The sequence below is a fragment of the Streptomyces sp. NPDC014801 genome (genome assembly GCF_043082085.1).
Taxonomy (GTDB): domain Bacteria; phylum Actinomycetota; class Actinomycetes; order Streptomycetales; family Streptomycetaceae; genus Streptomyces.
Window position 1 is genome coordinate 1 of the sequence record NZ_JBIBXG010000014.1, and the last position, 53,783, is coordinate 53,783.

Below are 53,783 nucleotides of genomic sequence, written 5' to 3' on the forward strand. Positions count from 1 at the left end.
GGAGGCGTTGGCGGGCAGGATCTCGACGACGGTGTCGGTGCGCTCCGCGGCGATGAACTGGATCCGCCCGGCGGGGACGTCGAGGACGGCGGAGATCGGGGCGGGGGTGTCGAAGGTGTGCATCTTGCTCTCCCTTGGTGGGTGCGGTTCGTCGTTGCCGAACGATGGAAAAGCTACGTTGCTTTCTGAGGAGCGGCAACGCTCGTAAAGCTCAACAGCCGCATAACTGCAGGCAGTAGCGCTGAAATCATTGCAATGGGCCGGGAACTAACGCAACGTGCAGGCTGTCGTTCGTTGCAATGGACTGTGGCTGAACGCTATGGTGAGGGCGTCAGGCAACAGGGGAGGCCCCGCGAGCAGCCGTGGGGCGGTGAGGAGGGGGTTGCGATGCCGGGAGGCAGGCTCACCCAGGCGGACCGTCAACAGATCGCGCTCGGACTGGCCGACGGTCTCGCCTACGCCGAGATCGCCCGCCGCCTGAACCGGCCCACCTCGACGATCACACGCGAGGTGATGCGCAATGGGGGCCCCACTGACTACCGCGCCGACCTCGCCCACCGCGCCACACAGCAGCGGACCCACCAGCGTCGGCAGGCCGCGCCCACACGTCGCAAGGCGTCCGCGCAGCCCTACGGACGCGACACCGCCGCCGTGCGGGACTACCAGGAGACGCTCACCACCGTCTTCGTCACCTCGGGCCTGCCCCGCATGATGGCCCGCGTACTGACCTGCCTCTACACCACCGACAGCGGCAGTCTGACCGCCGCCGACCTCGCCCAGCGCCTGCAGGTCAGCGCGGCGTCCGTCTCCAAGGCGATCACCTTCCTGGAGAGCCTGGACCTGGTGCGCCGCGAACGCGACCAGGGACGCCGCGAGCGCTACGTCGTCGACGACGACCTGTGGTACCAGTCGATGATCCGCAGCGCCCGCTCCAACGACGAGTTCATCGAAACCGCACGCAAGGGCGTCGACGTCCTGGGCCGCGGCACTCCGGCCGCCGCCCGCCTGGAGAACGCCGCGCGGTTTCTCGACTTCGTCAGCGAGGCGCTGATCCGCGCGGCGGAGCAGGGCCGCGAGGTGCTCTACACCCGGTCCGACAGCGCGGGGACCCCCGCCGAGCCGGAGGCTCACCAGCCCGATCTCTAGCCTCGCAAAACGCAGATGAGCCAAGGCGCACCTTCTTGCTAGGGTGCGCCGATGTCGTCGATCAAGAAGTTCCAGGTCACTTTCGACTGCGCCGATCCCGAGCGCGTCGCGCGCTTCTGGTGCGAGGTGTTGGGTTACGTCGTCCCTCCGCCGCCGGAGGGTTTCGACACCTGGGAGGCCTTCAACCGTTCGCTGCCGCCCGAGCGGCAAGGGGCATCGTTTGTCTGCATGGACCCCACGGGCGAGGGCCCGCGCATGTACTTCCAGCGCGTTCCCGAGGGCAAGGTCGTCAAGAACCGGGTGCATCTCGACGTGAGGGTCGCGACCGGCCTGGTGGGCGAGGAACGCCTCGCCGTACTCGAGGCCGAATGCGCGCGACTGGTCGCGCTGGGCGCGGTCCGCGTGCGACTCCTCCCCGCTGACGAGGAGAACGAGTCGTGCATCACGATGCAGGACATCGAGGGAAACGAGTTCTGCCTGGACTGACCTGGACTGTAGGTCCACCGCGACGGCGACGGCGAGGTGCGGGGGACCATGCCAGGACCCCCGGCCCCAGACAGGGACGCGCACGTCGACCTAACCAAGCGTCCACGCCGGGCTCGTGATCCGCTCGATCAGGTCATCTCGTCAACGCCTCAGCAATACTCGCCACTTGGGCCACCCCTCAGCCCTTGAGCGAACGCGTGGGCTGCGGCGAGGTCGTCCGCGTTCGGTCGCTGCTTGCGGATGCCGCCGACGAGCTTGAAGGGCATCCAGGTGTCCAGTCCCCGGCACGAGAAGCTCCCCACCACCGAGAACCCTTTGCCTTCCAGGAGCCGGACGAGCGGGCGCGTGAAGGGCATGAGGGGAACCTCGGGGAGCCCGCTGGTGGCAAAGACGAACGCGCGGCCCCGCCCACCGGGAAGCACTTCGGCGCAGCTCGTCAGACGGGGGTGGAGCTTGCCGTAGAAGACCCCCGAGCCGAACCCCACGAGCTCGGCCTCAGCCAACCGCGCAGCTTCAGCGTCCTCGGGCGAGACCACTGTGGCACCGAGTACCCGGGCCATGACATCGGCGACACGACGCGTATTGCCGTGCGACACGGAGGCGCACACGATGACAGCGCTCATTTCGACCGTCCCTTCTCCAGCTCTCCCAGTGAGAACAGCGCAGCCGCCGCGTATGTGACACGACGCCGCATCACGTCCGCGTCGGCGCCCGTCCAGTCGTCGGGACGATGGCCGACTGCCTGGCGTACGACCGCTCAGGGCCTGACCCCCACCAGCGCAGGACCGGCTGATGAGGCGGGATACGGCCGTCAGAAGAGGCGCGCGCGTGTGTCCTGCGTGAGTGCCTTGAGGATGTCGCGCAGCCAGGGACTGCGGACGGCCGGCAGCCGGACCAGGGCGTGCTGGAAGACCCCCGGGTCGGCTCGGAAGAGGCTGCCGGGGTGTGGCGCGGGCGGATCGTCGCGGAGGACGCCGTCGGGCATCAGCCCTGACGCAGGGGCGGGCAGGTGCTGCTCAGGGAAAGCCAACCACAGCCACACCCCGAACGGCAGCGGCACCAGATATGCCGAAGCGGCTGGACGGGACGGGGTCCACGTCTCCCCGGTCTGCGGGTGGACCGGCACGAGGAGGATGCTGACGCCCGCATCGGGGGCGGCGAGCCCCGGCCCGGCCAGGACGGCACGGCGCGCCGGCGGACCCGTGGGCAGCAGGGTGGCGAGGGCGCGTTGGAACACCTCCGCGGTCAGACCGTCCGGGACGGTCACCGGCCGGCCGCCCGAGGCCACCAGAAGATGGGCGAGCGCCCAGCCGGCTGCCGCCTCCCATCGCGGGCTCCAAGACCACCAGTGATGCGTCCCCAGCCGCGACCCTCCCCACCCAGTGATCGGCTCGAACGGCGGTGTGCTCCTCCCCTCCGCCATCAGCGCCGCCCAGGACAGCGGTACGGCATCGGCGTCATCGACGCGGATGGGGTGCACAACGTCCGGGACGAGCCAGACCGCCTGCCAGAGCGAGCAGTCGTCGATCCTGATCGCAACGGGCTGACCACACGCCTCACAGGCCAGATTGGGGCCGTCCGATCCGTCGAGGCCGCAACAGCAGCCACCGCACTTCTCCTGGATCAGCACGGTGCCGCGGATATCTCCGGGTGCGATGACCACCGCGCCCCGCACACCATCCGACAGGGCGGCCACGGGTGCGTGGATGCCGCGAGCGGCCAGCTCGTCCGGGTCGATGTCCTCGCCCCTCCGCCACGGCGGTCCCCATGGCTCCGGCTCCACGGCGAAGGTGCCCGACTCCATGAGGACCGGCAGCTGTACCCCGTTGCCGTACTTCTGATGGGCATGGGGAGGCAAGGCGACCTGGGACACGGGGGCGGTCAGCTCGATGCCGCACCCCGCACACACGAAAACGAACAAATACCCTCCGTCGGCGAAGCAGCATTGTCGCAACGCGGCGGCGGCCGAGCCATTCAATTCTTCTGCGGTGCGGAGGGTCAGCTGTTCTGGATGCGCCTGGCCTCGGCCACGAGTTCGGCGGGCAGGGCGGGGCCGGCGCAGGCGTGATCGATCAGCAGGTCCCGGTACGAGTCGTTCGGCATATCCGGCGCCAATTCGATGAGTTGGCTCAGGTCGGCATGCGAACCGGTCAGTCGTGCACGGTAGGCAGCCCCGGCCGCGCGAAGCGTGAGCTCACCGGGCTCGTATCTCATCCCCTGATCGATCAGCCGGACCGCAGAGCCGAAGTCGCCCTGCTCCGCGCGCACATCGGCCAGGTCGAGGTAGAGCGACCAGTTGGTGGGGTCCAGGGCAAGAGCGCGCTCGAAGGCGGCCACCGTCTGCTGCAGTTCACCCCGCTTGCGCCACGTGCCCGCTCGCACCACCTCCGTCATCATGATCCGTTCCACGGAGTCTGCCCGGTCGCAGAGGGCAAACGACGCATCCGTGAGACCGCATGCCCGCAGCAGGATCGCCATCCTGGCCAACGCCTCCGGCAACGGCTGGCGGGCGGCAACAACCTCGATGGCGTCGAACCAGGGCCGAAAGCGTTCCCGCATGCTGTCGGTGTCCAGGTCGTGGCCATAGTCCATCGTCCGCATGGCGGCCTCGGCGAGCGCATCGGCACTCACCACACCGAGGAATCGTTCATCACCGAACCAGGGGGCTTTGGCCCAGGCGATGCCAGGTCGCACCCCCGTGACCGATCCGATCGCCAGCGCCGCGTCGTCCATGTCGCCTTGCAGGAAGCTGATGTACGAGCGCGCCAGCACCGTCCTCAAGGAGTTGTCCTCCCGAACGGCGTCGGTCAGCTCCGACGGCTTGTCCCTCCACAACTCGGCAAGAACCGCATAGGGCTCGGGGTTCTCCGGCGCGGAGCCGATGGCACCCGCCAGATAGTGCACGGCTGCCGAGGCGCTGCCCCCGCAGTGCGCCATCACCCGCGCAAGACCTACTCCACCTGCTACCGCCTGATTCGACATCGTCCGAGGATATCCCTGGCCCGTCTCCTGGCCGGGCGAGAGAGGATGTCCGCGTGAGTGAGACTCCCGGTTCCGACAACTGCCGCAGCCGTGTGGAACTGATGATTGACCGGGTCATCGCCGCCTCCTCCACGCAGGCCACGGTCACAGTGCGCTGCCTGAGCGGACCGGTCCGTCGCGGTACCCGATTCAACCGGCTCAGCGGTGCACCAGAACAGATCGACCTGACGCTTGCCCAGATCGTGGTCTACCAGCGCCGAGTGGCGGAACTCGACACCGGCCTGACCGCATTGGTGACGCTCAAGGGAGAGGGTGTGCGGCATCTCAAGTCAGGCCCCGTCGCCTCCCGGTGGCAGGTCATCGAAGGCGCCAACCCCCTGCCCTGAGACGGCGGTCTCCGGCGCTCGATCGCCCCGCGGGGAGCCTCCCCCGGCCGACCTGGGGGCCGGCCCAGGACGGCAGAAGCACGGCAGCCCCGGCCCATGGCGGCAAGAGCCGCCACTACGCGCCCTGATCAACAAGCCCGGCCCCGTCCGGCGCGCTGGAGACCAAAACCTTTCCCGTCACATTCCTTGACACGAATATTCGTCATCGAGAATAATCCATCTCGTGGACGCACTCCTGACCGCCCTCGCCGACCCCGCCCGCTGGCGGCTCGTGAGCCTGCTGGCCGAGCAACCCCGCTCGGTCGGCGTTCTCGCGCAGCTCGCCGGGGCTCGCCAGCCGCAAACGACGAAGCATCTGCAGACCCTCGAGCGCGCCGGCGCCGTCGTCTCCCAGCGCACCGGACAGCGCCGCATCTACGCACTGAGGCCCGCCGCCCTACGGGAACTCGCCGCCGCGCTCACCCAGCTCGCCGACACCGCGGAGCGAGCCGGCGGCCTGCACGAGGCCTACGACCGGTACGGGCTCAGCCTCCACGCCGAGCGGCTGGCCGCGAACGAGCCCGGCTGGGCCGACGCCCGCTCGTTCACGTTCCTCCGCTCCCTCCCGGGGAGCCCCGAGTTGGTCTGGCGCCACCTGACCGAACCCAGCCTGCTCACTCACTGGTGGACCCCCGACGACCTCCACGTCTCCGAGCTCGCCTTCGAGGCGCGGCCGGGCGGGCGGATCGTCCAGAAGTACGCCGATGCCGAGGCACCCGACACCGTCGTCGGACGCGCACAGGGCGTCGTCGACGACGTACACCCGCACGAGCGCCTCGCCTACCGGCTTTCCCCCCTGCTCCCCGACGGCCGACTCGCCTTCACCGCCCACGTCGACCTGCGCCTGCGGCCCACCGAGACCGGCACGGAGCTGGACGTCCGCTGGCGCATCACCGACAGCACCGTCGACTCCGCGGACTTCATCGCCGGCATCGAGGTCGGCTTCGGCCAAAGCCTCGACAAACTCGCGGCCACCGTCGCCGCCCACACGCACGACAGCCACGCCACCGACCGCGCCACCCCAGACACCAGGAGCTCGAAGTGACCACACAGACCGCCGGCCGCCGCGTCGTCACCAACATGGCCCTCTCCCTCGACGGCCACTACGCCGGGCACGACCCCCGGGACATGGGCTGGGTGATGCCGTACGCCGTCACCGATGTCGCCCGCGACCACCTGACCAGCCTGTGGGAGCCGGCGACGACGGCGCTGCTCGGACGGGTCAACGCCGAGGGATTCCTCGGCTTCTGGCCCACCGTCATCGGCATGGAGGGCGCCGATCCGCGGGACGAGGCCTTCGCGAAGTGGCTCGTCGACACCGACAAGGTGGTCCTCTCCTCCACCCTCGGCGCAGCACCGTGGGAGCGCACGACGATCGTCGACCAGCCGGCCGCCCAGGTGGTCGCGGACCTCAAGGCGACCGACGGCGGTGACATCCTCGTCCTCTCCAGCGCAAGCGTGATCAAGGCACTGCTGGCTGCCGACGCGGTCGACCGCCTCGCCCTCACGGTCTTCCCGGTCTTCCTGGGCGGCGGACCGCGCCTGTTCGAGGACGGCCTGCCCACGGGGGAGTGGACGCTCGTCAGCCAGGCCGCCGGCGACCACGGAACGCTGTCCCTCGTCTACGACCGGGTCCGCTGACCCCTCGCCGCTGTCGCGGGTGCCGACGGCTCGGACCACGCCGCCGAGCCCGCGCCTGGGTGTCGGTTTCGGCCGCCGTGGAGGCCGTACGCCCAGATCAGGCGCCGTCCGACGCACCCGGTCACCGGCGTGCGCGTGTACGGGCCGTAACCGAGCAGGCCGGGCAGGTATCGGCGGAGAGGCAGCCGCCGAACGGGTGAGGTGCATCCGCCGCGCGCGGCCGGACGCGCGTGCTTAGGGTGGACGTAGAGGTCAGGTCAAACACGCCCAGACGCGTCGCCGACGGGTCTCCGTGGCCGGTGACGGAACGGATGGCGATCATGACGGTATCGACTGCCGGCCTGCGCGAGGCGCCCGCTGCCCAGCGTGACGATTCGGGTGCCGGGGTGAAGAAGGCGGGAGCGGCTGCTGATCGGGCGGTCGCGCGCAACGCCGTCACGCTCGACGTGTTCGGCGTGCACATCGAACTGCCGCCTCCCGAGCAGCTGGCGTTTCTCGCGGGAGTCGGCGTACTGGGCGCCCTGGAGGTCATCGAGTGGCCGGTGGCCTTGGTCCTGGCCGTCGGACACCAACTCGCCCACAGCCATCACGGCCGTATGCTGCGCGAGTTCGGTGAGGCGCTGGAAGAAGCCTGAGCAACCGCGCGACGGCGGGCGCTGCGCCTTCGGCAACTCCCCGCTCCCGCCCGTGGGTTGTCCCGCTGCGCTGACCACGTAAGCCGGTTGACCGCTGTGCTGCCGACGCGTCGGTCCAGGCGGTCAGTTGGGCGTGAATTCGAAGCTGTACCACAGCCCCGTGGACCTGACCACCTGGTCCGAGGACTGCTGCGCCAGGTAGTTGCTCTCCCCGCCCTTCGGCACGGTGCAGTCGGGCGTGGTGTACAAGACGATGTCGCTCAGCGTGTCGTTGGAGACATGGGTCACGCCCTCGGGGAAGCGGTGGCACCCGCTGGTCGGGGGGTTCGACAGTGTCTGCACCGGCCTCACACCATTGCGCGCCATGATCTGCCCGGACGCGTTGTCCTCGCAGGCGGTCAACGCCATGCCGAGCAGGGCGATGCCGGTGAGCGCGGCCAGCCGTGAAACGCGCATCGGTCCTCCTGTGCCGGTCCGGGGAGCCGGCTGCGACGTCGTTCCTTTCCCACTATCCGCCACAGCCGTCGACCTCGCCCGCCGGACGGGCCGTTAGAGAAAACCCCCCTCACAGGGACTCCCAGCAGGCCAGGAAAGCCCGCAGCGCCACCCATCCCGCGGGCGGGCGGCCGGGCCCAAGCGTCGGGATGCCACGCCGCCGACGCCGGAGTGCTCCGGATCCGGCGAGTCAGGCCTCGGCCGCCGTGCGGATGACTTCGTCCAGGGTGTCCCGGGACCGCTTCAGATCCGCGATCATGCGGTCGATGCGGTCCCGTTCGGCGGTGAGGTCGGTGACCAGCCGCTGGGTGGCGATGGCGGAGGGGCCGCCGTCCTGGTCGCGCATGCAGGGCAGCAGTTGCCGGATCTTGTCGCTGTGCAGCCCCGCCGCATACAGCTCCTGGATGCGGATGACCCGGTCGACGGCCCCTTGCGGATAGTCGCGGTGGCCACCGGGGGTGCGCTCCGCCGTGAGCAGACCTTGGGTCTCGTAGTAGCGCAGCGACCGCTCGCTCACGCCGGTGCGCCGGGCCAGTTCACCGATCCGCATCCGCGGCCTCCCCGAAGAGGACTTGAACCTCACATCAGTGTCAAGTTTTACCGTCCCTGCCATGACGCACACAACAGACTTCCTGGCCCCCGCCGAGCTCGGCCGTCTGGAGCTCCCCAACCACCTGGTGATGGCCCCTCTCACCCGCAACCGCGCCGAGGCCGACGGCACTCCGACGGACCTGATGACCACGCATTACGCCCAGCGTGCCTCGGCGGGCCTGATCATCGCCGAGGGCTCCACGCCGAACGCGGTCGGCCAGACGTACCCCGACATCACCGCCATCCACACCGACCGGCACACGGAAGGCTGGCGGCGCGTCACCGACGCGGTCCGCGCGGCCGGCGGGCGGATGTTCCTGCAACTGCAGCACGGCGGCCGGGTCAGCCATCCGGCGACCACCGGCCTGACCCCGGTGGCGCCCTCGCCGGTGCCGCTGCCGGAGACCATCTTCACGCCGGACGGGCACCAGCCGGCCGCCGTGCCCCGCGAGATGACCGCCCACGACATCCGCACCACTATCGCCGACTTCGCCGCCGCCGCACGCCGTGCCGTCGACGCCGGATTCGAAGGCGTGGAGGTGCACTCGGCCAACGGGATGCTGCTGCACCAGTTCCTCGCCGGCAACACCAACCGCCGAACCGACGGCTACGGCGGCTCCGTGGCGCGACGGGTCCGGTTCGCCGCGGAGGTGACCGAGGCGGTGGCCGAGGCGATCGGGCCCGACCGCGTGGGCATCCGCATCTCACCCACTTCCACCGTCAACGGCATCCTCGAAGACGACACCCAGGCGCTCTACGCCGCGCTCCTGGACCGTCTCAAGGGACTGGACCTCGCCTATCTGCACCTGGTGCGCTCCGACCCGGCGGCCGACTGGTACCGGCGCATCCGCGCCGACTGGCCCGGCACGCTGATCGGCAACCCGGACCTGACCGACCTGAGCACCGAGGCCGTCACCCGGGCCGTCCAGGATCTGCTGGCGGCCGGCGCCGACCTGGTGGCCCTCGGCCGGCCGTTCCTCGCCAACCCGGACCTGGTCGAGCGGCTGCGCCGCCGCGCACCGCTCAACCCGGTGAGGGACCGCTACTTCATGTACGTGGGCGGGGCCACCGGCTACAACGACTATCCCACCCTCGATCAGGAGCCGTCCGTCGACTCGACCGTGGCGCCGGACAGCGTCGCGGTGGCCTGAGGGACACGGTCCCACTCCTCGACGCCGTCGATCCGACGCCGGAGTGCCCTCAAGTGTGGGGGCGGAGACCGGGCCCCTCAGCGAAGCCCTACGGAGGCGAGGGCCGCCCCGCCACCCGTCCCGGCTAGGTCAGCGCGTGGAACTGGGGGCCGTACGTGCTCCGGGTGCCGGGGATCGCGGTCTCCATCAGCCGCACGGCGGGTTCCTCCAGGGCGCGCATGGCGTGGACGGCCGCGCCCAGGGCGCGATTGCCTCCGCCGGCCCAGGCGGCGTCGAGGGAGTTCAGGACGGTGGTGTACGTGGTGTCGAACCTGTCCAGGAGCCGCTGCACGGGCTCCGACGGCCGGACCCATCCGCCGTCCGGGACCCGGGCCATGGGGCGGGCGTCGGGGAAGGGGACGGGCGCCCCGGTGTACGTCCAGCCCGCCTCGGTCTCCCGCAGCTGCCGGCCGTGGTAGATCTCGCTGAAGGCGTAGTAGTGGGCCGGGTGGTCGTCGGCGAAGGAGTCGGCCGGGGAGCTGCTCGTGCCCTCGCCCTGCTCCCTGATGATGTCGATGCAGCGCTCCACGTCCAGGATGTTCTCCACCGGCCGCAGTTCGTCGGATCCGATGTGCGCGCTCAGCTGTCCACGGGCCGACAACTCCGGGGCGACGGTCCAAAAACCCTTCAGTACGGCGCCGTAGAAGCTGCCGACGGTGGGCGTGGGGCTGTCGCTGCGGGCGAGCGGTTCCTCGGGGGCCTCGATGGCCATCATCACGTCGTGCACCAGGGACCTGGTCAGGCCCGACAGGTACACGGTCACATCGGCGCGTACCCCGCCGGGCGGCGGGCCGGGGTAGGTGGGGGCGGCCGCCCGGATCCGGGGCTGCCCGCCCACGGCCACGAGCAGGTTGCACACCACGCCCAGGTGGTACATCTCATCGTCGATGATGCGCCGGATCAGCCGCGCGGCGTCCGACGAACGGTCCTTGACGGACCACCAGCCGCAGAGGTACGGCGGGATGGTGAACAGCTCCAGTTCCACGGCGACCTGAAGCGCCGATTTCAGCCACTCGAGGCCGCGGCCGTCCTCGGGTACGGCCATCAGACGCGCCACGTGACCGAGCGCCCACGGGTCGGGCGGGCCGCTCGGGGCGCCGGCGGCGGCCGACGCCGGTGTGGTGGCCGCGGTGGCCGACGCTCCGGCCGCCACGGCGGCGGTGGCCAGGAAACTCCTGCGCTTGAACGCAGCCTCAGCCGTCGTCTCCGCGTCTTCCGTCACGCCAGTCACCCTCGCCTCGCACTCACGGCACCGGCTCCGTCGCAGGAACACGGGCCCTTCGGATCAGCTCGCGAAGCTAGCAGCTACCAGTACAAATGAGACGCACGACGAGCAGCGACGGCCCTATCGCCACCCTGTCAGGCCAACCGGGGCAGCCCCGGGACGGCTGCTTCGGGGGTGGGTGCCTCAAGGAGAAGACACCGCACTCGCGGCCGGACTCTGCCGGGCCGAGGCCGGTAGAGAAGAGCATCAGCGGTCGGTCAGGCTCCCACGGGTGGTGCGGCCGAGCTTGTCGTGCGATCTCAGACGTTCAGCGCGGTGGTCGAGTTGTTTATGGCCGGGGTGACCTGGCCGGTCCAGGACCAAGGCTCACGGGGCGGGTCCCAGGTCACTTCGACCTCCGGCTCGTGGAAGCGGCGGGCGAGCCACATGACCATCGTGGCTGCGGCGGTCCTCGCCTCGGCAGGGTCGGCGTCGGCCGGGACGTCCGAGAGGCGCCCGCAGAGCATTCCGCCCTCGACGGTCAGGACGCTGTGGCGCCATCCGTCCGGCGTCGCCAGCAGCACGATGACCTTCGGCAGGCCGAAGGAAGGGCGCTTCTTCTTCTCCCGTTGTCGTTTCACCACGGAGCCATCCAACACCGCCGGCATCCGGGCGTTCAGCCGGCGGACATCTGGTCCGCGACGAAGCAGGCCGCAGCTTGTGGTCGGCTGGTCGGCTGGTCGGCTGGTCGGGTGCCGTGGCGGCTCGGGCGAAGGGGGAGTGGTCGCGGAGACCTGTGCCGGCCGCGCAACCTCGTGAGCGCCAGGCGCATCTTTGAGGGAAAGACCCGTCGGTGGAGAGAAGGATGCGGTGGAGGAGTTCCTCGTGAGGACGCTTGCGTGGGGTGCTCGCGGCGTCGGATCGTCCTGGACTACCTCACCCTGCGCTCCGGCCTAGGGACACGCGCCGGAGGGGCAGCGACCCGGCGCCGGCCGCAAGCGTCGCTAGCCCCATACCTCCGGGCCTCCGCCGCGCCACTCGATGTCGTCGGAGCGGATGACGTCGAGGTCGTCGATGCCTTCCATACCGGCCTCCTGCAGGAAGGCCGTGACGTCCCGCAGCCGGTAGGCGCGGCCGAGGATCGTGCCGTCCGCTCGCACGCGCCGGCCGCCCTGGTTGTCTGGTGGGTACACGATCACTTGCACCATGCATCCAGCGTCACGCCATTCGCCGAGGGGCGCACGGTGTGGTGAGCCGGCTGCGTGGCATCCGCCCGGCTGACGGTGCCCGGTACCGCAGGTCGCGGAGAGGACACCGCCTGCCGTGGCACCTGCTCCTCGTGGGCCGGCATGCGGCCACCGGCTCCGTCAGCCGGCTGCCAGGATGTCCACCCCCTCGAGCCCCTTGAGTTGCTCGACCACTGTGTCGTCGGGATCGGCGTCGGTGATCAGTCCCGTGATGTTCTCCCAGGACAGGACCCGGTACCGGGAGGCCGTGCCGATCTTCTCGCGGGAGGCGAGGATGTAGGTCTCCGCCGCCCGCGCCGAGAGAGCCCGCTTCATCGCGGCTTCCTCGGCGTCGCCCGTGGTCAGTCCCGCCTCCGGGTGCACGCCGGTCACGCCGAGCATGCAGACGTCGGCGGAGACGTTCTGCGCGGCCTCGACCGCAGCGGCCCCGCACGTGACCGCCGAGTGCTTGAAGACGCGGCCCCCGAGCAGATAGAGCTCCGCTTGCGGATGGTCGAGCAGGGCGGCGGCGACGGTCGGGCTGTGGGTGATGACCGTGCAGGCGAGGTCCTTGGGGAGCGCGCGAGCGACGGCGAGGGCGGTGGTGCCACCGTCGAGAATCAGCGCACTGTCCCGCCGCACCAGCCCGGCGGCCGCGACAGCGACCTTCTGCTTGCCGTCCCGGGCCACGGTCTGGCGGGCCTGGTAGTCGGCCACCGCCGGCGACACGGGCAGCGCGCCGCCGTAGACGCGCTGGCACAGCCCTTCGGCGGCGAGATCGCGCAGGTCGCGCCGCACGCTGTCCTCGGAGATGCCCAGTTCGGCGGCGACGTCCTTGGCCACGATCTTCCCGTTGCGCGCGAGGAGCCCCAGCAAGTGGTCGCGCCGTTCCGCAGCCAGCATTCACGTTCCTTCCCATTCCTGCACGATTCTGCATGTATTTTAGCGCCCGTGACCGACACACCGATGCTCATCCTGATCACCGGCCCCTGCCGATCCGGCACCGACGGCGATCCCCGGGCCATGGCCGCCAACCTCGCTCGTCTCGAAGCCGCCGCCTGGCCGACCGAGTTCCCCCGCCGCGCCCCGCAGGAGTCCGCATGACCGGCCGCCCCGGCATCGACACCCCCGACCACCGCGGACGCACCGGACTCGACCAAGCGGGACGCGACCTGGACCGCAACCCCGACGTCCGGGTCCGCGAGGTGGAACTCACCTCCCAGGGCTGGCATGTCCTGCGCCGCACCACCTTCGACTACCGCCGCCGCGACGGACGGTGGGAAACCCAGCAGCGCGAGACGTACGACCGTGGCAACGGCGCCGTCGTCCTGCCCTACGACACCGCCCGCGGCTGCGTCCTGCTCACCCGGCAGTTCCGCTACCCGGCCTACGTCAACGACCACCCCGACGGCATGCTCATCGAGGCCGCTGCGGGCCTGCTCGACGAGGACGACCCGCCCACCGCGATCCGACGCGAGAGCGCCGAGGAACTCGGCGTCACCCTCGGCCCGTTGAGCCATGTCCTGGACGCCTACATGAGCCCCGGCTCCGTCACCGAGCGTCTCCACTTCTTCGCCGCCCCGTACACCCCGGCCGATCGGACCGGCACCGGCGGAGGGCTGGAGGAGGACGGCGAGGACATCGAGGTTCTCGAACTCCCCTTCACCCAGGCCCTCGCCATGACCCGCGACGGACGCATCACCGACGGAAAGACCATCCTGCTCCTGCAATGGGCCGCCCTCGACGGCCCCTTCGCGCGTCACCAGAACTCGCGAGATCGGAACCCGCGGCACCAGACCCCGTGACACCCGCTCCCTCAGCGGGATGTCGCGCCGGCGCCTGTCCGGATCGCGGGTCGACGTGTGGGACCGCACGTGAGAATGGGCGGCATGACCATGGTGAAGGGCATCGAGGCCCGCGGTATGCAGCACTGCGAGACGACGGCACTGGGCGTACTGCTGCGGCATGAGGGCATCGACCTGTCCGAACCCATGCTCTTCGGGCTGGGCTCCGGGCTGTCCTTCATCTACTGGGACAGCAAGAGCATGGGTTTCCCCTTCCTCGGAGGCCGGGTCAAGCCGTTCGAGCTCACCAGGAACCTGGCCACCGCACTCGGAGTCGAGCTTCTGGTCGAGGAGACCTCCTCCCCACGCAAGGCGTGGCAGAACGCGGCGTCCGTCATCGATGCCGGTCGGCCCGTCGGCCTTCAGCTAGACAGCTACCACCTGGACTACTTCACCACCAAGGTCCATTTCGGCGGACATGTGGTGGCCATGTACGGCTACGACGAGCAGCACGCCTACCTGGTGGACACCGACCAGCAGGGCGGAGCCGTCTCGACGAGCCTCGCCGGCCTGGCCAGAGCCCGGGCCGAACGCGGCCCCATGACCGCCAAGCACCGCTCTTTCACCCTCACGGTCCCCACCGGCCCGACCTCGATCAAAGACGGGATCGTCCCGGCGATCAGGAAGTGCGCTGAAGCCTTCCTGAATCCGCCGATCGCCAACCTGGGGTACCGGGGCATCGAGAAGGCCGCCCGGCAGGTGCCGAAATGGCTTCAGCGCAGCGACAGCCCGGGGGAGGACCTGCCACGGGCCGCCCTTCTCATGGAGAGGGCCGGCACGGGCGGCGCCCTGTTCCGCAATCTCTACCGGGACTTCCTCGCCGAGTGCGCCCAGCACATCGACAGCGGTCACCTGCGCACCGGTCACGGCCTGTATTCCGAGGCGGCCACGCTGTGGACGCAGGTGTCCGAACACATCGCGACCGCAGGTGAAGCCGGGGAGGCAAAACACCTCATGCAGGCCGGCACGGTCCTCCACGAGATCTCGCGCATCGAACGCGAAGCGATGCGGGCGCTGAGCAGGATCTAGAGAACCTGCTGCCGGAACCACGGAGAGGGGCTCCGCCGCACGGGCGGCGTCGGCCGATGAGTTTCCGGCGGTGGTGCGGTCTACCCGTTCGACGAAAGGAGCGCACCATGCGCCAGATCATCGTTTGCACGTTCCTGACCCTGGACGGCGTCATGCAGGCGCCGGGCGGTCCCGACGAGGACGCCGAGAGCGGCTTCGAGCACGGAGGCTGGCAGAAGCCGGTGGACGACGACGAGGTCGGCGCGGCCATCGCCGGCTGGTACGAGGACTTCGACGCGATGCTGCTCGGCCGCAAGACGTACGAGATCTTCGCGTCGTACTGGCCCAACGCCGACCCCGACAACCCGTTCACGGACCGGATGAACGGCATGCACAAGTACGTGGCGTCCCGGACCCTGACGTCCGTCGAGTGGCAGAACTCCACGCTGCTCCAGGGCGACGTCGTCGACGCCGTACGCGAGCTGAAGGCTTCCGACGGTGGCAACATCAGCGTCGTCGGCAGCGGCGACCTCGCCCAGACCCTCATGCGGCACGGCCTCGTCGACGAGTACCGGCTCACCATCCACCCGGTGATCATCGGCACCGGCAAGCGGCTGTTCGCCGACGGAGCGATCCCCACCGCGCTGGAACCGGTCAGTGTCACGACGACGAAGGGCGGCACCGTCGTCGGCGTCTACCGGCCGAACGGCAAGCCCAGCTACGACAGTTACTAGAGACGGCCTCGCACCCACGGAACCGCCATTTCGAGCAACACGACTGCGAGATGTGGCCCGAGGCGGCCTCACCCGCCCCGAGGTGCCGATCGGCGTCACGCTCGCCTGGTTGGAGATGCCGGTTGGTGAGAGTGGTCCGAGGCCGTCGAGCCGGGAGGTTCTGCCGACTGGACCGTGTCGGACGGCCAGGTGCCGAGCGCGCGGGCCAGACGGTCGTTCTGTTCCCGGGTGATGCCTTGGGCCAGGCGCGTCCCGCACCGCGGACTCAGATGGCCGTCGCAGTGCAGGATGCCGAGGAAGGGTTCCTGGCCACCGGAGAGCGGCGAGGCGCCGGGGAGCGTCCATTCGGCCGGCTCCCACAAGGGGTGGTCGGCGAGGAGGGCATCGGCGAGATGCGGGGCGGATGCCGCCGGGACTCCTGCCTCGGCCAGGGCGTCTCCGACCACGGCTGCGGCGTCCTCGGGCAGGTCCTGGTCACCAAGGACGGGCAGCAGGAGGAGCAGGCGGGCGTACGCCTCATGGACGCCCGGACTGCTCAGGTCGGGAGTTTGGGCGATGTGGTGGAGCTCCCGCCAGGACAGGCCCGGTCCGGCCTGGTGGCCGCTGACGGTGGCCAGGTGGCCCTGTCGTCGTCCCCACCCAGGGTGGACGACGACGTACTCGGTTGACGGATCGTCGGGAAAATTCTGCCCGATCACCAGCGCGGTGTGTCCACCGGCGAACGGTATCCGGAAGACGGGCCAGCGATCCTCGTCGATGATTGCCTCGTACGCAGCGTCGGCGTCCGCCCCGTCGACGCCGAACCATTGCGGAACCGGGTCGTACTCCTCCGTCTGACTCAGCCACATCAGATAGGCCGCCCAGAAGCCCGGCAACTCCAGCAGTCCCTCGCCCACGACAACAGGGGCGTCCTCGAATCCCTCGATCAGCACAGCTAAAGAATCGCACTGCTCAACGACCACCACTCCACCGAGGCCTGCGGCCGCCTGACTTCGACGGCTCCCGAGAATCCCGTGGGCGCTGTCAGCGGCGGTCGCTAACGTGGCCGTCGTGATGGTGGGCACTGAAGAAACCCGGCTGGTCGTCCTGCGAGGCAACAGCGCCTCGGGGAAGTCGTCCGTCGCGGCCGGCCTCCGCGAGAGATTCGGCCGCGGCCTCGCCTTGGTGGCCCAGGACAACCTGCGCCGCATCGTGCTGCGCGAGCACGACCGGCCCGGCGCGGCCAACATCGGCCTGATCGACCTCACGGCCCGCTACGCGCTGGACGCCGGCTACCACGTCGTGATCGAGGGCATCCTCTACGCGGACCGCTACGGCGACATGCTCACCCAGCTGCGCGCCGACCACCGCGGCCCGACCCACGGCTACTACCTCGACGTGCCGTTCGACGAAACCCTCGCCCGGCATGCGACCAAGCCGATCGCCGCCGACGTCGACGCGACGCACCTGCGTGCCTGGTACCGCCCACGCGATCTCCTGCCCGGCGGCATCGAAACCGTCATCACCGCCGACAGCGCCCTGCACGAAACGATCGACCACATCATGCTCGACACAGGCCTCGCCCACTTGCCCCCACGTGACTGCTGACGGCGATACCAGGCACGAGCCTTGAAGCGTGGCAAGGCACCGCGAAAGGACCACACATGCGATGGCTGCAGACTGATTTCGCTCGGTACGTGTTGTGTCCGGAGAGCGCGGTGGAGGGCTGGACCGGACAGGAAGCCATTGCGGCGGTGCCTGATTACGTGTCGGTCATCGAACATCCCTCCCTCGGCGGCCTTTTGTGTATGTCAGGAGAACCCATGCCGATCGCGTACGACGAGAGTTCTCGGACCTTCATCCGATGGGACTACGCTGACAGTGAAGATGCCGCGGCGGAAGCCCTGCAGAAGGCAGAGCAAAGCGCTGCCTGGACCACGGGGCCGATGGTGCACATCCCGAACGAGCCAGTCGTACTCTTCGACTGCGGCTACGCAGGGAGTGATGTGACGCCGGACAACAGTTGCTCCATTCACCTTCCTCAGGGGCGCTACCTTGTCAGATCGCTCGAGATGGAAATCTCGGACTCTGCCGCTTTTCGGCTGGACCGCCTAGTTCCAGTAACTGAAGGTCAAGGTCAGGCGTGGAGCGGGGTCCTGCAACGCATCAACCTCGCCAGCCCGGTCCGCGGGTAGAACTTGAAGGAAGGCGGCAGAATGATAGAACTCGACTACCGCGTATCGGGCATCATCGACGGTGCCGACACTCCAAGGCTTCGGCAGACGCTGGCGCAAGCCGATCTGTACGACCTCACTTGGGAAATGTTCTGGGGTGATCTCGTATTCCGTGTCGACGGCGCCGACTTCAGTGGGCCGGGCCCTGTTTTCGACGCGGCGTACGTTCTCTTCTGTGTACCTCAAGATCTGGAGAGGACCTCGAAGAGAACCTATTCAGCCGCCGAGGGAGCGGGGGAGTACACGTTTCATCGCAAGGGAGGCACGGTCCACGTTCGAGAGGGAAACGGGCCCAGCGGTGTCGTTCCCTTCGATGAGTTCCGTGCTGCGACAGGCGACTTTCTCCGCAAGCTGGTCAACGACTTGTGCAAGCGGTACCCAGAGTTGAGAGCGAACCCCAGTATCGTGAAATCAATCGCCGTCTGAAATGAACGGGGTGCCGATCCGGCGCGGTCAGACGTCGCCTCGGGGACGTGGCGGCACGAGCAACACGGAGGCCGCGGCTCGTCGGATGTCGAGAACGCGGTGGCGGCTCCGTCCCAGGGGTAGGGCGGCCGCGAGCAGCCGCGCGACAGGAGAGGGAGTACGACGATCATGAACCCGGAGCAGATCGCACAGGAGCTGGCCGACGCGCACGAGTTGCTGAGCCAGGCGTCCATGGCACGTCTGGCGTACAACGGACTCGACGGACGGCCCCGCGTCGTCCCGATCGGGATCTTCTGGACCGGCGAGGAGCTCGTCATGGCGACGGCGGCCACCGCGCCCAAGGTGAAGGCGCTGTCCGTCCGGCCCGACGTCGCCCTGACCATCGACGCCGGCGACAGTCCCGGCACAGCCAAGACCCTGTCGGTGCGCGGTGTGGCACACCTGACCATCGTCGAGGGTGTCGTCCCGGAGTACCTGGAGGCCGCCCGGAAGAACTACGACCCGGAGTTCGCGGCCGAGTTCGAGCGGAACTGCCGGGCCATGTACGACCGGATGGCGCGCATCGCGGTCGAGCCGCAGTGGGCGCGTTTCTACGACTTCGGAGCCGGCCGCATGCCGCAGTTCCTCGCCGACCTCGCCAAGAAGATGAACTGAGGCCACCGCCGGACTGGTCGGTTTGGAAGCCGCGCAGTACCTGTGCGAGCCTGCTGCCACTCCTCCGAAAGGGCTGCCCTGATGCTCGGCATGGTTGTCTGGGACGTCCGCTCTGGCGCTTCGACGCGAGAGCGGTAACGGCCACCAGCCTCTTTGCACACGCCTGTCCGCTGGGCAGGCGTGCGTTCAGCCTGCTCCTCGTCGAAGTGCTCTTCGTGCCCCTGCACGTTCGACCACGAGGAGTACCTGGTGTCCACCATCCACTGGACCACAGGCGACACAAGGCGGTCCGCCCGCTGGCATTCCGAGAACGCCGCCCCCCTTCCACAGCAGATCGTCCTCGCCGACGACCGGATGAAGGCCGACGACGCCTACCGCCTGGCGCGTGAGGGAACAGCCCTGCTCTGGCAAGGCGACTTCCACAACGCCCGGCACCTGCTGCAGGCGATGGGCCGCCGCCTCGACCGCACAACGCCCCGATCCAGCACTTCCCCGAGTGAGTCCTTCCATCTGCACCGCCGCCACCGCAGTCACCGGGCCCGTGTGCTCGGAAAGCTCCTGGTGCTGCTAGACGACGACTACGGACTGGCCTTGCGCCGGGCTCCCGACGTTCGGCAGGCGTGCCGGGAAGCGTACGGCCCTCCGCAGGGACCTACGGCGGTCTCCCTCCGGGAACTGCTGGGAGTGATCGGCGCCCACCAATGGCGCATGAAGGGCGTCGACGTGCCGGCCCTCGGCGCTCGCATCCACCCCCACTACGGGGTGTTCGCCCCGGTCAAAGGCGAGTACGTCGACCTTGTCGCCCGTGCCCCTCTCCCTCCGGCGGTCCAGCGCACACGCGAGACCAGTACGGCGTTCGAGACCAGTACGGCGTTCGACCTCGGCACGGGAACGGGCGTCCTCGCCGCCGTCCTGGCCCGCCGCGGAATCAACCGTGTCGTGGCCACCGACATCAGTCCCCGCGCCCTCGCCTGCGCCAGGGACAACGCCCACCGGCTCGCACTGACCCACCGTATCGAGGTGTCGGGTCCCGGCCTGTTCCCCGAAGGCCGCGCCGACCTCATCGTGTGCAACCCGCCCTGGCTTCCCGCCCGTCCGACGAGCGCCATCGAGCAAGGCGTCTACGACCCGGACAGCAGCATGCTCCACGGCTTCCTCACCGGACTGTCCGCCCACCTCCGCCCCGGCGGCGAGGGCTGGCTCATCCTGTCCGACCTGGCAGAGCACCTTGGCCTTCGGACACGTCGGCAACTGCTCGACGCCATCCGGGCAGCAGAGCTCCGTGTCGTGGAGAGGATCGACACCAAGCCCCGGCACCCACGCACCAAGGACGCCAACGACCCACTCCACACAGCCCGAAGCGCCGAGACGACGTCCTTGTGGCGTCTTACACCGCGACAGTCGCCCGGTATGGTGACGCCTCAAATGAGGCGAGAGGTGCCCGCCTTTACCTGAATTACCTCTCGGAATTTGCTGCACCCTGTGAAATGGCTTTCCGGCTTGCGGGCTTCGCTACGGTGACCTGAAAGTTGCGTCACGTGTTCACTGGTTGGATCGTGGAATGGAGACTGTATGTGCAGAAAGGTAGTTGTTGCAGATCCATGTTGCCTCCGGATCGACGCATCGGGAGATGAAAGCGATGATCAAAGGCTATGACGTATCGGGCTATCAGGATGCGAACTTCCCCACGGATGGCATCAGCTTCGCGTTCGTCAAGGCAACCGAAGGACGTTCCTGGGTCAACTCCAAGCAGAAGGACCAGGCCGCGCACGCCCGCGCCGTGGGTCTCGTCGTCGGCTTCTACCACTTCCTGATCCCGGGGCATATCAAAGAGCAGGCGGCACACTTCGTGGAGGACTCCGCGAACATCGATTACGACCTGCTTGCCGTCGACTGGGAGATCAGGCGGAACGGCACCGCTGCGACCTGCGCGGAGAAAGACGCCTTCATTGCCGAGGTGCAGCGGCTGTGCGGCTCCACTCACAAGATCGGGCTGTACTGCAACCGTGACTTCTGGCGCCACCGGGACACCACCGACAACGCGGGTGATTTCCTCTGGATCGCTCAATACGGCGTGACCGCCGGCAAGCCCGATATCGAAAGCAAGTGGTTGTTCCATCAGTACGCCGAGAATCCGCTGGACACCGATGTCTGCATCTTCACCAGCAAGGCCGAACTGGTCGCCTTCGCGGGTGGTATCAACGGCGTGAAGAACTAGGAGCTGTCCGGCCGATGATGTGACTGTCGCCTGGTCGGATCGTTGTCCTGTGTATGGGGCGGGGTGAACGCGGCGAGCTGTCGGACGCGGAGTGGGAGCGGCTGCGGCCGTTCCCTGCCGGTGAGCAACGGTCGGTTGATTCCCCTGAGCGCAGACGGCTTCTGCCGTCCGCTGGCCCTGATCGTCACGCCGGGGCAGCGGGCCGACTGCACCCAGTTCGTTCCGGTGCAGGAGGCGCGGCATCCGGCACACGATCCCGAAGAAGGCCGACAGTCAGGCCGCCCGCTGGGCAAGGGATCTCGAGGCGGACGACCACCGGGGTTCGATGAGGAGCAAGAAGCGCAACACCGTGGAGAGGGCCATCGACAAGCGGAAGAACTCCCGCGCCGTCGCAACGCGTTATGACAAGCGCGGGAACGTCTTCCTCGGCACGGTCACCGCGGCCACCCTTGTTATCTGGCTCCGCGCATGATCAGTCAGCCCGTCCGGGATCTCGTCATCAGCGACCCGGAAGGCCCCTTGCGCGGCTGGCGAGCCAGGCGGCGGCACGCTGCTTTTCCTCGCGGTTCGCATAGGGGCTGTCGTAACGCGAGATCCACTCCAGGTGTCGCAGGACGTTCTCCGAGCGGTCCGGGTGATGCACCACGAGGACGTTGATGCCGGTCTCGCCCGTCGAGGCGCAGACGTACACGCTGCCGTCCAGAGCCATCATGCCGAAGCCCGGGTGGCCCGAGTGCACGCCCAGAAACGCCGATGCCGCGCCTCGGCCCATGATGTCCCAGCGATCCAGCAGCCTGACGCGGGTCCAGAGTGCCGGTGCATGGCCGCCGCTGTGCATTCGCTGCAGGGCGGCCCGGTGCGAACGGGTGCCCTGCGGAAGCTGCACGAGGAACTCGCGCCGGTGGTCAAAAAGGCCCGAGGAGACCGCAAGGTCGTACCAGTCCGCATTGAGGCGCTCAACCAGCCGCGAGGTGTCGTATCGGTGCGAGAAGCCTCCGGCCACGTCCTCCCCACCGTATCCGCGGACGAACGGCATCGTGCCCGGTGGCACTGCGTTGGGGATCACCTCGAGGCCAGCCCGTCGCAGAGGCCGGCATACCTTGCGGTCACGTTCCTGAATACCCATCGACCCATGTTCTATCAGGGCCAACAGCCCCCGGGCCCGCCGTTTTCCTCCACCTCCACGTGATCGGCCGGACAGCTCGACCGGGCGGGGCAGAGGTCGCTACCCCGCCGCCAGTCCGAGGTGGCTTCCGATCTCGCCCGCGACCTCCGGGTGGGACAGGTACTCCGCGATGTCGTGGGCGCGGTCGTGGGCGTTGAGGACGGCCACGTCGGTCACCGCGCCCGCCCACTCGTCGGCCAGCGGGCAGCCGATGGCCACCGCGTCGGACGGTGACCACCCGTTGAGCCAGTCCGCCACCACGTCGGGACGCTTCGGGCCGCCGATGAGCAGCCGCTTGTACACGCTGTCCAGGCCCAGCGGGCTGCCCACGGTGGTCAGGTGGATCGTGCGCAGGGCGGGAGACAGCCGTGTGGTGAGGTCCATGCCGACCACGGTGCCGAGGCTGTGGCTGACGAGGATCACCTCGCCGTCCTCGGGCAGCGTCTCCAGCACGCTGCTCAGAACGGCGTCCCGGACGGGTCGGTCGTCGAGGTAGGCGGCCACGTCACGCAGGATCAGGGCGATGGTCCATGCGTCGAGGTCGCTTCTCGCGGCCAGCCAGCCGAGCTGCCGGTGCAGGCGCCCCACGACGTCGCCCAGGGTGATGCGTTCGAGGTCGGGTTGCCGCTCCGGAGGGAGGTTCCATTTGCGGGCGGCCTCGCCGATCATCTCCTCGTACACCGCGCGGGCGGTGGGCGAGGCGGGGGCGACCGCCTCGGCCGGGGACGGACCCACCGCCTCGGTGACCCGTGGCACGGCCTCGTGCGCGGCGAGAGCCTGCACCAGCCGATCGCCGTAGTACGGGAACCAGGCGTCGGCCGGGTCGACGGTCGGGAGTCCGGCACGGACGAGTCCCTGGTTGAGGCCGGCCGTCCACTCGCGGCGCAGGTCCTGGGGGTCCTTGTGCTCCTGGGAGCGCCCGTGCAGGAACACGAGGTGACGTCGGCCGCCGAACGCGCCGTCCCGGGCCCGCAGGCCCGTGTGCGTCCCTGCCGGCGCGGTGACCGGACCGGACGCGGCGGCCGCGGATGCCGTAGCGGCAACCGCCGTAGCGGCGACAGCCGGAGCAGGAACCGCCGGCGCCGGAACAGCCGTGGCCGCATCCGGCAAAGGGGCAACCGCCGCAGCGGTACCCAGCGACTCCGGCGCGCCCAGCCCCGACTCGGCGCCCATCTCGGCCGGCGGACCCGAGCGCAGGTCGGCCGGCAGCTGTGCGAGGTGTTGCAGGATGGAGCTGACGCGGACGCCCTCGTTGGACACCCAGTCGACCGCGTCGTCGCCGTCCCCGGGCTGCCACACCTGGCCGTCGGTGCGCAGGACCCGCCCCTGTTCGTCGGTCCTCGGCACCCCGCTGTGGTGCAGCGCGACGACCTCCCACTGGTCGTTGAAGACCGGGGATCCGGAATTGCCCGGCTCGGTGTCCGTCGTGTACTGGAGGAAGTCGTCGAGCCACACTTGCAGCATGTTGTCGCGGACGGCGATCTCCTTCAGCCGCCCCATCGGGTGGCCGATCACATTGACGGGCTCGCCGATGACCAGCTTGCCCGGCTGGACGCTGAGCCGGTTCCAGCCGAACGTCTCGCCCGGCGGCCGCCCGTCCGGCCCGGCGGCGACCAGCACGAGCGCGTAGTCCAGGCGCTGGTCGGCCACGAAGAACCCGTCCGGGTCGAACTCGAGGCGTGTCGCGGGCTGCGGGGTGTTGTCGACGGTGACCTGCGCGTCGAACTCGACGAAGCACTGCCGGGCCGTCTCCGCGTCGGGCAGCACGTGGTGGTTGGTCATGAGCAGGCGAGGCGACACCAGGAAGCCCGTGCCGAGCGGCAGTTCGCGTCCGTTCTCCCGGGTCGATATCCGGGCGACGGTACGTGCCGCCCGTGCGCCGCGCGGCAGGAAGCTCCACGCCTGCAGCTCCTTGGACACCCCGATGATGCGCTCGTAGGCGTCGGGCGCGGTCAGGGGCTGCGCGCGAACGGCCTCCACGGCCAGGGCGGCGGGCACCGCGTGCCGCTCCAGCAGGCGCGTGGCCCGCGCCGCGATGGCCTGCCCCGAGTCCGGGAAGGGCACGCCGGCGTCCTGCTGCCGCTGCACGGCCCGGCGTTCGTCCCCGCTCGCCCGGTACCGCTCGGCGGCCGCGGCGAGCTGGCGTGCGCGCTCCTGCCGGAACGTCTCCTCCGCAGTCATGTCAGGTGTCCTGCCGGGTGGCGTTGTGCCACGGCACGAAGGCGTTGGTCAGCCCGGACAGGGCCGTACGCAGTTCGGGGTGGTGGCGCAGCAGGACGGTGACCATGCTGTTGTCGTCGATCCAGGCCATGCCGGCCTTGGAGTAGACCTCGGGGGTGTAGTAGGTGGTGAAGAAGCGGTCGCTGTTGAGCCGGCGCGAGGCCATCAGGATGAAGATGCGGAACGCCGTGTCGCTGAAGGCGAAGCCGGCCGGGAGTTTCTCCGCGTACAGTCCGACCATCAGGTCGACCTTCTCGATGTCGCCGTCGTAGAGCCGCTCGATCCGCTCGGCCGTCGCCGGGTCGTGTGCCAGCTCGGTGAAGCTGCCCGCGGGCTTGAGCCGCAGCAGCCGCCGGAACTCGTTGTAGCGGGGCACGCCCATCTCCCGGGAGCGCAGGATGTCGGTCGCGGCGAGGTCCTGGAGATGGCCGTCGGGCCGCTCGAACTCCTGGAGGAACCTGGGGAAGTTGTGCAGCGTCACCAGTCCGGGAGGGAGCGTGCCGAAGCTGTACAGCAGGTCGGACATCTCCATGGTCTGCAGGAACTTCAGCGCTCCCGGGCCGGAGATGTCGCGCAGGGTGCAGTTGCGCAGGGTCGCGTCGTCGGCGGCGGAGCGCAGGTGCCAGTCGTCGCGGATCAGCGGGTGCATCCGGTAGACCGCCACGAACTCCTCGGTGAGGGCGTACGGCACGCCGTAGTGGTCGGTCTCGCCGCCGGGGATGCCGCTGACGACCTCGCTGTCGCTGATCCGGCCGAACAGGTTGTGGACACGTTCGCCGGCGACGCCCCACCAGTTGGCGCGCAGCGCCTTGACGGTCGTGGGGTGGCTGATCACGGCGGGGGTCCATTCCACCGTGTGGATCTTGGCGAGGAGTGCGGCGGTGACCAGCCGGGCCCGCTGGAACAGTTCCTCGTCGCCCCAGGACGGATAGGCGCCGTGCAGGTGGTCGCAGATCGCGTTGTGCTCCCTGGTGAAGAGGTCCTGCATCATCGCCAGGCCCAGCCAGAAGCCGGGTACGCGTGTGGGGTCCTGGGAGGGGTCCGCGGGAACGGGTGCCCGCCCGTCGTCCCACAGGTGCAGCTTGCCCAGTCGCCCGGTGCGCAGCTGGTGCTGTTCGGCCTCGTTCCTGCCGTAGATCTGGGAGGCGTCCCACCAGTGGGAGGAGACGTTGACGCGGGTGTCGGGCGTGCCGGGAGGCGCCTGCGGGTCACGGGTCGGGTCGTCCGGGGTCCGGAAGATCCGCATGGGCCGTTCCGGCCACGGGTCGTCGTCGAGGAGGGGGACCTCCCAGGGACGGTCGGTGGGGCTCGTGCCGTGACTGAACCAGTCACGGATCATGAACTGGAGCCATGCGGAGACCAGGGAGTTCACCGATTCGGCCGCGATCAGCTCCCGCCGGGTGAGCAGGGTGCGGCTGACCTTGCGCGGGCTGGGTGAGGCGAGCACGTCCTCGGGTGCGGTGGGCGCGATGTGCCCCAGGGGGATGTTGCGGCCGAAGCGGGTGCCCGCCATGCCCATGCGCGGGTCGCCGAGGTCGTTGTGGCTGCCGTCGGCGGTCCGGTTGACCCGGTGGCTCGCGGACGGCGGCGCCGGCTTGGGCTGGTCGGTCGAGGGCAGCCCGTCGGTGTCGTAGAGGTTCTTCTGCCGGAGCCTGACCCGCAGCCCGAAGAGCGTGAGCAGGCCCCCGGCGACGGGGAGCTTGTCCCAGCCGAAGCGGCGGTCGATGTACTCGGCGGCGCTGGTGACGATCCGCCAGGGCAGTGACGTGCGGTATCCGGCCGCGGGACGCTGTGCGGCGCGTCGGTGCGTGCTCATCGCGGTACTCCTTGGGTGGCTCCTGTGCGGTCGCGCGGGGACCGTGCTCGCGCGCGGGGGTGGGGGTCTGACTGCGGGGTCAGGCGCGGGCCGCGTCGCCGAGGATCACGTCGCTCGCCTTCTCGCTGATCATGTAGATGGGCGTGGCGACGAACAACCCGGGGATGCGCGGGAACACCGAGGCGTCGACGATCCGCAGGCGGTTCACCCCGCGGACCCGGAAGGCGCTGTCGACCACCGCCGAGGGATCGTCGGGGCGTCCCATCCGGCAGGTGCACGACGCGTGGTGGCCCCAGGCCTCGTCCTGGACGAACTTGCGCACGGCGTCGTGGTCGTCGACGCCCTCACCGGGCCACAGCTCCTTGCGGATCACGGAACCGGCCTTGCGGTTCATCCCGCGCACGAACTCCACGGCGTCGGCCATCGCTTCGAGGTCCAGGCCCTCCTTGTCCGTGCCCTCGGTGAAGTAGTGGAAATCGACCAGGGGCGTGTCGAGGGGGTCGCCGGAGCGGAGTCTGACCCGCCCGCCCGTGTTGCGGGTGCGGCTCTTGAGGATGGCCCAGGTGAAGCGGTCCTTGTGGTGGGTGAGGTCCAGGGAGTAGCCGGGTCGGTAGCCGCGGAAGTCGAAGGGGCCGCCGAAGATGAACAGGTCGGGGGCGTCCAGGTCCGGGCGTGACTTGCGGGTGATGCCGAGGACGGCGCCATTGGTGGTGTAGAGGCCCTTGCCCTGCTGCCAGGCGCGGTAGCAGCGGTCCGGTTCGCTTCCGGGCCGCGGAGCGTGGAAGGAGCAGTCCCGCAGAACGGGGAACTCGCGGTCCATCTGGCTGACCACGCCGACCTCGTACCGGTCCTGGAGATGGGCGCCCACCCCGTGCAGGCCGACCCGTACCGGGATGCCGTGCCGCCGCAGTTCCTCGGGCGGCCCGATGCCCGAAAGCATCAGCAGCTGAGGGGTGTTGAACGCCCCCGTGGCCAGGATCACCTCGCGTGCGGCGACGACCCGGTGCAGCGCCGGCGGATCGGATGCCGACCAGGCGGCGGGGTCGGCCCGGTAGGCGTGTGCCGCGTCCAGATAGTCCACGCCGGTCGCCGTGTTGTCCTCGTCCAGTACGATCCGTGCGGCCAAGGCGTGGGTGCGCACCACCAGGTGGTCCGGACGCTCCCGCTGTACGGCCTGGACACGCTCGCGTACGGCGCTGCGGCGGCCGTCGGCGGTGGAGACGGGGATCTGCCACAGCCCTTGCAGTGCCTGCGTCTGCACCCGCCAGTCGTTGGGGTCGACGAAGGAACCGAACCCCTCGAGCGGGGACAGCGGACGGCCGAGGAAACCGGCGAGGCTGTCCTCCGCGGCGGAGAGGATGACCTTCAGCAACTGCTCGTCCTGTACGGCGAGCCGGGGGTCGGCGAGCGTGGTGGGCAGCCAGCCGTCGAACCCGTGCCGGGCGTCGTTGCGGTACCGGTTCGACAGGAAGGGCAGGAGGCGGAGCAGGGCGGCCGGCAGCGGCCTGTGGGGTGGCTTCTTGGGTCGGGGCCGGTAGGTGCAGCGCTCCAGCCGCTCGAAATACCGGCGCATGGCGGTGCTGTGCCAGGTCGCGTCGCCGGTCTCCTCCGCGATGGCGTCCCAGTCGCGGTTGTAGGGGTACACGGTGATCAGCGCGTGGTGCGCGGTGCATCCCCCGACCGTTCCGGCGCGCGGGTAGAGGATCCCCCGGCCCGGCACGAACTTGCTGTCGCGCACTTGCTGCTGCTCGTCGGCGTAGTGCCGTACGAAGTAGTTCCAGCACTGGGCGGGGTCCTCGGAGGCGTCGGCGTGGAAGGCGGGCACCCGGTAGTCGTCGTTCTCCTCCGCGCCACCGGCGTCGAGGAGGAGGGTGCGCATCCCCGCCGCGGCGAGGTTGGCCGCGAGGGGCCCGCCGCCGGCGCCGGCCCCGACGACGACGTAGTCGAAGCCGGTCTCGGTGGGGGGAGTGGGTGCGGACTGCGTGTTCACTTCCGCTTGTCCTTGGGGGAGTTGGCGAGGCAGGCGCTGGCGCTGACGGCCAGGGCGGTGTTGACGGCCGAGATGGCGGTGGTGAGGACCGCGGTGCGCGGCGGGACCTGCCCGTGGATGCCGAGTGTGGCGGCTGTGACGGTGTCGCTGGCGTGGATCAGGATGCCTGCGCCGACGTCGTCGCGCAGTCGGGCTCCGCTGTGGGTCAGCAGGTCCAGGCCGAGGAGGACCGTGCGGATGCCGAAGAGACGGAAGGCGTAGACGGCCGCCGGACTCGGGGGATCGCGGTCGGGGTCGAACCGGCGGATGAGCAACTCCGGTGCCAGCAGACCGGTGGCCCCGTTGAAGAGTCTGATGCCGGCGAGGACATAGACCGAGACAGGGCGGTGTGCGGCGGGAACCGTGGCCATGATGTCTCCAGGGGAGGGGGTGATTCTTGTGCCGACGCCACGCCACGCCACGCCACGCGAAGCAATGCGACGCGACCGTCGGCCGTACCCACGACAGGGGGAGAGGAACACCCTGGACGCACTCTCAACGCCCACGCTATGGGGCCGCATGGCGCATTGCATCTCGGGGACGCCACGATTATCGCTGCGCGTTCAACCATATTCGTATTTCTCTCCGCCCAGGAATCGGATCCGCGTCTCCGGTTGCGTTTGCCAGTCACTCCGCACGGCAGGAGACTGGGGATATCAGCGTGACAGCGCCGCTGGAAACGGGGAGGGCCGATGTCGACGCTTCCCTCTTTACTGCCCGCCGGGCGGGCATCTGCGGTCGGACCGCTTCAGGCTCTGTTGAATGCGAAAAAGACCGTCGTCGCGCGTGGGCGACCGCATGCGACGGGCGGCGATTCGGCACGGCCGGGCAAGCAGTCGCAGCCCCACGAATGATCAGCCGTCGGTCCTGACACCCAGGAGGTGTCCCATGAGCAGCAACCGCCCGATCAACTGCATCATCCCGCCGTACATACTCGAGAAGCTCCTGGACAGCGCGGACGGCGAAGAGCGCCAGAGCGCCCTGGACACCCTGCTGGTCACCGCTCGCCTGCGGGGCGAACGAGCGGTCCGCGCGTCCTTCGCCGGTGCGGCCGCCCCCGGTGACGGCCGCCGCACCGTCTTCGACTGCGAGCAGCAGGAGGTCCTCGGCAGCGCCGTCCTGGCCCGGCCGGAGGACGGCCCGGAGGCCGCGGACCCGTCCGTGAACCGGGCGTTCGACGCACTCGGCCTTACGCGGGATTTCTACAAGGAGGTGTTCCGGCGTAATTCGATCGACGACAGGGGAATGCGTCTGGACGGATATGTGCACTTCGGTTTCCGTCTCAACAATGCTTTCTGGGACGGCCGGGAGATGCTCTTCGGCGACGGAGACGGGAAGAAGTTCAGCAATCTCACGGGGTCCCTCGAAGTGATCGCCCACGAATTGACGCACGGGGTCACGGACAACACCTCCGGATTCGAATACCACAAGCAGTCCGGCGCCCTCAACGAGTCGATGTCGGACGTCTTCGGTTCGCTGGTCAAGCAGTGGTCGCTGAAGCAGACGGCCGACGAGGCGGACTGGCTGATCGGGGCCGACGTGTGGACTCCGGGGATCGGCGGCGACGCCCTGCGGTCGATGAAGGACCCGGGACACGCCTACGACAACCCCGTGTTCGGGAAAGACCCCCAGCCCGACCGGATGAGCAAGTTCCTCCACCTGCCCGACACCAAGCAAGGTGACTTCGGCGGAGTGCACTTCAACTCCGGGATTCCGAACAAGGCCTTCTACCTGACGGCCGTCCGTATCGGCGGATTCGCCTATGAGGCTGCCGGAACCATCTGGTACGAAGCCCTCAAGGCGTCCAGCGCGAGGGACGAGTTCCAGGACTTCGCGGGCACGACCTTCCAGAAGGCCGGGGAACTGTTCGGCATCGGCAGTTCCGAACAGTCGGCGGTGCTGTCGGCATGGCAGGAGGTGGAAGTCCCGGTCAAGGGCGTCCCCACCGGAGTCGCCCGGGTACGGAGCTTCGCCGTCAACGGCAACGGCAACAGCAACGGCGCGGGCCGGGAAGACGGTCTGGCGGCCATCGCACGGCAGATCGGGGCGCTGAACGACAAGGTCACGGGTCTGGCCAAGGACGTGGCCGCGCTCAAGGGCACCAAGTGAAGGTGACTTTGCAGAGCTACGGCGGGCTGGCGGCCGTGACCGAGTTCGGCCGCCCGCCCAAGGTTCTGGACACGGACGCCCTGCCCGAGGCCGCCAAGGCCGAACTGGCTCGACTGCTGGACGAAGCCGCCTCCATGCCCCCGGACGAGAGCCGGGCCGAGCGCGCCAGGGACGCGATGAGTTACACGATCACAGCGGAGTCCGGCGACCGCACGACGGTCCTGGAACAGTCGGACGCCGCCATGACCCCTGCGTTCGCGGCCCTGCTCACATGGCTCAGGAAGCACTTCGCGCAGCAGTGACACCTGGTGCCGGCTGACACCTGGTGCCGGCGACCGGGGGCCCACCGGCCGCGGCCTGCCCCGCAGGTCCCGGCCGGCGTCTGTGGTGCCGTAGCCGGTGGGCCGGGTGGCATCGCTCGCCGGTCACCTCCTCGAGCGGGTCCCCCGCGACCACCCACGACGGGGCGGTCGCCGGCCGGACGGGGCACGGCACGGCGGGCGCGCCCCGCCCTGCCGTGTGTGCGCCAGTGGGCTGCAAGGGTGGTGAAAAGGAGGGAACCCGGCAATCCCGGGAAGCCGGCAATCCCCTGGTCCGGTTCTGCCGAGGAGGAACCGTGATACCGATGCCCCGCCGTCTCCCCGGACGACCGCTGCGGGACGGCGCCTCGCCCACCGGAGACGGCCGGGCGGGTCCCTGCCATGCCTGACAGAGCTGCGGCAGCCTTGTCCCTGGTACGGATGATGCAGGCCAGCCATACCGTCACGCTCGACCAGCTCCCCGACCTGATCGCCGAGCACGCCGCCGAGGCCTGCCTGTACGACACGGCCCTCTTCGTCGTGGACCTCCGTGAGACGGTGCTGCGCCGGCTCGCCCGCACGGGAGGGCAGGCAGCGAGCGGTGACCAGGTCTTCACCGTCCGAGGCAGCCTGCCGGGTCAGGCCTTCCAACGAGTGGACCTGCTGGCCGAGCCGGCGCCCGGGGGAGCGTCGGGTGGGCGGCGGCGCTGGTGGGTGGCCGTGACGGACGGGGTGGAGCGGCTGGGTGTGCTGCGGGCCGACACCGACGTCGAGGAGGAGACGGTCCGTGACATCCTCCGCGACCTGGCCTCGATGACGGCTCTGCTGCTGCTCAGCAAGCGGTCCTTCAGCGACGCCTACGCGCAGATGGTCCGCACCGAGACCATGAACGTCGCGGCCGAGATGCAGTGGAACCTCACTCCGCCCAACGCGTACGCCGGACACGACGTCACCCTGGCCGCCGTCATGGAACCCGCCTACCAGATAGGCGGCGACGCCTTCGACTACGCCGTCAACGGCACCACCTTGCACCTGGGCGTCTTCGACGCCATGGGCCATGACACGACCGCGGGCATCACCGCGAACGTCGCGGTGACCGCCTGCCGCAACGCCCGCCGCCAGGGTGCCTCACTGGCCCAGACCAGCGAGGAGGTGGAAAGGGTGCTGCTGGAGCAGTTCAGCACCAGCCGCTACGTCACGGCGATCCTCGCCGACCTCGACATGGCGAGCGGCCGGCTGAGGTGGATCAACCGTGGCCATCACCTCCCGATCCTCATCCGCGACAACCGCTGGACGACCGAACTGGAGTGCCCGCCCGCGGGACCCATGGGCGCCGACCTCGCCCTGCCCGTGACCGTCCGCACCGAGCAGCTGCAGCCCGGCGACCGACTGCTCCTGTACACCGACGGGGTCGTCGAGGCCCGCGACAGCCGGGGCAGGGAGTTCGGCCGGGAACGGTTCGTCGATTTCATCCGTCGCCACCACGCCGGCCGGCTCGCTCTGCACGAGACCTTGCGCCGGCTGATGGCGGCGGTCCTGGACCATCACGACGGGCTGCTCAACGACGACGCGACGGTGTTGCTCGCCGAGTGGCGCGGTGGCCACCAGGAAGAGCTGACCCCTTGAGCCGTCACCCCGCGAGGGAAGGAGGCTGCGTGAGTACCGTCCCACCGGCGCCTGACGACGACCCGGAAGACACGCCCATTGCCGTGGAGGTTCGCGGCCTGCCCGCCGACCGGACTCTGGTGACCGTCAAAGGCCACCTGGACCTGCACACCGCCCACCGTCTCGGCGACGCCTTGGAACCCCTGTTGCTCGCCGACCGACAGGTGCTCGTCGACCTGTCGGCCGTGACCTTCCTGGACTCCACCGGGCTGACCGCTCTCATCCATGCCCACCGCACCTCGCGCACCACGGACGCCCGTCTCGCCCTGATCGCCCCCAGCGCTCCCGTGCGGCAGATGCTGCACCTCACGGGCGTGGACCGGGTGGTGAACACCTACCCGTCGTTGGATGCCGTCCCTCACTGACCGCACCGCTCGGACGCTCGCGACGCACGAGCCACCTCGCGACGGCACGCATCCCAGCGGCGTGAGGGATGCCGCCCCGGGTACTCGGCGGTCCTTCTGCGCGCAGGGAGGCAGGCGCTCGGGGCGGGCGAGGGGCACTTCGCGCCCAGGACTGTCGGGACACCCCCGCGCCGGTGCCGAGCACGGACAGCTGACGCAGACAGGTGACACAGACAGAGAGGCGGGCCATGACCGAGAACACGCAGTCGCAGGCCGAGGGCGAAGCGGAGCCGACGACCGGTGAGGACGGCGAGCGGGAGTCCACCGGCCGCCGTGACGCACCGCGCACCACCCCCTCGCAGGCGGAGGGAGACGAGCAGGACGGGGACGGCAATGCCGAGTGGGAAGCCGGCTGGTCCGGTCCGTGACCGCGCCGTGGAAGGGCAGGTCGGCGGGGTGGAGTCCGCGTTCCGGGGGCTGGCGCGCCTGCGGGGAGCGCCGGCTCTCCATCCCGACGGACTGACCTGTGCCGCCGATCTGGAGGTGGCCGACGGCGGCCGTGGACGCTGGGGTGTGCCATGGCTGGACCGGCCGGGGCACCATGCCGCCACGGCACGGCTGTCCCGAGCGGCCGGTCTGCCGCGGCGCCTGCCCGACGGGCTCGGGCTGGCCGTCCGTGTGGACGATGCCGACGGCGCCGGCAAGCCCCTCGATCTGCTGTTCACGAGCAGCGGCCGTGGCAGGCTGACCCGCCATCTGCCGCTGCCGCGCGCCGACGTGCTGGCCGGCCCGTACTCCAGCCTCCTGTCCTACCGGGTGGGCGGTCGCCCGAGCCTCCTGGCGGCCCTTCCCCGGCGGTCCCGTCGGCTTCCGGTCCACGGCGACCCGACGAGCGTGGCCCGGGCCCTGCGCGCCGGGCCGCTCGTCTTCGACCTGTGCGCCGAGGCGGCCGGCCGCGCCTTCTGGCGCCCCTTCGCGGTCCTCACCGTCCACACGGCCCTGCCGATACCGGCGAAGCAGAGCGCGGACTTCGACATCTACGAACGGGACGCCCGGCAGTTCACGCCCGGCCCCGCGCTGGCCGCCGTCCGCCGCGCCGCCTACCGGGGGTCCCGAGCGGGCCGCAAGTGACCCGCCAGGCCTGCTGATCGGCTGCGTGAGTCACCTTCTCCCGCGCTCGCCGGCCGTTCTGCCCCCGCCTCTATCCCGCGTCCTCCCCGCCACGCAGGCGCACTTCGACGTGGCCGTCGACGATCCGGGTGTCGAAGGCGGGCTGGGGAGCAGTGGCCGGTCCCTGGACGTTCCAGCCGTCCGAGAGCCGGAAGACGCTTCCGTGCCACGGGCACCGCACACATCCGTCCTCGACGGTGCCCTCGGACAGCGGTCCGGCCAGGTGGCTGCACCGCTCGGCCAGCGCATGGACGGCTCCTCCGGCCTCGCGGACCACCAGGACCGGCACGTCGTCGACAGCGCGCCGTACCGCCTGGCCGGCCGGGAATTCGGCCACGGCGCCGACCCGGTGCCAGCCCGGCGAGACGACGTACGGCACCTCTTCGGCGTGGTTGGCACCGGATGCCTGCCGGTAGGCGAGATGGCCGCCCAGCATGCCACCGGTCGCAGCCGCCGTGAGCCCCAGGAACGCGAAGCCGCGCCCCGCCCCGGTGCGGCCCTTGGCGCGGCAGACGAGCGAGGCGGCGTACAGTCCGACGGCGGCCGTGTTGCTCAGCGCGTGCACCAGGCCGACCCGCTGCTGCGGGCGGTGCAGTTCGGCCCAGTCGACGGCCCCGGTGAGCACGGCGGGGGCGGCAGCGGCCAGCCCTACGCCGATGAGCAGTCCGGCCTCCCGTGAGCGACCGGGGCGCAGGTCGAGCACGGCGGCGGACAGCCAGCTTCCGATCGGCACCTGCACCATCAGTGGATGCACCGGATGGCCCAGCCACCTGCCGTGCAGCACATCTCGGGCACCGCCCAGCGGCAGGGCGCGCACGCCCCGGCCGACCAGATCGATCACTGCATCCGTGCGAGGCTGCCGCTCCAGGCCGTCCAGCAGCCGCAGCACCCAGTTCTGCCCCATCCGGCGTCGCGTACGTGTCATGGGTCGCAGGGTCCCCCCTGCGCGCAGGGCACAAACGACTGGTTCGTCCTGTCGAGGCACGGCGCTCGCCCCGCAGGCGGAGGAGCCAGGCGGCACGGTCCGTGCTCAAAGGGCGCCCTGAGCCGTACCCCTCCGAGGCGCCGCGACTCTCGCCTACCTGCCGGACGAGGTGGTTCCACGCCTGGGCGCGGGGCTCATACGGACGTCGGTGTGGCCTCTCGTGGCCTGCCCGCCGGCTGCTCCGCCGCAGCCGACGCCTGCCGCGTCACGGGTGTGGGGTACGGGCGGCGCGCGCCGGCACGTCCTGCCAGGCGGCACCCCAGGCAGCCGGGGTGCCCGGTGCGCGCGCCGGTGTCGCGGACGCGCCAGTTCCACTGCTCGACCGGGCGGGGCCCGCTCGGCTTGCCCCAGCCCGCCAGATGGAGCGCCCACGTGGCGAGGAGCGCCAGGACGAGGACGGCGGCGCCGGCGCACACGAGCAGACCCGAGGCCGCGATCACCCCGAGTCCGCACAGCGCGGAGCCCAGCGCGGCCAGCGCCGTACCGGTCCAGCCGGCGACCGTGTGTCCGAGGTCGTACGGGTCGTCTCCGTGGAGGGACATGAGCGTGCTCCCTGAGAGCTGTGAGGATGAGGGGGCGGCCCACAGTTGTGAGCCGCTAGAGCGAGGTAATTTATCTCGCGAGCTAAGTTTCTTAGATGCTAAGGGGAATCTGTGGGGCACCGCAAGGCGCGCCCGGCCGCGACGAGCGACCAGGCGCTCTACGCCATGGACCGGATGATCGCGACGGCCCAGTTCGGCCAGCAGGACATCGCTCGCAGGCTCGGGCTGAACGTCACCGACCTCACCTGCCTCGGCTTCCTCATCGAGGCATCCACGGCGGGGGAGTCGCTGGTCGCCGGTGACCTCGCCGAGCGGGCGCGCCTGACGACGGGCGCGGTGACCGGTGTGCTGAACCGGCTGGAGAAAGCCGGCTACATCCGCCGCGCCCCCGACCCCGACGACCGGCGGCGCGTGGTCGTGGTGATGGAGGAGACGGCCCAGGAGCGCATCCTCGCGGTCTACGGCCCCGTGTACGAGCGCCTGGGTGCCCTCTTCGCCGACTACGGCGCCGACGAGATCGCGGTACTGACGGACTGGTTCACGCGGGCGCGGGGGCTGTTCGAGGAGGCACTGCGCGACATCAGAGAGCAGGCGCCGGAGCCGCCTGAAGGGCGGTGACAGCGAGGCGAGACCGTCGGCGTCTCGGCCGGCGTCCGCGACTGGGTACGGTCCAACAGTGCACGCCTGATGGGTAGTCGGCAGCGCCGCGCACGACGGTCATCTCTCTGCGCAGTCATCAGAGGACGGTCCCGCCGGAGCCCAGAAACGTCGGTCACCGGGACCGTGCGGGACGTCGTCGCCCTCGGCCGCATCCCGCACCGCCGCGCCTGGAGCCCGGCGATCGCGGCCGACACGGCAGCCGTCGACGGCGCCCTCGCGCGCACCGGTCTGGCCGAGCGGGCCGGCCAGTCCTGGCACACCCTCTCCGGTGGAGAACGCCAACGCGCTCAGATCGCCCGCGCCCTCGCCCAGGAACCTCGCGAACTCCTCCTGGACGAAACCACCAACCACCTCGACATCCAGCACCGGCTCGACCTCCTGGCCCTCGTCGTGAGCCTGCCGGTCACCACCGTCATCGCCCTGCACGACCTCAACCTCGCCGCGATGTACTGCGACCGCCTGCTCGTCCTGCGCGACGGCCGCACCGTTGCCGTGGGCACTCCGGCCGAGGTGCTGACGCCCGCCCTCATCGAACAGGTCTACGGCGTGCGCGCCGAGGTCACCCACGACCCCGGCCATCCCGTGATCCGCTTCTTGCGCCCCGCCGCTGCAGGCGGATCTGCGGCGAGGTGCCGTGAGTGACGGGCCGTCAGATGTGCAGCTGAAGCTGCTCGATGACTGTGGCGACGTGGGCGCGTCCCTCGGCGTCGAGGCCGCGCAGCGGCAGGGGGAGGTTGCGGTGGGCGGTCAGGCCCAGGTGGGCGGCGGCCGCGGCGACGACCCGCAGCGATCCGCCGTATTGGGCGAACAGGTCCCACAGGGGCTGGAGGCGCTGCGACTCCTCGAGAGCCCGCTCGTGATGGCCGGCCTGGGCGGCGCGGGTCAGGGCGAGAGCCGGCTCCGGGAAGGTGCCGCCGATCACCGAGTACCAGGCGTCACATCCGGCGTTCAGGCCGCCGGCGGCTGCCACGTCCCCGCTGACGCCCAGCGTCACGGTCGCGGGCAGGAGCCGGCGCAGGTGAGCGACACGAGCCCGGGCCTGCTCGGGGTCGGTGGGAAGCGGCGGGATCTTGAGGGACGCCACCCGCGGCAGCCGGGCCAGGCGTGCGTACAACTCGTCGGTGAAGGCGAAGTGCGTGGTGGCGGGGTTGTCGTAGATCACCAGGGGGATCGACAGGTGCGCGGTGACCTCTTCGTACAGGCCGAAGACATCGTCCTCGGTCAGTGGCTGGTACGACACCGGCGCGAGCAGGACTCCGGCCGCGCCGGCGTTCTGCGCGTCCTCGGCCGCCTGGAGCACCTGGCGGGTGCGCAGAGCCCCGATGCCGACGATGACCGGCACTGCGTCGGCGTGCTCGACCGCGATGCGCGCGACGCGGGCGCGTTCCTCGCGGGTGAGATAGGCGTAGGAGCCGGTGGAGCCCAGCGCCCCGATCGAGTCGACGCCCGCGGCCGCGAGCCGCTCGACCAGCGCGGCGAACGCCCTTTCGTCGACGTTTCCGTTGCCGGGGACGGGAGTGAGCGGGAAGGCGCTCAGACCGGTGAACAAGGCGAACCTCCAGGCGGCCGGGGAGGGATGGTCAGACGGTGGTGCCGGGGTGCGCCGGGCTGAGGTGGTGTACGGCGCTCTGTTCGCAGTGCGGCTGGAGCAGGGTGCGCAGTTCCTCGGCCGCGGCCTTGAGCAGGTGCCCGTCGCGGGTCGCCGCGACGGTCTCCAGGACGAAAGCGACGTGCGTGGAGGCTTCGGTGACCCGGGTGCGGTGGGCGTCGCGGTGGTTCCAGTGCCGGGTGAGCACGTCGATGCCGTCGAGGTAGACGACCTCGCCCGGCTTGGGCTGCTCGACCGTGTCGGGTTCGCCGAGCGGGGTGAAGGTCTCGCTGCCGTCGGCATGGCGGATCTCGATGTCGCCGCGGACGTGGTCGAGGTCGAAGGCGCCGACGGGCAGGCCGTGGCGCACCGAGACGGCGTTGTAGGAGTCCACGGCCGGGTTGATCCGGGGCAAGGTGCCCTTCTTGGCCATGCGGCGGCCCAGCGCGTCGACGCTGGGGCGGATGCGGCGGGGGTTGGTGCCGAAGGACCGGTAGGCGGTATGCCACGCCTCGATGCGCGGGTCGTTCTCCTCGGCGGGGTGCCAGGTGCCGTCGGCGAGTTGGGCTTCCAGTTCGCCCAGCGCGGCTGTGGTGGCGGGCCAGGGCTCGCCGGCGCGCAGGCCGGTTGCGGTGACGACGGCGACGAGGGTGTCGGGGTAGGCGTCGGCGACAGCCGGGCTGATCCGGAAAGTGGTCATGAGGTGGGTCCGTTCGAGGAAGGGGGCTGGACGTTGACGGGCAGGTCAGGCGAGGGCGAGGAGACTGACGGCGACGGCGGCGGTGCCCAGGCCGACGAGCTGGCCGCGGTGGATCCGTTCGGCCAGGACGCTGCGGGCGAGCAGCACGGTACCGGCCGGGTACAAGGCGGTGATCACCGCCACGACGGCCAGGTCACCGCTGCGGGCGGCGAGCAGGAACAGCAGGTTGGCCACCGAGTCGAGCACGCCGGCCGTGGCCGACATCGCGTACGCGGGCTTCTCCGGACCCAGCCGCCGGAACGTCAGCCCGGCAGCGGCCAGGGTGACCGCGGAGGACACGGCGCGGCCGACGATCAGCGGGCCGACGCCGCTGTCGGAGGGCGTCTGGTGCAGGAAGACCAGTTGCAGGGCGATGGCGGCCCCGGCACCGAAGGCCAGCAGCAGCGCGGTGCGTGACGGGCGGGCCGACTGCGCGCCGTGACCGGCGCTGACCAGCACCACGGCTGCCAGCGCCAGCGGCAGCCCGACCAGTCCGGCCGGGCCCAGGTGCTCGCCCTGCACCAGCCCGACGCCGACCGGCAGCATCGCCGAGACCAGCGCGGTGATCGGGGACAGGACGTTCATGGGGCCGATCGCGAGCGTGCGGTAGAGCAGGGCGAACGCGGCGGCCGACGCGACACCGGAGGCGGCGCCCCAGGCAAGGGTGGCAGGAGAGAAGGAGGCGCCGAGGAAGGGCCACAGCAGCAGCTCGACGGTGAGTGAGGCCGGGGCGGCGATCATCACGGTGCGCAGGACATGGGCCTTGCGGGCGCCGAGGCCGCCGAGGAAGTCGGCGCACCCGTAGGCCAGGGAGCTGCCCAGGGCCAGCAGCAGAGCGATCACGGGGACATCCCTTACTATCAATGGAACGACTACACCGTACAACGCACCGACCGGAAGCAGTCAACCGAACGACCGCGAGGTCCGGTGCACCGACCTACTGCCTGAAGAAGGTGAGAGCGATGGCCGAGACCGAGGCGGCGTTGCGGGCGCTCGCGCACAACGTCCGCGCGGCCCGTACCCGCGCCGGACTGTCCCTGGACGAACTCGGCCGCCGCGCCAAAGTCAGCAAGGGCGCCCTCGTCGCCCTGGAGAAGGCCCAGGGCAACCCCAACTTCGCCACCCTGGTCCGGCTCGCCGACACCCTCGGCATCTCGGTGTCCGCACTGATGGAAGGGCCGGCCGAGGGGCGCGTGAGGGTGGTGTCCGCCGACGCCGTCATGCCCCTGTGGGCCGGGGAGAAGGGCGGCGAGGCGCGGCTCATGCTCACCACGTCCGGACCGGCCCCGGTCGAGGTCTGGCGCTGGAAACTCGAACCGGGCGAGGAGTACCCCAGTCACCCGCACCAGGCCGGCGTCGTGGAGACGGTCAGCGTCACAGCGGGACGGATGGTGCTCGACATCGACGGCACCGAGCACACGGTCGAGGCCGGCCAGACCGCGACGTTCGACGGCGACGCCCCCCACACCTACCGCGGCGCGGGCACCGGCACCTGCCATCTGATCATGACCGTCCACATCCCGCCCGGCCCTGGCCCGGCGGCCTGACCGGCGCGTCACACGCCGTGTCCGGACAGAGCGGGTGCTGCCGTCCTCCGAAGGCGGACCGTCCGTCCGCGCGGACACTGCGGCAGCATGGTGCGGTGAGCGAATCTTCCGAGCACCTGCGGCCCGTGGCCCGTCTGTGGAGCGAACACCGCCGAGCACCTTTTCCCGCCGGTCTGCGCGGTACCGAGATCGGGGGTACGGACCTGGTGTTGCTCGATGCGAACACCGCCGGTTGTGTGCTCACATGGCTGAACAACGGCGGTGCGCTCGATGGGCAGGGCACCCGCGCCCTGCACGAGTGCATCGAGGACCTCGACCGAATCGTTCCCCGGATCACCGACCCCGCCGGGGCTCGGTACTACGCGCGCCTGCGTCAGCTGGCCGTGCATGTCGCCAGGGCGTGCCCCGACACCCCGTGACCTGCCCCCGGCCGCACAGCTCCGGGCCAGGGGTGACGGCAACGTGGCCTACTGGATGCTCCAGCGGTGCGGATGGTCGGGCTCTCGCGGGCAGGCGAAGACGTCGAGTTCGCCCCCGACGTCCCACGGTGACCTCGGTCGCAGTGGCGGACCGGTGGATCGGCAGATCCCGGTCACCGGCCGAGGCGCAAGCGGCTGCGCGCGACGTTCAGGCCACGTCGGCTCCGGGCGGACCAGCGGAGGTCACCACCAGTAGACGGGGTAACGAGGTGCGTGCCGGGGCCGTCCCGCGATGATCCCGGCGGCGACCAGAAGCAGAGTCGAGGCCAGCAGACGGGCGAGGAAGGGGAGCGGGGCGGGCGACTGGAGGACGACGATGACGGCGGTGGCGGCAGCCGGGGAGTGCGGCGTCCTGGTGATCATCATGGTGCCCAGGGCGAGGCCGCCGGCCAGCGCGGCGGCCCAGGTGGAGTCCCCGCAGGTGGCCAGCACCAGGTAGCCGCCCAACGCCGACAGCAGGTGGCCGCCGACCAGGCTGCGCGGTTGCGCGAGGGGCAGCTGCGGGGTGCTGTGCACCAGGGCGGCGCTGGCCGCGAGGGGCGGGATGAGCAGCGGTTCGTGCAGGACGGCGCCCGTCGCGGCCAACAGCAGCAGTACGGAGAGGGCGGAGGTGGTGGCGTGAACGGTGTGGCGGCGCCCGGCCGGTGCCGGCGCACGTCCGGCGAGCAGGCGCCGGGCAGCCGGGCGTGTGGTGGTGTCGGAACTCACGTGTCTCTCGGGACCTCGGGCCTGTGGCCTCGCTGAATGCGGGTAGGGGGCGGAACGGTCCCGTGCTGGTGTGCAACGCGCCCCGTGATCGACGTGGGCTGACCTTGCGCCGGTCTTCCGATGGGGGCGGCGCAGTCCTGGAGGCAATCCAATCATGGGGTGATACGGCAGTTGTGGGCGCCCCCGGACTTCGCGGTGTGCCGCGTCCCGGCGGCCGGGCCTGCCGGCGTCGTACGGACGCCTGCCGAGTCTCCCGCGACAGCAGGGGCCACTACTCCTGGTGCGCTATGGCCCGGACCTGCTGGGCGATGTCCTCCAGCACGGCGTTCGGGTCGGCGGAGGGCGCGACGGTCTTGCCGATGTTCCGCTTGATGATGTTGCTGACCTGCAGCCAGGACGGATCGTTGACGGGGTAGAGCTGGGCGGTGCGCAGCGCGGTCAGGAACTGCTCGGTGCTCGGGTCCGTCGCCGAGCCCCGGGAGGCCTCCGTGGCGGAGACCGTCGAGGGCAGCAGGTGGTAACGCCCCGCGAAGTCGTTGAGGTTCTTGTCCTCGTAGACAAAGTCGAGGAAGGAGCCGACCCGTTGCCGGTTTCCGTCGTGTTTGAAGGCCATCATCCAGTCGGCGACACCCACCGACGGTGGGGTCTTGCCGTCGCTCAGGGTGTCCGACACCGGCATGGTCAGCGTGCCGACCTTCATCCCCTTCTTCCGCGCCTCGGCGAGGAGCGAGGGGTAGCCGTTGAGCATGCCGACGTCGCCGCGCAGGAAGGCGGCGAAGGCCTCCTGCCGGTCGAGCTCGGCGGGCGGGACCGGACCCGTCAGGCCCGGTGCGACCAGGTTGTCCTTGATCCAGCGGAACGTCTGCGCGTTCTGCCGGGAGGCGATGCTGTACCCGTCGCTGCTGTCGGTGTACCCGCCGCCGTTGCTCAGTTCCCAGATGAGGGCCTCGGCATGCGCCTCCTCAGGACCGAGCGGCAGCGTGTACGGGTAGAGCACGCCCTCCTTCTTCAGTGCCTTCGCCGCGTCCTTCAGCTCCGACCAGGTCTTCGGGGGCTTCGCTCCGGCCTTGTCGAACAGTTCCTCGTTGTAGAAGAGCAGCCGGCTGCTGGCCACGAAGGGCAGGCCGTAGAGGGTTCCGTCGATCGATCCCGCCTCCGCGAGCGGGGGGAGGAAGTTGGCCTCCTCGCTGATCGGCAGGACGTCGCCGGCGGCGTAGAGGCGGCCCTGAGCGGCGAAGTCGGAGTAGGCGCCCATGAGAGCGATGTCCGGGGCGTCGCCCTTCTGGACCATGCGGGTGACCTCGCGGTCGACGTCGGCCCAGGGGTAGAGCGTCACCTCGACCTCGGTGCCGGGGTGGGCGGCCGAGAAAGCGGTGGTCAGCTCGTCCCAGTACGCCTTGGAGCTGGTCGCCGGGCTGTCGCCGTACTCGGGGGCCACGAGACGCAGCGTCGACCCGCCGCTTCCCAGCGCATCGCAGGCGGTGACGAGAGAGCCCAGCAGTCCGAATGCGGCCACGGAAGCGGACATGCCGATGAGTCTTGGTCGCACGGGTCTTTCCTTTTGATCTTCTCAACAGTGCAACCGGAATACTCTCCCGGCCGAGGGCGACAAGGGCCTGTTCCCGGGCAATTGTGTCCATACATCCAACTCGGCCCCTGCCGAATGGTGTGTTCCGATGTGCCGGCACCGGCGGGAGCGCCAGGCGCGTGCCGTGGTGGGTCAGCTGATTCCTGCGTAGGTGGCTGTCCGTCCGGGGGCCAGTGCGTGGGTGACGCGTCGGGCGAGCTGCGCGCCTTCGGCTTCGAGACGGTCGTAGGCGGTCTCGCGGGCGGCATCGTCCCGGTCGTTGAGCCACGTCTCCATCACCGAGTCGACGTCCTTCGCCCATCGGTACAGGTCCCGCACGAGATCGTCGGGCAGGCCGAGCGCGGCGGTGGGATCGTCCGGGGCGAAGTCGCCGAAGCCTTCGGCGCGCAGCGGGAACCACTTGTACTGGCCCTGGACGACGATGTGGCGCGGATGCGCGGCCGTGCCGTGTGTGTCGGCGCTCCAGTGCAGTCGTCCGCATCCCCAGCAGACGAACTTCGCGTGCGCGTGCCGCTCGTCGAAGTAGCGCACCACCCAGTCGGGTCCGAGGTGGCGAGCCAGGTCCTGGGCGGCCTCCAGCCCCTCTGCGGCGTGACGGCGCAGGGCGGACCGGGCGGTGAGTCCACCGTCGTCACGCCCCCGGTTCCACCGGCTCAGCCGCTGGGCGAGGTCACCCGGCAGGTCCAGACGGGCGTCGTCCAGGGGGACTTCGTGGACGAACTCGTCAGGCTCCGCGGCGCTGTTGACACCGGCGTCCGCGGTGGACAGAGGTGACGCGTTGCCGTGGGCGCGCACCAGGAGATGGCGCGGACCGTGTTGTTGCCTCATGAGCTGCTTCTCCATGGCAGATTCCCCCTGCCACCCGGTGACCATGAAGGAACGTGATTCACTTCGGGTCATGGTGTCGATCAACGAAAAGCCGAGGGCATGAACAACCACTGCTGCGAGGCGATGACCGGCCGGGTGAACATGCGCTGCGACCAGCACGACGACCCCTTCGCCTGCCCCGACGCGCTGGTGGCCTTCAGTGCCAAGTTCCAAGAGTACGGACTGATCATCCATGACGGCGGCACGTCGAGCATCACGATCGACTTCTGCCCCTGGTGCGGACGACGTCTCCCCGAGTCGCAGCGAGACCGATGGTTCGACGAGTTGGAGCAGCGCGGGATCGATCCGTGGGAAGACGAGGTGCCTGCCGAGTTCCAGGACGACCGCTGGCTCACCTCACCGCACCAGGCGTGACGAAGCAGCAGCGTCCGCCCACGTGAAACACCTAGGGTCGTCCGTATGACGATCGATACCGAGGCCGCCGACCTGCTCTTCGAATCCCTGCGGGCGGATGCCCTCACCAGTCCGGACCAGTTGCGGGAACTGTATGCGCAGCCGAACCCGAACGCAGTGCGCAAAGAGATCGACCGCCTCACCGAGGAGACCCGGACGCTGATCGGCTGTTCCTCGCTGGTGTTCCTCGGCAGTTCGGACGCCGAGGGCCGGGCGGACGTGTCACCGCGCGGTGGCCCGCCCGGGTTCGTCTCCGTGCTGGACGAGCGGACCCTCGTGATACCCGACGCGACCGGCAACAAGCGGCTCGACACCCTGCAGAACGTGCTGCAGACCGGACGCGTCGGACTGCTCTTCCTCATCCCCGGGCGCCCGACCACGCTGCGCGTCAACGGCCGCGCCTGCGTCTCGGCACGCCCGGAGCTGCTCGCCCAGCTGACTGCCGTAGGGAAACCGCCGGTCGCGGCGATCGTCGTGCACGTCGAGCAGGTCTATCCGCACTGCCCGAAGTCCCTGATGCGCGCCGACGCCTGGCAACCGGAGCGATGGGTGCCCGCCGATGCCCAGCCGTCCAGCGCCGAGGTGACACTGGCCCAGCTCGACCTGCCGGGCCTGACCGTCGAACAGGTCGAAGAGGCCGAACGGGAGTCGCTGCGCCTGCGTTACGAGTGAAACCGGCCGTAGGGGCCGCTCGCAAAGCGAAGGTCCATGGTTGGTTCAGGCGATGGCGTAGTGGGCCAGGGCGGGTTCGAGCATGCCGAAGGCGCCGGCCGCCTCCTCGGTGACGGTTTCGGCGATCTCGTCGTCGGGATGTCCGGCCAGGGTGAGGTCCTGGATGCGCTGGAACAGGATGCGGTGGACGGCGCCGAGGAGTCCGGCCGCTGTCTGCACGGTGATGTCGTCCGAAGACGCGCCGACGGCTGCGGCGAGGGCGTCACCGAGTGCGCGCTCGCGCTGGTCGTGCAGGTTGCGCAGACAGGCTGTGAGAGTGGGACTGTCGGTCACCATGCGGGCGAACGCCGGACCGGAGAACCCGGCGACCGGATCCCTGGCGGTGACGGAGTCTTCGAAGGCCCGACGCAGGGCCGCCAGCGCGGACTCGCCCGGACGCCGGGCGCCGACCGCGTCCGCCAGGGACGCGACGAACGCGTCCTGGTGGTCCAGGGCCAAGTCCTCCTTGCGCGGGAAGTAGTTGGTCACCGTCTTCTTCGCGACCCGTGCGGCGGCAGCGATCTCGGCGATCGTGGTCTGCTCGAAGCCCTGGTCGATGAACAGCCGGGTGGCGTGGTCGGAGATGAGCCGGCGTGTCTCCTGCTTCTTCGATTCCCGCAGGCCCGTCGGCTGCGCGGGCAGGGACGCTTCAGTAGCCATGGAGCAATCTTACCCTCGTAGCATTTTTATGTTGACACCCCTCGGCGCTTCGGCCTAAGTTTACGTCCGTCGTAAGTTTGCGCCGGGGGTGGCCTGGGCCGGCCGTTCGTACTGCCGGGCCCGGGCGCAGGCCGCCCGCGCTGCCGTCGTCGAGGGGGAAACGCTTTGCAGATCACCAACTCCACCGTCTCGTTCACCGTGGACGACGTCGCCGCGTCCCGGCGGTTCTTCACCCGCCACCTCGGATACGCCGAGCAGGCCACCGCCGACGGTTTCGCCTCGCTGACCCGGGACGACGCCGCGGCGGACGTCGTTCTGCTCGCGCGCGGCATCGACGTGCTGCCGGAGCAGCAGCGCGACCGGCACGCCTCGGGGGTGATCCTCGCCTTCACCGGTACCGGCATCGACGAGGAGGAGAAGCGGCTGCGTGCCGAAGGAGTCGAGATCACCCTGCCGTTGCGCGAAGAGCCGTGGGGTGAGCGGCTGTTCCAGGTCCAGGACCCGAACGGAGTGGTCATCCAGTTCGTCGAGTGGGTGACTCCCTCCGGCCCTGCCTGACCGTACTGCCGATCCGGCACGTTCGCCGTCATCCCCACCCCGCAGACAGCCCCGCCTGAGCGGACCGACCCCCTCACACACCATCACCAGCGGTCGCCCTTACGGCGGTCGTGAAGGAGCCTCCATGAAATACGCACTCGTGATCTTCGAAACGGACGAGTCGCGCCGCCGGATCCAGGCCGACCGGGCCGCCTACCGCAAGGAGTACGAGAGCTGGATCGGCGGTCTCGCCGCGGCCGGGAAGCTGGTCGGCGGCGAGGCCCTGGAGACCGAGCGCATCACTCCCGTGACGGTACGCACGACGGCCGACGGCGCCCCGGCGGTGACCGACGGGCCCGCGCACGCGGGGGAGGAGACCCTCGGGGGCTGGTTCATCGTCGACGTCGCCGACCGCGAGGAAGCCGTCGAACTCGCCAAGAGCCTCCCCACCCCGGAGACCGTCGAGATCCGCCCGATCCTCGAATCCGCCTGAACCTGCCTGAACCGCACACGCCCTCGGCATTCCGGTGCCGGGGGCGTGTGCGTCCTGGACCACCCGCGTGACGCCGCGTCACCTCCGGGGCTTACGCCTTACGGCGACGTCGCGGAGGAGTCCGGAGAAGCTCAGGGCGGCCGGGGTGAGCGAGTGGTCGGCCATGCGCACCAGGAGGATACGGCGGACGGGGGCGGGCGGCTGCAGAGGCAGGACGCTGACGCCGGGCCGGATGCCCTCCAGGGCCAGGGTGGGAGCGAGGGCGACGCCGATGCCGGCGGCGACCATGGCCTGGGCCTCCTGGTAGTCGTGGGCCTCGTAGGCGATGTGGGGCTCGAAGCCGGCGGCTCGGCAGCCGCGGACCAGGGCCTCGGCCACCGGGTGGTGGTCGGCGCGGGTGATCCACGGGTCGTGGGCGAAATCGGCGAGCGAGGCGGCGTCCCGGCCGGCCAGCGCGTGGCGGTCGCTGACGAGAAGGGCCGGCGGGTCGTCGAGCAGGGGAGTGACGACGACGTCCTCCCGGTCGATGCGGCTCCAGTCGTAGTCCCACATCAGCGACATCTCGATCTCCCGGTTCTCCAGCATCGTCCAGAGCCCGGCGATACGGGCGCTGCGGACGGTCAGCCGTACGTCGGGGTGGGCGTCCCGGAAGGCGATCACGGCCTGCGGGAGGAGCGAGGCGCCGACCGTGGGGAAGGTGCCGATACGCAGCGTGCCCGCGCGCAGGCCGGCGAAGTCGGCGAGTTCGCTTTCGGCGGCGCGCAGTTCGCGTTCGATCCGTTCCCCTCGTTCCGCCAGCGCGCGGCCGGCGTCGGTCACGGTGACACCCCGGGCGTGACGCTCCAACAAGGGCTGTCCCGCCTCCGCTTCCAGACGGCTGATCTGCTGCGACACCGCTGACGGGGTGTAGCTCAGGGCGCGGGCGGTCGCTGTCACCGAGCCGCGCCGGGCGACCTCCGTGAGCAGCAGAATGCGCCGGACGTCGAGCATGCCGCCACCTCCAGCGTTCACATCACCTTAATAGCCCTGCAGATTTCCGAGATTGTACTTCACGCTGCCGTGACCCACCGTGGAGGGCACCACGCACGGCGAGACCGCCGGTGGGCCCCCTTTCCTGGCTGTGAGGAGTCGGTTGTGCTGCGTCTGCAGGGCGAGATGATCCGCGGAGGAACCAGCAAGTGCTGGATCTTCGACCACCGTGATGTGGACGCGCTGGACGTGGACGTCGACGCCCTCCTCCTCGCCGCCTTCAACGCCGCCGACCCCCGTCAGATCGACGGCGTGGGCGGTGCCTCCTCCACCACCTCCAAGGCCGCCGTCGTACAGGCGTCGACGCGGGCCGGCGTGGACGTCGAGTACGCCTTCGCCCAGGTCGGCATCGGCGACGAGCGCGTCGAGTGGTCCAGCAACTGCGGCAACTGCGCCACCGCCGTGGCCCTGTACGCCGTCCACCACGACCTCGTGCCGATCACGTCGGACACCACCACGGTCCGGATGCTCAACGTCAACACCGGGGCCCGCCTCACGGGCACCATCCCCACCCCCGCGGGCATCGCCCCGGAGGAGGGCACGGCCCTGGTCCCGGGCACCTCGGCACGGGGCGTGCCGGTCCTGCTCGGGTTCGAGGACCCGGCGGGCTCCACGACCGGCCGCGCCCTGCCGACCGGCCGGCCACTGGACGAGCTGACCGCACCCGACGGCCCCGTCGAGGCGACCCTGGTCGACGCGGGCGCACCGGCCGCGCTGTTCGAGGCCAAGGCGTTCGGCCTCGACGGCACCGAATCCCTCACCGCGTTCGCCACCGCGGTGCCCGCGCTGACCCTGCTGCGCCGCCAGGCGGCGCTGGCCATGGGCCTGGCCCGCGCGGGCGATCCCGTCAGCCACGCGGTGCCGAAGGTGGGCATCGTCGCCCGGCCCGCCGCCTATCGCACCACCCAGGGCGCACTCGTCACCCAGGACGAGTACGACCTGGCCGTACGCATGGTCTCCATGCACGCGCCGCACCCGGCGATCGGCCTCACCTCCGCCGTGGCCCTGGCCATGGCCGCCGCCACCCCCGGCACCCTCGCCCACCGCGTCGCCCGGCAGACCGCCGACGGCACGCTGCGCCTGGGCACCCCCGCCGGCGTGGTCACCACCCGAGCCGTCCCCGCACCGGACGGCGCGTCCCCCACGGTGCTGCTGCACCGCGCCGCCCGGCGTATCGCCCGAGCCGAACTCCTCGTTCCCGTCCTGGAAGGACGCCCCGCATGAGCCGCAACGACGCCGCCCCGGGTACCGTCACCGCACCACCGGGCCGTATCCGCCGGATGCTGTCCCACCTGTACGTCCAGTGCCTGATCGCCGTCCTCCTCGGTGCCGCCGTGGGCGGGATGTGGCCGTCCTTCGGCGCCGACCTGAAGCCGCTCGGCGACGGCTTCATCGCCCTGGTGAAGATGTTCATCGCGCCGGTCATCTTCTGTACCGTCGTCCACGGCATCGCCTCCATGGGCAACGCTCGCGCCGTCGGCCGTGTGAGCCTGAAGGCCCTGGTCTACTTCGAGGTCCTGACCACCGTGGCCATGGTGATCGGCCTGGTCGTCGTCAACGTCGTCCAGCCGGGCAGCGGTCTGCACATCGACCTGTCGACCCTGTCCACCAAGTCCCTGCCGGCGGAGGCGACCACCGCCCACGAGGGCTTCGCCGCATTCCTCCTCTCCATCGTCCCGGCCACCCTGGTCAGCGCCCTCACCGGCAACGAGATCCTGCCGGTCCTGCTGGTGTCCGTGCTGTTCGGCTTCGGCCTGCACGCCGGGGGAGAGGCCGGTCTGGGCATCGCGCGCGGCATCGAGAAGTTCTCCACCATCCTGTTCACGCTCATCCGCTGGATCATGCGGCTCGCCCCCGTCGGCGCGTTCGGCTCGATGGCCTTCACCATCGGCCACTACGGCCTGGGCACCCTGCGTCATCTGGCGCTGCTGGTCGGCTCGTTCTGGCTGACCGCCCTCTTCTTCGTCCTGGTCGTGCTGGGAAGCGTGATGCGCCTGAACGGACTGCGGCTGCTGCCCTTCCTGCGCTACATCAAGGAAGAACTGCTGATCGTCCTGGGCACCTCCTCCACCGAGCCCGTCCTGCCGCGCATGATGGCCAAGCTCCAGCACGCGGGCGCCTCGAAACCGGTCGTCGGCATCACTCTGCCGGCCGGGTACTCCTTCAACCTCGACGGCACCGCCATCTACCTGACCATGGGCTCCGTCTTCCTGGCCCAGGCCCTCGGCATCGACCTCAGCCTCACCCAGCAGCTGACCATGCTCGCCGTCATGCTGCTCACCTCCAAGGGCGCCGCGGGCGTCACCGGCTCCGGCTTCATCGCCCTGGCCGCCACCCTCAGCGCCGTCCCGCACGTCCCCGTCGCCGCTCTCGCCCTCGTCTTCGGCGTCGACCGGTTCATGTCCGAGGCTCGTGCCTTGACCAGCCTGATCGGCAACGGCGTGGCCACCCTGGCCGTCGCCCGGTGGGAGGGCGAACTCGACCAGGCCCGAGCCAAGGCGGTCCTGCGCGGCGAGCTTCCCTACGCCCCGGCCCCCTCGGCGGAGACAGCCGACACCGATCCGCGGCAGACCGCCGCACCCGAGGCGAAGCCCGCACCGACCCGCGACCCGATCCCCGCGGCCGGCTGAAACCCCGCGGCACGGGCCGGCCGGGAGCGCCTGCTCCGGGCCGGCCCGTCCCTGTCTCCCCAGGGCCTGCCGGAAACCCGGCTCTTCGACTGCACCTGGCCTGTCCGGGTGCGCTGCGCGCGTCGTCAGGGGGATCGGATTGAATGGGGCTGTGTCTCTCCACGAAGTGATCCGCCGACTGCCCGAGATCCCGACCGTCCGGGACCGGTCCCGGGCCATGGCCATGATGGACGCCATCATCAGCCCGGACTGGGAGTCCCGGTTCTACTCGTACGACGCCCGGTGGTCGTCGACGGAGGAGATGGCCTCCATGCGCGACGGTTGCGGCAACGACTACTCGATCGTCTTCTCACCGTCCGGCGCCTTCGCCCGTGGCTTCGACCACGAATCGCCGATGAGTCCCTATCGGTCGACGCCCCCGGCGCCCTGGCCCGGACTGTTCGACGGGGTGCCGGAGGTTTTTCTGCCCCAGGTCACAGAACCCGCTTTCAGTGACGCCGACGGGACCCCGCGAACGACGGTCTGCTTCTGGCGGGAAAAGGACGACACCGAGTGGAAGTGCGGTGCCGTGGAGGCGCTACCGAGGGGGACGGAGGACGACGGTAGCCCTGAGTGGCTCTTCGACGTCCTCCTCGACGGTCGGCCCGAGGCCTACCAGGAGTTCGCCGAGGAGTACTACGAGGTGCCGGTCAGCCTCGAGGCCGTGCGTCACGTCTACGCGCTGCGGCCTCTCACGGACAGTGTCGTGTCATCGCTGAATCCTGATCTCGACCTTGCCGACCTCGAAGAGGACATCGCCCGGATCGGCTATCCCTCGGGGGAGTGAGGGGTTTCCTCGACCGGCGCGGCTCGGCCGGCCGGGTGGGTTCAGGCAAGGCGGGCACAGGAGGCGAGGCGATCGGCGAGCGCCGCGACGAGGTCGCGGAGTTCGTCGGGGCGCTCGATGACGAACGGCCGGTCGAGAGAGGCGAGTACCGGGGGGAGCCAGTCGAGCCGCTCCACTCGCAGCTCGACGCGCCGCCAGCGCTCGGCCGACGCGTCCTGGCCCGCCGGGAGTTCGTGCTCCTCCAAGTGCGCGATGCCGGCGGGAAGGCGGGCGCGGATCTGCTCGACCGTACCGTGGATCCGCACGGTCACCTCATGCCGGTACGCGGCCGTGGCGAACCCTGACAGCACGCGCTGCGCCGGGTCGGGGCCCGAAGGCGCTTCGAACGAGCCGGGCAGGGCCCGCGCGTCCGCGATGCGATCCAGCCGGAAGGTGCGGTCCTCGCCCGCCCGCGGGTCCTCGCCCGTGACGTACCACCGGCCCGCATGCGCGACGATCCCGTAGGCGTGCAGGGTGCGTTCGCTGCGGCGCCCGTCGCGGTCCGTGTAGCGGATCGAGACCGGCCGGCGATGGCGTACCGCATCGGCGACGGTGAGCAGGATCTCGGCGTCCGGGGTGTCGACATCACCCGGCTCGTCGGTGAAGGCGAGGGCCTCCAGAAGTGTGTCCAGCCTGCGGGCGAGGTGCTGGGGCAGCACCCGCCGGATCTTCGCCGATGCCGTCTCGCTCGCCGCGCGGTGCGTCGTCGTCAGCCCTGCGCGGCGGCCGGCGACCAGGCCGAGCAGCACGGCCAGCGCCTCGTCCTCGCTGAACATCAGCGGAGGCAAACGGTATCCGGCGGCGAGCCGGTAGCCGCCGTAGCGGCCGCGCACCGATTCCACGGGCACGTCGAGGTCGATCAGGTGGTCCACATACCGGCGCACGGTGCGCCCTTCGACACCGAGCCGGTCGGCGAGTTCGGCGACCGTCCGGGTGCCGCCGGATTGCAGCAGCTCCAGGAGGGTCAGCACGCGGCCGGTCGGTCGGGACATGTCCTGAGCCTATCGCCGATACCGGACCGATTCTGTCCCCTATTTCTCCTAGCCTGCGCAGTGCACGCCTCCCGCACAGCAAGGAGCAACCCCATGGACTTCGTCTCGATCCGCATCATCACCGCCGACGTGGCGCGTCTGGTCGACTTCTACGAGCGCGCCACAGGGGTGCGGGCGGCCTGGGCCACCGAGGACTTCGCCGAGCTCAGGACCGCGAGCGCCACCCTCGCCATCGCCGGCACCCGCACGGTCCCGCTGTTCGCCCCGGACTCGGCCCGGCCGGCGGACAACCACAGCGTGATCATCGAGTTCCGCGTCGACGACGTGGACCGCGTGCACCAGAACCTGACCGGCTTCGTCACCGACTTCGTCAACGAGCCCACCACGATGCCCTGGGGCAACCGGTCGCTGCTGTTCCGTGATCCCGACGGCCATCTCGTCAACTTCTTCACCCCCGTCACCCCGGCGGCCGTCGCGAAGTTCGCCGGCCGAGAGCCGGATGTCCCGGAGTCGTAGCGGCCGGCGGCCGGGCCGTATTGTGGCGGACATCACTCTCACTGACGTACCTACTGGTCGGTATGGTCGCAGGTAGCCGCGACGACAGGAGGCGCCATGTCTGCGACCAACCGCCAGATCCGTCTGGCAGCCCGCCCCGTGGGCGAGGTCAAACCCGAGGACTGGGAACACACCGAAGGGGCCGTCGAGGAACCGGGTCCGGGCCGGTTCGTGGGCCGGACCCGGTTCATCTCCCTGGACCCCGCCATGCGCGGCTGGCTGGACGACCGCCCCTCCTACCTGCCCCCGGTGGGGCTCGGTGAGGTCATGCGCGCCGGATCGGTCATCGAGGTCACCGCCTCCCGGCACCCCGATTTCCAGCCGGGTGACCATGTGGTCGGCACCTTCGGCGTCCAGGAGTACGTGGTCTCCGACGGCCGGGGCGCGATGAAGATCGACACCTCCCTCGCGCCGCCCTCCACGTATCTCGGGGCCCTGGGCATGCCCGGCATGACCGCCTACTTCGGCCTGCTGGACGTCGGGGCGCTGCAGGACGGCGAGACCGTCGTGGTGTCGGGAGCGGCCGGCGCGGTCGGCACCCTCGCCGGCCAGATCGCCAAGGCCAAGGGCTGCCGGGTCGTCGGCATCGCCGGAGGCCCGGAGAAATGCGCCCTGCTCACCGACGAACTGGGCTTCGACGCCGCGATCGACTACCGCGCCGAGGACGTCAGGAAGGCGCTGCGACAGCACGCCCCCGACGGCATCGACGTCTACTTCGACAACGTGGGCGGCGACATCCTCGACGCCGCACTGACCCGCCTGGCGATGCACGCGCGCGTCGTGGTCTGCGGCGCCATCAGCCAGTACAACAACGCCACGCCGGTCAAGGGCCCCTCCAACTACCTATCCCTGCTGGTGCGCCGCGCCCGCATGGAGGGCTTCGTCGTCTTCGACTACGCCAAGCGGTACGCCGAGGCCGCACAGGACATCGCCGGCTGGATCGCCGCCGGCCGCGTCAAGGTCAAGGAACACGTGGTGCGGGGCACCGTGGACGACTTCCCCGAGACCCTGCAGATGCTCTTCCGCGGCGAGAACGTCGGCAAGCTCGTCCTGGAGCTGGCGTGACGGCCGTCGACAGCCCGGGCGGGCTCCGGGGCAAGGTGGCGATCGTCACCGGCGGCGCCAGCGGACTGGGCCGGGCCACCGCGCTGGCGCTCGCCGAGGCGGGGGCGCGTGTCGTGGTCGCGGACCTCGACGCGGAGGGCGGCCGCGAGGTGGCCGAGATGATCGACGGTCACTTCCGGGCCTGCGACGTCTCC

The 53,783-nt window shown here is 70.2% G+C and carries 62 protein-coding genes and 2 pseudogenes (1 of these 64 running past the window's edge); 38 read left to right on the top strand and 26 right to left on the bottom strand.

Annotated features, from left to right (window positions below; translation table 11 throughout):
* Positions 1-387: 387 nt before the first annotated feature.
* A complete protein-coding gene (locus ACF1AL_RS31150; protein ID WP_391828326.1) occupies positions 388-1,146 on the top strand; it encodes a helix-turn-helix domain-containing protein in 759 nt (252 codons plus the stop codon).
* Between the two features lie 51 nt (positions 1,147-1,197).
* Positions 1,198-1,632 (top strand): VOC family protein, encoded by a 435-nt coding sequence (locus ACF1AL_RS31155; protein ID WP_384212060.1) that lies wholly within the window; start codon positions 1,198-1,200, stop codon positions 1,630-1,632.
* Between the two features lie 149 nt (positions 1,633-1,781).
* Here the strand turns inward: ACF1AL_RS31155 and ACF1AL_RS31160 are convergent, their stop codons facing one another.
* The 3 genes from ACF1AL_RS31160 to ACF1AL_RS31170 form a co-directional block, all read right to left on the bottom strand.
* On the bottom strand, positions 1,782-2,255 hold the full coding sequence (locus tag ACF1AL_RS31160; RefSeq protein ID WP_391828328.1) for a flavodoxin family protein: 474 nt from the start codon (positions 2,253-2,255) through the stop codon (positions 1,782-1,784).
* A gap of 188 nt (positions 2,256-2,443) precedes the next feature.
* Positions 2,444-3,553: a hypothetical protein gene (locus tag ACF1AL_RS31165; protein ID WP_391828330.1), complete on the bottom strand. Its 1,110-nt coding sequence runs from the start codon at positions 3,551-3,553 to the stop codon at positions 2,444-2,446.
* Between the two features lie 77 nt (positions 3,554-3,630).
* The gene (locus ACF1AL_RS31170) at positions 3,631-4,614 is read right to left on the bottom strand and encodes a tetratricopeptide repeat protein (RefSeq protein WP_391828332.1); all 984 of its coding nucleotides are present in this window, start codon (positions 4,612-4,614) and stop codon (positions 3,631-3,633) included.
* Between the two features lie 53 nt (positions 4,615-4,667).
* Between ACF1AL_RS31170 and ACF1AL_RS31175 the strand changes: the two genes are divergently transcribed.
* The 4 genes from ACF1AL_RS31175 to ACF1AL_RS31190 all read left to right on the top strand — a co-directional run bounded on the left by ACF1AL_RS31175 (position 4,668) and on the right by ACF1AL_RS31190 (position 7,315).
* Entirely contained in the window at positions 4,668-5,000 is a 333-nt protein-coding gene (locus ACF1AL_RS31175) for a hypothetical protein (RefSeq protein WP_391828334.1), read from the top strand.
* A 223-nt stretch (positions 5,001-5,223) separates the two neighbouring features.
* Complete coding sequence (locus tag ACF1AL_RS31180) at positions 5,224-6,084, top strand: metalloregulator ArsR/SmtB family transcription factor (protein WP_391828336.1); 861 nt, start codon at positions 5,224-5,226, stop codon at positions 6,082-6,084.
* Positions 6,081-6,680, top strand: coding sequence for a dihydrofolate reductase family protein (locus tag ACF1AL_RS31185; protein ID WP_391828338.1), 600 nt, complete (start codon positions 6,081-6,083; stop codon positions 6,678-6,680). The genes ACF1AL_RS31180 and ACF1AL_RS31185 overlap by 4 nt, the downstream gene beginning before the upstream one ends.
* A gap of 311 nt (positions 6,681-6,991) precedes the next feature.
* Positions 6,992-7,315: a hypothetical protein gene (locus ACF1AL_RS31190; RefSeq protein WP_391820074.1), complete on the top strand. Its 324-nt coding sequence runs from the start codon at positions 6,992-6,994 to the stop codon at positions 7,313-7,315.
* 123 nt (positions 7,316-7,438) lie between these two features.
* Here the strand turns inward: ACF1AL_RS31190 and ACF1AL_RS31195 are convergent, their stop codons facing one another.
* Entirely contained in the window at positions 7,439-7,771 is a 333-nt protein-coding gene (locus ACF1AL_RS31195) for a hypothetical protein (protein WP_366841282.1), read from the bottom strand.
* Between the two features lie 229 nt (positions 7,772-8,000).
* Positions 8,001-8,360, bottom strand: a complete 360-nt coding sequence (locus ACF1AL_RS31200; protein WP_391699357.1) for a MerR family transcriptional regulator — start codon at positions 8,358-8,360, stop codon at positions 8,001-8,003.
* A gap of 61 nt (positions 8,361-8,421) precedes the next feature.
* Between ACF1AL_RS31200 and ACF1AL_RS31205 the strand changes: the two genes are divergently transcribed.
* Positions 8,422-9,552, top strand: coding sequence for an alkene reductase (locus ACF1AL_RS31205; protein WP_391778466.1), 1,131 nt, complete (start codon positions 8,422-8,424; stop codon positions 9,550-9,552).
* 124 nt (positions 9,553-9,676) lie between these two features.
* Here ACF1AL_RS31205 and ACF1AL_RS31210 read toward each other — a convergent pair whose 3' ends face one another.
* The 4 genes from ACF1AL_RS31210 to ACF1AL_RS31225 form a co-directional block, all read right to left on the bottom strand.
* The gene (locus tag ACF1AL_RS31210; protein WP_391828340.1) at positions 9,677-10,813 is read right to left on the bottom strand and encodes a ferritin-like protein; all 1,137 of its coding nucleotides are present in this window, start codon (positions 10,811-10,813) and stop codon (positions 9,677-9,679) included.
* 302 nt (positions 10,814-11,115) lie between these two features.
* Entirely contained in the window at positions 11,116-11,439 is a 324-nt protein-coding gene (locus tag ACF1AL_RS31215; RefSeq protein WP_391828342.1) for a hypothetical protein, read from the bottom strand.
* A 360-nt stretch (positions 11,440-11,799) separates the two neighbouring features.
* On the bottom strand, positions 11,800-12,003 hold the full coding sequence (locus tag ACF1AL_RS31220) for a hypothetical protein (protein ID WP_366841288.1): 204 nt from the start codon (positions 12,001-12,003) through the stop codon (positions 11,800-11,802).
* Positions 12,004-12,162: 159 nt separating this feature from the next.
* On the bottom strand, positions 12,163-12,924 hold the full coding sequence (locus tag ACF1AL_RS31225; protein ID WP_391828344.1) for a DeoR/GlpR family DNA-binding transcription regulator: 762 nt from the start codon (positions 12,922-12,924) through the stop codon (positions 12,163-12,165).
* 48 nt (positions 12,925-12,972) lie between these two features.
* Here ACF1AL_RS31225 and ACF1AL_RS31230 point away from each other — a divergent pair.
* The 4 genes and pseudogenes from ACF1AL_RS31230 to ACF1AL_RS31245 all read left to right on the top strand — a co-directional run.
* Positions 12,973-13,086 (top strand): annotated as a pseudogene (locus tag ACF1AL_RS31230) (DUF4406 domain-containing protein); the annotation flags it as partial.
* Positions 13,087-13,121: 35 nt separating this feature from the next.
* Positions 13,122-13,826, top strand: coding sequence for an NUDIX domain-containing protein (locus tag ACF1AL_RS31235; RefSeq protein WP_391828346.1), 705 nt, complete (start codon positions 13,122-13,124; stop codon positions 13,824-13,826).
* An 84-nt stretch (positions 13,827-13,910) separates the two neighbouring features.
* Positions 13,911-14,894 carry a BtrH N-terminal domain-containing protein gene (locus ACF1AL_RS31240; RefSeq protein WP_391828348.1) on the top strand — a complete coding sequence of 328 codons (984 nt, stop codon included), beginning with the start codon at positions 13,911-13,913 and terminating at the stop codon, positions 14,892-14,894.
* A gap of 107 nt (positions 14,895-15,001) precedes the next feature.
* Positions 15,002-15,607: a dihydrofolate reductase family protein gene (locus ACF1AL_RS31245; protein WP_366841292.1), complete on the top strand. Its 606-nt coding sequence runs from the start codon at positions 15,002-15,004 to the stop codon at positions 15,605-15,607.
* Between the two features lie 95 nt (positions 15,608-15,702).
* Here the strand turns inward: ACF1AL_RS31245 and ACF1AL_RS31250 are convergent, their stop codons facing one another.
* Positions 15,703-16,569, bottom strand: coding sequence for a hypothetical protein (locus ACF1AL_RS31250; RefSeq protein WP_391828350.1), 867 nt, complete (start codon positions 16,567-16,569; stop codon positions 15,703-15,705).
* Positions 16,570-16,660: 91 nt separating this feature from the next.
* On the opposite strand from ACF1AL_RS31250, the gene ACF1AL_RS31255 reads away from it, so the two are divergent.
* The 7 genes from ACF1AL_RS31255 (at position 16,661) to ACF1AL_RS31285 (ending at position 21,590) form a co-directional block, all read left to right on the top strand.
* On the top strand, positions 16,661-17,194 hold the full coding sequence (locus ACF1AL_RS31255) for a kinase (protein WP_391820254.1): 534 nt from the start codon (positions 16,661-16,663) through the stop codon (positions 17,192-17,194).
* A 56-nt stretch (positions 17,195-17,250) separates the two neighbouring features.
* Positions 17,251-17,781: an Imm21 family immunity protein gene (locus tag ACF1AL_RS31260; protein WP_391828352.1), complete on the top strand. Its 531-nt coding sequence runs from the start codon at positions 17,251-17,253 to the stop codon at positions 17,779-17,781.
* Positions 17,782-17,802: 21 nt separating this feature from the next.
* The gene (locus ACF1AL_RS31265; protein WP_391778471.1) at positions 17,803-18,246 is read left to right on the top strand and encodes a hypothetical protein; all 444 of its coding nucleotides are present in this window, start codon (positions 17,803-17,805) and stop codon (positions 18,244-18,246) included.
* A gap of 168 nt (positions 18,247-18,414) precedes the next feature.
* The gene (locus ACF1AL_RS31270) at positions 18,415-18,900 is read left to right on the top strand and encodes a pyridoxamine 5'-phosphate oxidase family protein (protein WP_391828354.1); all 486 of its coding nucleotides are present in this window, start codon (positions 18,415-18,417) and stop codon (positions 18,898-18,900) included.
* A 249-nt stretch (positions 18,901-19,149) separates the two neighbouring features.
* Entirely contained in the window at positions 19,150-20,355 is a 1,206-nt protein-coding gene (locus ACF1AL_RS31275) for a methyltransferase (RefSeq protein ID WP_391828356.1), read from the top strand.
* A gap of 136 nt (positions 20,356-20,491) precedes the next feature.
* A complete protein-coding gene (locus ACF1AL_RS31280; protein WP_391828358.1) occupies positions 20,492-21,118 on the top strand; it encodes a glycoside hydrolase family 25 protein in 627 nt (208 codons plus the stop codon).
* A gap of 325 nt (positions 21,119-21,443) precedes the next feature.
* Complete coding sequence (locus tag ACF1AL_RS31285; RefSeq protein ID WP_391828360.1) at positions 21,444-21,590, top strand: hypothetical protein; 147 nt, start codon at positions 21,444-21,446, stop codon at positions 21,588-21,590.
* A gap of 27 nt (positions 21,591-21,617) precedes the next feature.
* Here the strand turns inward: ACF1AL_RS31285 and ACF1AL_RS31290 are convergent, their stop codons facing one another.
* The 5 genes from ACF1AL_RS31290 to ACF1AL_RS31310 all read right to left on the bottom strand — a co-directional run bounded on the left by ACF1AL_RS31290 (position 21,618) and on the right by ACF1AL_RS31310 (position 28,719).
* Entirely contained in the window at positions 21,618-22,244 is a 627-nt protein-coding gene (locus ACF1AL_RS31290; protein ID WP_391820063.1) for a hypothetical protein, read from the bottom strand.
* Positions 22,245-22,343: 99 nt separating this feature from the next.
* Positions 22,344-24,464: a trypsin-like serine peptidase gene (locus ACF1AL_RS31295; protein ID WP_391828362.1), complete on the bottom strand. Its 2,121-nt coding sequence runs from the start codon at positions 24,462-24,464 to the stop codon at positions 22,344-22,346.
* A gap of 1 nt (position 24,465) precedes the next feature.
* Positions 24,466-26,319 (bottom strand): peroxidase family protein, encoded by a 1,854-nt coding sequence (locus tag ACF1AL_RS31300; RefSeq protein ID WP_391828364.1) that lies wholly within the window; start codon positions 26,317-26,319, stop codon positions 24,466-24,468.
* A 79-nt stretch (positions 26,320-26,398) separates the two neighbouring features.
* A complete protein-coding gene (locus tag ACF1AL_RS31305; protein ID WP_391828366.1) occupies positions 26,399-28,309 on the bottom strand; it encodes a GMC family oxidoreductase in 1,911 nt (636 codons plus the stop codon).
* The gene (locus ACF1AL_RS31310) at positions 28,306-28,719 is read right to left on the bottom strand and encodes a hypothetical protein (RefSeq protein WP_391657606.1); all 414 of its coding nucleotides are present in this window, start codon (positions 28,717-28,719) and stop codon (positions 28,306-28,308) included. The genes ACF1AL_RS31305 and ACF1AL_RS31310 overlap by 4 nt, the downstream gene beginning before the upstream one ends.
* A 517-nt stretch (positions 28,720-29,236) precedes the next feature.
* On the opposite strand from ACF1AL_RS31310, the gene ACF1AL_RS31315 reads away from it, so the two are divergent.
* The 6 genes from ACF1AL_RS31315 to ACF1AL_RS31340 all read left to right on the top strand — a co-directional run bounded on the left by ACF1AL_RS31315 (position 29,237) and on the right by ACF1AL_RS31340 (position 33,896).
* Complete coding sequence (locus ACF1AL_RS31315; RefSeq protein WP_391820055.1) at positions 29,237-30,457, top strand: M4 family metallopeptidase; 1,221 nt, start codon at positions 29,237-29,239, stop codon at positions 30,455-30,457.
* Between the two features lie 2 nt (positions 30,458-30,459).
* The gene (locus ACF1AL_RS31320) at positions 30,460-30,759 is read left to right on the top strand and encodes a protealysin inhibitor emfourin (RefSeq protein ID WP_391820053.1); all 300 of its coding nucleotides are present in this window, start codon (positions 30,460-30,462) and stop codon (positions 30,757-30,759) included.
* Positions 30,760-31,158: 399 nt separating this feature from the next.
* Positions 31,159-32,382, top strand: a complete 1,224-nt coding sequence (locus tag ACF1AL_RS31325) for a PP2C family protein-serine/threonine phosphatase (protein WP_391828368.1) — start codon at positions 31,159-31,161, stop codon at positions 32,380-32,382.
* A gap of 29 nt (positions 32,383-32,411) precedes the next feature.
* The gene (locus ACF1AL_RS31330; protein ID WP_391699320.1) at positions 32,412-32,786 is read left to right on the top strand and encodes an STAS domain-containing protein; all 375 of its coding nucleotides are present in this window, start codon (positions 32,412-32,414) and stop codon (positions 32,784-32,786) included.
* 227 nt (positions 32,787-33,013) lie between these two features.
* Positions 33,014-33,193 carry a hypothetical protein gene (locus ACF1AL_RS31335; RefSeq protein ID WP_391828370.1) on the top strand — a complete coding sequence of 60 codons (180 nt, stop codon included), beginning with the start codon at positions 33,014-33,016 and terminating at the stop codon, positions 33,191-33,193.
* A gap of 7 nt (positions 33,194-33,200) precedes the next feature.
* Complete coding sequence (locus tag ACF1AL_RS31340; protein ID WP_391828372.1) at positions 33,201-33,896, top strand: phosphodiesterase; 696 nt, start codon at positions 33,201-33,203, stop codon at positions 33,894-33,896.
* A gap of 70 nt (positions 33,897-33,966) precedes the next feature.
* Here ACF1AL_RS31340 and ACF1AL_RS31345 read toward each other — a convergent pair whose 3' ends face one another.
* The gene (locus tag ACF1AL_RS31345; protein ID WP_391778485.1) at positions 33,967-34,860 is read right to left on the bottom strand and encodes a Rieske 2Fe-2S domain-containing protein; all 894 of its coding nucleotides are present in this window, start codon (positions 34,858-34,860) and stop codon (positions 33,967-33,969) included.
* Positions 34,861-35,054: 194 nt separating this feature from the next.
* Entirely contained in the window at positions 35,055-35,462 is a 408-nt protein-coding gene (locus ACF1AL_RS31350; protein WP_391778486.1) for an HGxxPAAW family protein, read from the bottom strand.
* 165 nt (positions 35,463-35,627) lie between these two features.
* Between ACF1AL_RS31350 and ACF1AL_RS31355 the strand changes: the two genes are divergently transcribed.
* Positions 35,628-36,080 carry a MarR family transcriptional regulator gene (locus ACF1AL_RS31355; protein WP_366841330.1) on the top strand — a complete coding sequence of 151 codons (453 nt, stop codon included), beginning with the start codon at positions 35,628-35,630 and terminating at the stop codon, positions 36,078-36,080.
* A gap of 75 nt (positions 36,081-36,155) precedes the next feature.
* Positions 36,156-36,764, top strand: a pseudogene (locus ACF1AL_RS31360) (ABC transporter ATP-binding protein); the annotation flags it as partial.
* 7 nt (positions 36,765-36,771) lie between these two features.
* On the opposite strand, the gene ACF1AL_RS31365 reads toward ACF1AL_RS31360, so the two are convergent.
* The 3 genes from ACF1AL_RS31365 to ACF1AL_RS31375 are packed head-to-tail and all read right to left on the bottom strand — an operon-like array spanning position 36,772 to position 39,292.
* The gene (locus ACF1AL_RS31365; protein WP_391778487.1) at positions 36,772-37,671 is read right to left on the bottom strand and encodes a dihydrodipicolinate synthase family protein; all 900 of its coding nucleotides are present in this window, start codon (positions 37,669-37,671) and stop codon (positions 36,772-36,774) included.
* Positions 37,672-37,702: 31 nt separating this feature from the next.
* On the bottom strand, positions 37,703-38,410 hold the full coding sequence (locus ACF1AL_RS31370; protein ID WP_391778488.1) for a B3/4 domain-containing protein: 708 nt from the start codon (positions 38,408-38,410) through the stop codon (positions 37,703-37,705).
* 45 nt (positions 38,411-38,455) lie between these two features.
* The gene (locus tag ACF1AL_RS31375; RefSeq protein WP_391778489.1) at positions 38,456-39,292 is read right to left on the bottom strand and encodes an EamA family transporter; all 837 of its coding nucleotides are present in this window, start codon (positions 39,290-39,292) and stop codon (positions 38,456-38,458) included.
* A 119-nt stretch (positions 39,293-39,411) separates the two neighbouring features.
* Between ACF1AL_RS31375 and ACF1AL_RS31380 the strand changes: the two genes are divergently transcribed.
* Together ACF1AL_RS31380 and ACF1AL_RS31385 are read left to right on the top strand one after the other, a co-directional pair.
* A complete protein-coding gene (locus ACF1AL_RS31380; protein ID WP_391699304.1) occupies positions 39,412-39,996 on the top strand; it encodes a helix-turn-helix domain-containing protein in 585 nt (194 codons plus the stop codon).
* Positions 39,997-40,091: 95 nt separating this feature from the next.
* Positions 40,092-40,415: a hypothetical protein gene (locus tag ACF1AL_RS31385; RefSeq protein WP_391778490.1), complete on the top strand. Its 324-nt coding sequence runs from the start codon at positions 40,092-40,094 to the stop codon at positions 40,413-40,415.
* Positions 40,416-40,658: 243 nt separating this feature from the next.
* Here ACF1AL_RS31385 and ACF1AL_RS31390 read toward each other — a convergent pair whose 3' ends face one another.
* The 3 genes from ACF1AL_RS31390 to ACF1AL_RS31400 all read right to left on the bottom strand — a co-directional run bounded on the left by ACF1AL_RS31390 (position 40,659) and on the right by ACF1AL_RS31400 (position 43,614).
* Complete coding sequence (locus tag ACF1AL_RS31390; RefSeq protein ID WP_391657596.1) at positions 40,659-41,183, bottom strand: HPP family protein; 525 nt, start codon at positions 41,181-41,183, stop codon at positions 40,659-40,661.
* 271 nt (positions 41,184-41,454) lie between these two features.
* Entirely contained in the window at positions 41,455-42,711 is a 1,257-nt protein-coding gene (locus tag ACF1AL_RS31395) for an extracellular solute-binding protein (RefSeq protein ID WP_391778491.1), read from the bottom strand.
* A 192-nt stretch (positions 42,712-42,903) separates the two neighbouring features.
* On the bottom strand, positions 42,904-43,614 hold the full coding sequence (locus ACF1AL_RS31400) for a hypothetical protein (protein WP_391778492.1): 711 nt from the start codon (positions 43,612-43,614) through the stop codon (positions 42,904-42,906).
* Positions 43,615-43,698: 84 nt separating this feature from the next.
* Between ACF1AL_RS31400 and ACF1AL_RS31405 the strand changes: the two genes are divergently transcribed.
* Both ACF1AL_RS31405 and ACF1AL_RS31410 read left to right on the top strand, forming a co-directional pair.
* A complete protein-coding gene (locus ACF1AL_RS31405) occupies positions 43,699-44,013 on the top strand; it encodes a DUF6980 family protein (protein ID WP_391657593.1) in 315 nt (104 codons plus the stop codon).
* A 45-nt stretch (positions 44,014-44,058) separates the two neighbouring features.
* Complete coding sequence (locus ACF1AL_RS31410; protein WP_391778493.1) at positions 44,059-44,724, top strand: MSMEG_1061 family FMN-dependent PPOX-type flavoprotein; 666 nt, start codon at positions 44,059-44,061, stop codon at positions 44,722-44,724.
* A 45-nt stretch (positions 44,725-44,769) separates the two neighbouring features.
* Here the strand turns inward: ACF1AL_RS31410 and ACF1AL_RS31415 are convergent, their stop codons facing one another.
* The gene (locus tag ACF1AL_RS31415) at positions 44,770-45,423 is read right to left on the bottom strand and encodes a TetR/AcrR family transcriptional regulator (RefSeq protein ID WP_391778494.1); all 654 of its coding nucleotides are present in this window, start codon (positions 45,421-45,423) and stop codon (positions 44,770-44,772) included.
* Positions 45,424-45,588: 165 nt separating this feature from the next.
* Here ACF1AL_RS31415 and ACF1AL_RS31420 point away from each other — a divergent pair, with 165 nt between their 5' ends.
* Together ACF1AL_RS31420 and ACF1AL_RS31425 are read left to right on the top strand one after the other, a co-directional pair.
* Positions 45,589-45,981, top strand: coding sequence for a VOC family protein (locus ACF1AL_RS31420; RefSeq protein WP_391699292.1), 393 nt, complete (start codon positions 45,589-45,591; stop codon positions 45,979-45,981).
* 124 nt (positions 45,982-46,105) lie between these two features.
* A complete protein-coding gene (locus ACF1AL_RS31425) occupies positions 46,106-46,453 on the top strand; it encodes a YciI family protein (protein ID WP_366841317.1) in 348 nt (115 codons plus the stop codon).
* Between the two features lie 78 nt (positions 46,454-46,531).
* Here the strand turns inward: ACF1AL_RS31425 and ACF1AL_RS31430 are convergent, their stop codons facing one another.
* On the bottom strand, positions 46,532-47,443 hold the full coding sequence (locus ACF1AL_RS31430; RefSeq protein WP_391778656.1) for a LysR family transcriptional regulator: 912 nt from the start codon (positions 47,441-47,443) through the stop codon (positions 46,532-46,534).
* Positions 47,444-47,587: 144 nt separating this feature from the next.
* Here ACF1AL_RS31430 and ACF1AL_RS31435 point away from each other — a divergent pair, with 144 nt between their 5' ends.
* From ACF1AL_RS31435 to ACF1AL_RS31445, 3 genes are all read left to right on the top strand, one after another.
* Complete coding sequence (locus ACF1AL_RS31435; protein WP_366841318.1) at positions 47,588-48,706, top strand: PrpF domain-containing protein; 1,119 nt, start codon at positions 47,588-47,590, stop codon at positions 48,704-48,706.
* Complete coding sequence (gene dctA, locus ACF1AL_RS31440; protein ID WP_391778495.1) at positions 48,703-50,112, top strand: C4-dicarboxylate transporter DctA; 1,410 nt, start codon at positions 48,703-48,705, stop codon at positions 50,110-50,112. Before ACF1AL_RS31435 ends, dctA begins: the two co-directional genes overlap by 4 nt.
* A 151-nt stretch (positions 50,113-50,263) precedes the next feature.
* A complete protein-coding gene (locus ACF1AL_RS31445) occupies positions 50,264-50,938 on the top strand; it encodes a hypothetical protein (RefSeq protein ID WP_391778496.1) in 675 nt (224 codons plus the stop codon).
* A gap of 41 nt (positions 50,939-50,979) precedes the next feature.
* Here ACF1AL_RS31445 and ACF1AL_RS31450 read toward each other — a convergent pair whose 3' ends face one another.
* Complete coding sequence (locus ACF1AL_RS31450) at positions 50,980-51,969, bottom strand: helix-turn-helix transcriptional regulator (RefSeq protein WP_391778497.1); 990 nt, start codon at positions 51,967-51,969, stop codon at positions 50,980-50,982.
* A 93-nt stretch (positions 51,970-52,062) separates the two neighbouring features.
* Between ACF1AL_RS31450 and ACF1AL_RS31455 the strand changes: the two genes are divergently transcribed.
* From ACF1AL_RS31455 to ACF1AL_RS31465, 3 genes are all read left to right on the top strand, one after another.
* Positions 52,063-52,485 (top strand): VOC family protein, encoded by a 423-nt coding sequence (locus tag ACF1AL_RS31455; RefSeq protein ID WP_391778498.1) that lies wholly within the window; start codon positions 52,063-52,065, stop codon positions 52,483-52,485.
* A gap of 96 nt (positions 52,486-52,581) precedes the next feature.
* Entirely contained in the window at positions 52,582-53,589 is a 1,008-nt protein-coding gene (locus ACF1AL_RS31460; RefSeq protein ID WP_391778499.1) for an NADP-dependent oxidoreductase, read from the top strand.
* Positions 53,586-53,783 carry the 5' end (the start) of an SDR family NAD(P)-dependent oxidoreductase gene (locus ACF1AL_RS31465; RefSeq protein WP_391778500.1) on the top strand. The gene runs 576 nt beyond the window's last position, so only the first 198 of its 774 coding nucleotides appear in the window; the start codon lies at positions 53,586-53,588; its stop codon lies beyond the right edge, outside the window. The genes ACF1AL_RS31460 and ACF1AL_RS31465 overlap by 4 nt, the downstream gene beginning before the upstream one ends.

Excerpts from the sequence above, each read along its gene's own strand:
- ACF1AL_RS31380 (WP_391699304.1), top strand. The coding sequence starts at position 39,412 with ATGGCCGAGACCGAGGCGGCGTTGCGGGCGCTCGCGCACAACGTCCGC.
- ACF1AL_RS31345 (WP_391778485.1), bottom strand. The coding sequence starts at position 34,860 with ATGACACGTACGCGACGCCGGATGGGGCAGAACTGGGTGCTGCGGCTG.
- ACF1AL_RS31220 (WP_366841288.1), bottom strand. The coding sequence starts at position 12,003 with ATGGTGCAAGTGATCGTGTACCCACCAGACAACCAGGGCGGCCGGCGC.
- ACF1AL_RS31155 (WP_384212060.1), top strand. The coding sequence starts at position 1,198 with ATGTCGTCGATCAAGAAGTTCCAGGTCACTTTCGACTGCGCCGATCCC.
- ACF1AL_RS31415 (WP_391778494.1), bottom strand. The coding sequence starts at position 45,423 with ATGGCTACTGAAGCGTCCCTGCCCGCGCAGCCGACGGGCCTGCGGGAA.
- dctA (WP_391778495.1), top strand. The coding sequence starts at position 48,703 with ATGAGCCGCAACGACGCCGCCCCGGGTACCGTCACCGCACCACCGGGC.
- ACF1AL_RS31350 (WP_391778486.1), bottom strand. The coding sequence starts at position 35,462 with ATGTCCCTCCACGGAGACGACCCGTACGACCTCGGACACACGGTCGCC.
- ACF1AL_RS31370 (WP_391778488.1), bottom strand. The coding sequence starts at position 38,410 with ATGACCACTTTCCGGATCAGCCCGGCTGTCGCCGACGCCTACCCCGAC.
- ACF1AL_RS31450 (WP_391778497.1), bottom strand. The coding sequence starts at position 51,969 with ATGTCCCGACCGACCGGCCGCGTGCTGACCCTCCTGGAGCTGCTGCAA.
- ACF1AL_RS31170 (WP_391828332.1), bottom strand. The coding sequence starts at position 4,614 with ATGTCGAATCAGGCGGTAGCAGGTGGAGTAGGTCTTGCGCGGGTGATG.
- ACF1AL_RS31200 (WP_391699357.1), bottom strand. The coding sequence starts at position 8,360 with ATGCGGATCGGTGAACTGGCCCGGCGCACCGGCGTGAGCGAGCGGTCG.
- ACF1AL_RS31260 (WP_391828352.1), top strand. The coding sequence starts at position 17,251 with ATGCGATGGCTGCAGACTGATTTCGCTCGGTACGTGTTGTGTCCGGAG.
- ACF1AL_RS31455 (WP_391778498.1), top strand. The coding sequence starts at position 52,063 with ATGGACTTCGTCTCGATCCGCATCATCACCGCCGACGTGGCGCGTCTG.
- ACF1AL_RS31290 (WP_391820063.1), bottom strand. The coding sequence starts at position 22,244 with ATGGGTATTCAGGAACGTGACCGCAAGGTATGCCGGCCTCTGCGACGG.
- ACF1AL_RS31205 (WP_391778466.1), top strand. The coding sequence starts at position 8,422 with ATGACGCACACAACAGACTTCCTGGCCCCCGCCGAGCTCGGCCGTCTG.
- ACF1AL_RS31325 (WP_391828368.1), top strand. The coding sequence starts at position 31,159 with ATGCCTGACAGAGCTGCGGCAGCCTTGTCCCTGGTACGGATGATGCAG.
- ACF1AL_RS31395 (WP_391778491.1), bottom strand. The coding sequence starts at position 42,711 with ATGTCCGCTTCCGTGGCCGCATTCGGACTGCTGGGCTCTCTCGTCACC.
- ACF1AL_RS31410 (WP_391778493.1), top strand. The coding sequence starts at position 44,059 with ATGACGATCGATACCGAGGCCGCCGACCTGCTCTTCGAATCCCTGCGG.
- ACF1AL_RS31265 (WP_391778471.1), top strand. The coding sequence starts at position 17,803 with ATGATAGAACTCGACTACCGCGTATCGGGCATCATCGACGGTGCCGAC.
- ACF1AL_RS31425 (WP_366841317.1), top strand. The coding sequence starts at position 46,106 with ATGAAATACGCACTCGTGATCTTCGAAACGGACGAGTCGCGCCGCCGG.
- ACF1AL_RS31195 (WP_366841282.1), bottom strand. The coding sequence starts at position 7,771 with ATGCGCGTTTCACGGCTGGCCGCGCTCACCGGCATCGCCCTGCTCGGC.
- ACF1AL_RS31315 (WP_391820055.1), top strand. The coding sequence starts at position 29,237 with ATGAGCAGCAACCGCCCGATCAACTGCATCATCCCGCCGTACATACTC.
- ACF1AL_RS31335 (WP_391828370.1), top strand. The coding sequence starts at position 33,014 with ATGACCGAGAACACGCAGTCGCAGGCCGAGGGCGAAGCGGAGCCGACG.
- ACF1AL_RS31300 (WP_391828364.1), bottom strand. The coding sequence starts at position 26,319 with ATGAGCACGCACCGACGCGCCGCACAGCGTCCCGCGGCCGGATACCGC.
- ACF1AL_RS31400 (WP_391778492.1), bottom strand. The coding sequence starts at position 43,614 with ATGGAGAAGCAGCTCATGAGGCAACAACACGGTCCGCGCCATCTCCTG.
- ACF1AL_RS31225 (WP_391828344.1), bottom strand. The coding sequence starts at position 12,924 with ATGCTGGCTGCGGAACGGCGCGACCACTTGCTGGGGCTCCTCGCGCGC.
- ACF1AL_RS31295 (WP_391828362.1), bottom strand. The coding sequence starts at position 24,464 with ATGACTGCGGAGGAGACGTTCCGGCAGGAGCGCGCACGCCAGCTCGCC.
- ACF1AL_RS31245 (WP_366841292.1), top strand. The coding sequence starts at position 15,002 with ATGCGCCAGATCATCGTTTGCACGTTCCTGACCCTGGACGGCGTCATG.
- ACF1AL_RS31150 (WP_391828326.1), top strand. The coding sequence starts at position 388 with ATGCCGGGAGGCAGGCTCACCCAGGCGGACCGTCAACAGATCGCGCTC.
- ACF1AL_RS31355 (WP_366841330.1), top strand. The coding sequence starts at position 35,628 with ATGGACCGGATGATCGCGACGGCCCAGTTCGGCCAGCAGGACATCGCT.
- ACF1AL_RS31460 (WP_391778499.1), top strand. The coding sequence starts at position 52,582 with ATGTCTGCGACCAACCGCCAGATCCGTCTGGCAGCCCGCCCCGTGGGC.
- ACF1AL_RS31405 (WP_391657593.1), top strand. The coding sequence starts at position 43,699 with ATGAACAACCACTGCTGCGAGGCGATGACCGGCCGGGTGAACATGCGC.
- ACF1AL_RS31430 (WP_391778656.1), bottom strand. The coding sequence starts at position 47,443 with ATGCTCGACGTCCGGCGCATTCTGCTGCTCACGGAGGTCGCCCGGCGC.
- ACF1AL_RS31310 (WP_391657606.1), bottom strand. The coding sequence starts at position 28,719 with ATGGCCACGGTTCCCGCCGCACACCGCCCTGTCTCGGTCTATGTCCTC.
- ACF1AL_RS31240 (WP_391828348.1), top strand. The coding sequence starts at position 13,911 with ATGACCATGGTGAAGGGCATCGAGGCCCGCGGTATGCAGCACTGCGAG.
- ACF1AL_RS31190 (WP_391820074.1), top strand. The coding sequence starts at position 6,992 with ATGGCGATCATGACGGTATCGACTGCCGGCCTGCGCGAGGCGCCCGCT.
- ACF1AL_RS31160 (WP_391828328.1), bottom strand. The coding sequence starts at position 2,255 with ATGAGCGCTGTCATCGTGTGCGCCTCCGTGTCGCACGGCAATACGCGT.
- ACF1AL_RS31270 (WP_391828354.1), top strand. The coding sequence starts at position 18,415 with ATGAACCCGGAGCAGATCGCACAGGAGCTGGCCGACGCGCACGAGTTG.
- ACF1AL_RS31255 (WP_391820254.1), top strand. The coding sequence starts at position 16,661 with ATGGTGGGCACTGAAGAAACCCGGCTGGTCGTCCTGCGAGGCAACAGC.
- ACF1AL_RS31285 (WP_391828360.1), top strand. The coding sequence starts at position 21,444 with ATGAGGAGCAAGAAGCGCAACACCGTGGAGAGGGCCATCGACAAGCGG.
- ACF1AL_RS31235 (WP_391828346.1), top strand. The coding sequence starts at position 13,122 with ATGACCGGCCGCCCCGGCATCGACACCCCCGACCACCGCGGACGCACC.